A 57,671-nucleotide genomic window follows, 5' to 3' on the forward strand; every position below is an offset into this window, starting at 1 on the left:
TGTGGATAAGGGTCGTGCCGTTGGGCTCGGCCCTTTTCTTTTGTGACCAATGTGACAGTGGGCGCCGTCCAGAATGTCAAGAAACTCAACGATTCGCGGCCTGAATTACCCAAAATCCCTTTAAATCAGTGACTTGTACGCAAGCCTGCGGGGTTGCGCGGAGTCAACAGATATATTTCGGATTTATTGCAATTCCCCGCTTGCCCTGAGCGCCCAAGAGCTCTTTATTCGCATCTCACCCGGAGCGGGACAGACCGGGTGCCACATAGTTTAGTTGACGGGGGATCCCGGGAGAAAAGTGCTTCCCGGATTGGATCGTTAATGCCTGTCACATGTTTGAAGTCGCACTCCGGGATTCAGGTTCCGGGGACGGGAGAGTAGTGGGGTTTCAATGGTGCACAAGATTGACAAGGCGCGGGCAACGCGTCGCAACGCGGATGATGATTTGATGGAAGATGCCGAAGCCGTAAACCTGGCTGCCGACTGGGCCGACATTAGCCAGGGGCTTCGCAAGGACCTTGGCCACCAATTGCACAGCCAGTGGATCAAGCCGATCCAGGTTGGCTCGATCAACAAGGAAACAGGCACGCTCGACCTGTTCCTCCCCACAGAATTCTCAGCAAACTGGGTGAAGGACCGTTTTCACGATCGCCTTCAGCTGGCCTGGAAAATCGTGCGCGGCGACGTGCGCAATGTGAACATTCAGGTTCATCCGGGTCGCCGCCAGTTGCCTGAACTACGCATAGACGATGGGCGCCGTCCGGCCAATGACGGTGCGAGCGCGATTGCGGTCGCCGCCGGAACGATTGGCGATGCAGGCTTCACGTCCAGCGTCGGCCTTGACCCTTCGCTCACCTTTCAGGCCTTCGTCACCGGCGAGGCCAACGTGCTTGCCTGCAACGCCGCGCAGCGCATGGCCGCGACCGAGCAGCCGCAATTCTCGCCGCTCTATCTCAAGGCCGCGACCGGACAGGGCAAGACGCACCTGCTCCACGCCATCGGCCACGCTTTCCTGCAGGCTCACCCGCGTGCACGTATCTTCTACTGCTCGGCAGAGCGGTTCATGGTCGAATTCGTTCAGGCGCTCAAAGCGGGCCAGATGATCGAGTTCAAGGCACGACTGCGCAGCTTCGACCTGCTGCTGGTGGACGATATCCAGTTCATCATCGGCAAGGCGTCGGCTCAGGAAGAGCTGCTTTACACGATCGATGCGCTGCTCGCCGAGGGCAAGCGACTGGTCTTTGCCGCCGATCGCGCGCCGCAGGCACTGGACGGTGTCGAGCCGCGCCTCCTCTCGCGCCTTTCGATGGGCCTAGTGGCCGACATCCAGGCCGCCGATATCGAGCTCCGAAAGAAAATCCTCGAATCCAAGCTCTCGCGCTTTGCGCCGCTTAGTGTTCCCGAGGACGTGATCGACTTCCTCGCCCGCACCATCACGCGCAATGTTCGCGAGCTGGTGGGCGGTCTCAACAAGCTGATCGCCTACGCTCAGCTGACCGGACAGGAAGTGTCTCTGCAACTCGCGGAAGAGCAGCTCACCGATATCCTGTCGGCCAACCGCCGCCGCATCACCATCGACGAAATTCAGCGCACGGTCTGCCAGTTCTATCGGATCGATCGCAGCGAGATGAGTTCAAAGCGCCGCGCGCGCGCCGTGGTTCGTCCGCGTCAGGTGGCGATGTATCTGTCAAAGGTGCTGACCCCGCGCTCCTACCCGGAGATCGGTCGCAAATTCGGTGGCCGTGACCACTCGACCGTCATCCACGCCGTGCGCCTGATCGAAGATCTGCGCCAACGCGATGCCGACATGGATGGCGATGTCCGCAGCTTGTTGAGGCAGCTGGAAAGCTGATCTCAACTCCACTGGCGGTGCACTCCCGGTCAACGGCATGTGCACCGCCAGACCAGCCTCGGCCAACAGCTTGACCACAGCCTTATCCCATCGGCTGCCCACAGACTTGTGCGCAGCCTATTCACATGCGCTCCACAGCCTGCCAACAGGCTATCCATGAGCTTGTCACCTGCAAGGCTGGACCGTTTCGCGCGCCACATAGTGCTTCCCGAGATCGGCGGCGCGGGTCAGGTGGCGCTATCTCAAAAGCATGTTGCGGTGATCGGTCTGGGCGGGATCGGCTCGCCTGCGCTGCAATATCTGGCAGGCGCTGGCATCGGGCGCTTCACACTGGTTGACGATGACATTGTCGATGTCTCGAACCTCCAGCGACAGACCATTTTTACGCAGCGCGATGTCGGGCACGGAAAGGCCACCAGCGCGCGGCGATGGCTTGCAAATTTCGACGATGCGCTGGACGTGAATTTGAGCGACAGCCGGGTGAGCGCGGATAACGCTGCTGCCCTGCTGGACGGGGTTGATCTTGTGCTCGACGGCACGGACAATTTCGCGACCCGACTCGCGGTATCGGATGCCTGTGTGAAGGCAGGCGTACCGCTTCTCTCAGCTGCGGTCGGGCGGTTTCAGGGGCAGGTCGGCGCGTTTGCCGGACACTTGCCTGACCAGCCCTGCTATCGTTGCTTTGTCGGGGATGCCTTCGATGCCGAGGACTGTGACACCTGCGCCGAAGACGGAATGCTGGGGGCAATGGCAGGCTGGGCCGGCAGCTTTGCCGCAATGCAGGCGGTGCGGGTGCTGCTGGAAGGGGTAAGCCGTCTGGGCGACCCGATGTGGGGCAAGCTGCACATTCTCGACGGGATGAAGCCGGGTCTGCGCACGCTCAACATCGCCAAAGACCCCGCCTGCAAGGCCTGCGGCTAGCCGCGCTACCAGCCGCGTTGCTTGCGCTCGTTCAGTTGCTCGATAGTCGATGGCCGGTCGACATTGGGGTCAGGTCGGCAAATTTCGCCCGATCGCGTCTTCTCGCAAATCCTGCCTAACCGGTCGCGGCCCGGCTCCGGCGTGTCGAGCGCGAAATAGAGGAGCACGAGCACGCCCGGAATTCCGGCGGCCAGCATTTTGAAGCCAATCGATGCGCCCATCCCGCCGCTTGCCACCCTTGCGGCATTGCGGCCCGTCACCCCTTCGCTGACCTTGCGAGCGCCACCAAATGCGAGCGCGCCGCCAAAGATGATGAGAAGCACCGGCAGCGCGACGACAGCAATCATCGTTGCGAAAATCATGTCGCCATCGATCAGGCAGCGCGTGCTGAAGCAGTCCGTCCAATACCAGACGAGATAAGCATAAGGCGCGGTGAAGGCGCCCAGCAGGATGACAGTCCTCATCGACATGGGCACGCATTCTAGCGTGATTTGGTTAAGTCCCGGTTCCCGGCCCGCTTCGGCGGCTGTCCCGCCCCTAGTAATCGTGCCCCGGGTTCTGGCGCTTCAGCTTTCGCAACAGGCCGGGCCAGACGAGGTTATCGCCCATCCCCGGCGTAAAGGCGGGCCTGGCCTGCTCAAACACGCGTGCGGCCATGGCCTCGCTCTCCTCTACCAGACCAGCGTCGCTGCCGACGGCCTGCGCGAGGATTTGCGTCTTGCAGCTGTTTTCGAGCAGGTACATCCGCAGGAAAGCGAGCGCGCAATTGCGGCCAATCGTCAGCGTGCCGTGATTGCGCAGCATCAGCAGGTTCTTGTCGCCAATATCGGCCACCAATCGCTCGCGCTCATCAAGGTCGAGCGCGATGCCCTCATAATCGTGATAGGCCAGATCGTCGTGCACCTGCATCGCGAACTGGGTGTAGCGGCGAAGACCATCCTTCTGGACCGACACTGCGACGCCGTAGGGCGTGTGGACGTGGATTACGCAGCCGGCATCCTCGCGCGCGGAGTGCACCGCGCTGTGGATCGTGAAGCCCGCCGGATTGGTGAAATAAGGCGTCTCCTGCTGCGGCACACCGTTCATGTCGATCTTGACCAGCGAGGATGCCGTCATCTCTTCGAACATCACGCCATAGGGGTTGATGAGAAATCGTTCCTCGCCGTTTTCGTCCGGCAGGCGTGCAGAAATGTGGGTGAAGACCAGGTCGGTCCAGCCGTACAGGGCACACAGGCGATAGGTCGCCGCAAGCTCGCAGCGCAATTGCCATTCCGCGTCCGAGACCTTTCCTTCGAGGCGGTCGACCTTGGTGGGATCGGGAATGTCGAAATTCTGCGCGATCGCCATCGTGCCTTGCTGAGGCTGTTGGTGTGCGGTGGCCATTGTCTGTCTCCCTCAATCTCTCGATTCGCTTCACAAAGCGAAGAATCACGCGTCTACCCTAGCACCTCGTCGACCCATTGCGGGACCAATTGTCCGGCCGGGCCGTGGCGCGAAGTGGCGAAGAAGTGGCTGCCTTCGCTCGGCTCAAGGTTCAGCTCCAGCGTCTCCGCTCCGAATGCGCGCGCTTCCTGCACGAAGCCAGCGGCAGGATAGACCGCTCCGCTTGTCCCGATGCTGACGAACAGGTCGCAGGTGGCAAGCGCGGCGTAAATGCGATCCATCTGGTAAGGCATCTCACCAAACCACACGACGTCCGGGCGCAAGGACGGAGCCTTGCAAACGGGGCACGCGGGGCGCTGTCCGTCTTTGGCTGACATCGGCGCGTCCCAGCGCGAGCGTGTCTCGCAGGACTGGCACAGCGCGCTCTTCAATTCGCCGTGCATGTGAAGCACGCGGGCGGACCCGCCACGTTCGTGCAGGTCGTCAACATTCTGAGTGATGAGCAGCAGTTCGCCCGAAAATTCTGTCTCCAGCCGTGCAAGCGCATGGTGCGCGGGGTTCGGATCGACAGCCGCCAGCGCCTCACGCCGCGCATCGTAAAAACCGAGCACGAGATCGGGGTTGCGCGCAAAGCCTTCGGGCGTCGCGACGTCTTCGATGCGGTGCTGCTCCCACAGACCGCCTTCGGAACGAAAGGTGTCGATGCCGCTTTCGGCAGAAATGCCCGCGCCGGTCAGGACCACGATGGAAGTTGGAGTGTCAGCCATGTGGCCGGAATGTTTACCAAATCGGCTTACCACGCAAGGCCAGTATGGCGATCCCGGTGCCTCCCCACTACCGCCCCGACATTGACGGGCTGCGAGCGCTCGCGGTTTTGCCTGTGCTCCTTTACCATGCTGGCCTCCCCGGTTTCAGCGGCGGTTATGTCGGGGTCGACATGTTTTTCGTCATCTCGGGCTTCCTGATAACAGGCATAATCGTTCGGGAAGTCGACACCGGGACTTTTTCCATCCTCGACTTCTATGAACGCCGCGCGAGGCGAATTCTGCCAGCGCTTCTGGCCATGATCGCCTTAGTCCTGATCGCCGCGAGCTGGCTGTTCCTGCCAGGCGACCTTGAAAGCGTCGGGCCGTCGGCTCTTGCAGCTGTGTTGTTCGTGGCCAATGTCTGGCTGTTCACCGAAACAGGCTATTTTCAGGCCGATGGCGAGACGACCCCGCTGCTCCACACCTGGTCATTGGGGGTCGAAGAGCAGTTCTACATCGCCATGCCGGTCGCCATAATCGTGATTGCGCGCACCATGCCGGAAAGGCGTAACGCGTTGCTTATGCTGGCAGCGATGATCAGCTTCGTCTGGGCGGTCGTGAAACAGGCGGACAGCGATGGTTTCGCCTTCTACATGCTGCCGACGCGCGCATGGGAATTGCTGGCCGGTTCGCTGCTGGCGCTAGGCATTGTGCCGCAGATCAAGCGCCGCTGGCTGGCTGAGGTCGTCTGCGCTGGCGCTCTTGCTCTCATCGCCCTTTCGGTTGTCATTTACGACAAGGCCACCGTCTTTCCGGGCGTCGCCGCACTCGCCCCGGTGATTGCCGCAGCCGCCCTCATCCACTGCGCGCCGGGCACGTGGACCGGCAGGCTCCTTTCGCTCAAGGGTCCTGTTGCAATCGGTCTCATCAGCTACTCGCTATATCTGTGGCATTGGCCGCTGATCGTGTTCTGGAGCTATGTGCAGAGCGATAAGCTAACCATCGTCGATACGGTGGGTCTGATCGCCGTCTCTCTCGCAATCGCATGGGCAAGCTGGCGCTTTGTCGAACAGCCTTTCAGAAACAAGTCGCGCTTCCCCGCGCAGCGCATCTGGCGCTGGAGCCTTGGGGGCATGGGCCTCGCCGCCGCAGCATCGGTTGCCATGATCGCGCAGGGAGGTTGGGAAAGCCGGTTTGAGCCCGGCACCTTGCGCTATGCAAAGGCAAGCGAAGATCACAGTCCCCTTCGCGGCGAGTGCATTGCCGATCGGGTCCGCGACCATTCGCCTGCCTGCACTCTGGGCACGCCGACAGAGGCGCCGGACACCCTGCTATGGGGCGATAGCCATGGGGTAGAACTGGCTTATGTCCTCGGAGAGCAGGCTGCCCTTCGCGGTGAAGCGCTTGTCCAGCGAACGCGCGGCTCGTGCCCGCCGGCGCTTGGATATGACCCGGCGCGCGATCCCCGATGCGCGCCGTTCAATCAAAGCGTGCTCGACGAAATCGCAGCAACGCCATCGCTGCGGACCGTCTTCCTCGTCGGCTATTGGGAGCAAGGCCCCTATCGCCGCGCAGGGGTGGACGCGCTTATCGACGAAACGGTCGAAGCCATTCATGCCCTGGGGCGCGACGTAGTCCTAATCGGGCCCGTTCCGACACAGCCGGTGGCCGTACCACGACTGCTTGCCCTTCACGGGGAACAGGCAGGCACCGCGCCCGCTTCGGCCTTTCTTCGCCGGGTCAGCTACTTCACCGCGCGCTACCCCGAGTGGCGAGCGAGAGGGGTGACCATCGTCGACACGAGAGATATTTTCATCGATGGCGAGCAGACGGTCATTCTTGCGAGCGGCAAGCCGCTCTATTACGACGACAATCATCTGAGCCTCGCCGGAGCGCGCCGCCTGCTGGAGCATATGCCCTAGCAGTTGACGCCCTCACCCCCGTTACGAGGCCGCAGCTTACGCAGACGAGGACGGATCGATGGCAGACTTCGCAGTGATCGGACACAAAGGCCGCATGGGACAGGCGTTGGCCGACGCAATCGAGGAGCGCGGGCACAATATGTGTGTCGGTGTCGATTTCGGCGGCGAACCGGGCAAGTTGGTCGCGAAGTGCAACGTCATCGTCGATTTTTCGGCGCCCGATGCGCTTGAGGCCAACCTCACGGCAGCAAAGAACGCGGGCGTTCCGATCCTGATCGGGACCACCGGGCTTGAGCCTGCACATTTCTCCGCCATCGACGAAGCAGCTGCAAAAATCCCCGTGCTTCAGACCGGCAACACTTCGCTTGGCGTGACCCTGCTCGCCGCGCTTGTGCGCGAGGCGGCAACGCGTCTGGGCGAAGACTGGGATATCGAAGTGCTTGAGATGCATCACCGCGCGAAGGTCGATGCCCCTTCCGGAACGGCAAAGCTTCTGGGCGAGGCAGCGGCCTCTGCGCGCGGGATCAACCTTTCAGACAATATGGAGAGCGGACGCCACGGCTATACCGGCGAACGCGGCGAAGGGCATATCGGCTTTGCAACCTTGCGCGGCGGCACGGTCGCGGGCGAGCACAGCGTCATCTTTGCCGGCAATGAAGAACGCCTGACCCTCTCTCACTCAGCCGAGAACCGCATGATCTTCGCGCGCGGCGCGGTGCGCGGGGCCGAATGGTTGATGGGCAAGGAGCCGGGGCGCTATTCGATGGAGGACGTGCTGGGGCTGTAATCCGCGCCGGCACGATAGAGGGGAAGCAAATAATGACATTCGATCCCGAGGCCGCCACGCGCGACCTTATGAGCACGCTTACGGCTGAAGAGCTGGAACTTGCCCGCGCTTACACAACCGGCAATCATTGGCTGATCCTCACCGGCCTTGTGGTGAGCGCGCTGGTTACATGGCTGATCGTGAAGAGCGGCGTCCTCGACTGGGTGTTCTCTAAGGTCAGTGAGAAATGGCAGAACCTGCGAGTCTTCGTTGTTGCGCTTGTTTTTGCAATTGTGAGCAGTCTCTCGTCCTTGCCCTACTCGGTCTACACCGATTGGTACCGCGAGAGCACCTATGACCGCACCAGCCAGCCGCTCGGCGATTTTCTGGCGCAGGGCACGCTCGGCATGGTCATTTCGAGCGTGCTGCTCTCGTTGCTTTTCGTTGGGGTCTATGCGCTGATCCGAAAGACGGGAAAGCTCTGGTGGCTGTGGTCGGGCGGGCTTGTCGCTGCCTTCACCGCGCTGGCGCTCGCCTTCCTGCCGCCGCTGATCGAGCCTCTGTTCAACGAGTTCGAGCCGATCCCCGAAGGCGAGGTACGCGATGCCGTCCTCGCGCTGGGGGCCGAGGCCGATATCCCGCCAGACCGCATCTTCATGTATGACGGCTCGCGCCAGTCGAACAACTTCACCGCCAATGTTTCGGGGATCGGCGGCTCGGCACGCATCGCGATATCCGACGTTGCCATGGGAGAGGCTTCGCTCGACGAGGTGAAGGCGGTGACCGGCCATGAGATCGGGCACTACGTGCTTGGCCATGTCTGGCGCTCGATCTTCGTCCTGAGCGTGATGGCGGTGCTGATCTTTCTCCTCACCGCGAAGACTTATGGCTGGTTTGCGCGCAGGTTCGGCAGCTCGGCGGAGCTTTCCGACGTGCGCGGGATCCCGGTGTTGCTCTTCGTCATGGGGCTGTTCTTCACGCTCGGCCAGCCGGTGACCAACACCATGACCCGCATCGGCGAGCGCGAGGCGGACGCCTATTCGCTGCGGACGGTGAACTTGCCTGATGCCCTTTCGATGGCGCTCATCAAGACCGCCGAATACCGCTATCCGCTGGCGGGCGATCTTGAGGAGGCGATCTTCTACACGCACCCCACGGTCCAGAACCGCGTGCGAGCGGCGATGGAATGGAAGGCTGAGAATTTGGACACGAGCGAGGCCGAGTGACCTCAAGGGTATGACAAAAGACCAGATCTTTGAATTCTTCCGGCGACTGGCCGAAGACAATCCCGAACCCGAGACCGAGCTGGAATACGGCAACGCCTATCAGTTGTTGGTCGCGGTTGCCCTGTCCGCGCAAGCGACCGACGTTGGCGTCAACAAGGCGACGCGGGCTCTGTTTGCGCGGGTTGAGACGCCGCAGCAGATGCTCGATCTGGGGCTGGATGGCCTGATTGGCCACATCAAGACGATCGGCCTGTTCAACTCCAAGGCGAAGAACGTGATCGCCCTGTCGCAATTGTTGATCGATGATTATGGCGGCGATGTTCCCGACACGCGAGACGACCTCGTGCGGCTACCCGGAGTGGGCCGCAAGACGGCTAACGTGGTGCTCAATTGCTGGTTCAAGCAGGAGACCTTCGCCGTCGACACCCATATCCTGCGGGTTGGCAACCGCACAGGCCTCGCCAAGGGCAAGACGCCGGAGGCAGTCGAGGCGAAGCTCGAAAAACGAGTGCCCCAGCCCTTCCGCCTGCACGCGCATCACTGGCTGATCCTGCACGGGCGCTATGTCTGCAAAGCGCGGACGCCGGAATGCTGGCGGTGTCAGGTGGTCGATTTGTGCAGCTTCAGGAAGAAAGTGCTGGTGAAGCCGAAGAAGCGTTGATAGCCTCTAGATCGGGGCGGTAGGCAAATCTGAAAGGATACCTGAATGGCCCTCTTTTCTCGTCCATTGGTTACCACCACTCTTGGCATTTCGACCGCCGCTTTACTTGTGGTTGTCGCTGGCGCAAGCATATCAGGATCATATCGACCGATCACGACGCAGCTGAAGACGTTGGAGGGTCCGTTGGCATTCAAAGTGGCAGGAGAGCCGCGAGAGTGCCTCGCGAACAACGAGCTTACCTTGCTTCCGGTTAATGAAGAACTGATTCTTTTTCATGGAGAAGACCAGGTTTTCGCGAATTCTGTACGATTGGGCTGCAACAAAGTGGCACTGAGTGGCGAGCAGCCCGTCCCACGAATTGAGGCGCGTGTTTGCGCGGGCAGCACCGTACAGTTAGCGGAACGAGGCGGAGGAGATAGCCTGACTGTCTGCCACCTCGGAACATTTACACCGGTGGAACTGGTGTCAGGCGATTAGGCCAACAAACTAGACATCATCCGCCGAAATCAACTCGGCCCGATCAAGCTCACCAGTCATCGCCGCCACAGTCGTCGCCACCGCTGCGTCGCCTGATACGTTCGTGGTGGTGCGCATCATGTCCATGATCCGGTCGATGCCTGCCACCAGCGCGATAGTCTCAAGCGGCACACCGACCGCGCCGAAGACCAGCACCATCATGATCAGCCCCGCCCCGGGAATACCCGCTGCGCCGATGGCTCCCAGAGTGCCGAGGATCGAGATCAGGACATAGTCCGCCATGTCGAGCTGAACGCCGAACACCTGCGCGCCAAACAAAGTCGCAAGGCCCAGATACATCGCCGTGCCGTTCATGTTGATCGTCGCGCCGAGGCTGATGACGAAGCTCGCGACTGAATTGGAAACACCAAGGTTGCGCTGGGCGCAGCGCAGGGTGACAGGCAGTGTCGCGTTTGAACTTGCGGTCGAATAGCTCACCGCAATCGCGTCAACGATGCCGCGGAAGAAGTCGATCACGGGCAGCTTTGCGATGAACTTGATCATGCCGCCATAGATCAGCCCGATGATGAGCAGACAGCCGACATAGTTCAGCACCACGACAATGCCGAGCGCTTGCAGCGCCTCAAATCCGAGCGTTCCCGCCACCCACGCCATCAACGCAAAGACGCCGAACGGGGTAAGCTCCATCACCACCATCGTGACCTTCTGCATGACGACAGAGCCGCTCTCGAAAATCTTGAGCACCGGCTCGCCATCTTCCTTGGCCATCAGGATGCCGATCCCGATCAGTAGCGAGAAGATGATCAGCGGAAGGACATTGACGTCGGCCATCACCTGTACTGGGCTCGATGGCACCATCTCCAGGATCATCTGCTGGACCGTCACGCCGTCTTCCTGACGCGATTGCGCGCGTTCAAGCGCCGCTGCATCAAGGTTCATGCCCGAGGCATCGAGACCGGCTCCGGGTTGGACAATCGTACCGATGGCGAGGCCGAGCCACACGGCCATCTGCCCGGTCACGACGAACAGCAGTAGCGCGCGCCAACCGACGCTTCCCAGTTTGCGCAGGTCTCCAATGCTGGCGACACCCGCAACGAGGCTGAAGAAGATCAGCGGGACCACCAGCATCTTGATGAAGGCGATGAAGATGTCGCCGATGATCTTGATGCTCGCGGCGCCCGGCCCCCAGATGTAACCGACGATGATGCCCAGAACGAGCGCACCGATAACCCGCTGCCACAGCGGAATTGCAAACCAGGCTCTCATGTGCGGCTACGCCCCTTCGTGTTCTGTTTTCAACGCCAACGCCCCCAGCGCCGCGCGTGTGTAGATGCGGGTTAGCGTATCGAGGTCGGGTATGGCCACCGCCTCGTCACGCTTGTGCATGGTTGCGTTGCACAGGCCAAACTCGATCACCGGGCACATGGCGCGAAGGAACCGCGCATCGGACGTGCCGCCGGTCGTCGACTGCTCGGGCTTCAAGCCTGTCTCAGCCTCAATTGCCTCGGCCAGCATGTTCGAAAATGCGCCGGGCTCGGTAAGGAATGGCTCGCCCGAAATGATCGGCAGGGCGCTGCCGCCGTGCTTTTCGGCGATCGCGGCCACTCGCTCGGACAGGCTCGCGCCAGAATGCAGGTCGTTGAAGCGGATCGAGATGCGCGCCTTGGCCTTGGCGGGGATGACGTTATGGGCTCGGTTGCCCACTTCGATATCGGTGATCTCGAGGTTCGATGGCTGGAACCAGTCGGTCCCGGTGTCGAGCGTGAGTGCGTCGAGCTCGGCCAGCATTGCGACCAGCTTGGGGTTGGGATTGTCGGCAAGGTGCGGATAGGCCACGTGACCCTGCGTGCCCTCCACTGTCAGCCAGATATTGACCGAACCGCGCCGCCCGATCTTCATCATGTCGCCGAGCCGGTCGACACTGGTGGGTTCACCGACCAGACACAGGTCAGGCTTGATACCTTCTTCGTTCATGTAGTCGATAAGAGCGCGCGTGCCGTGCAGCGCGGGGCCTTCTTCATCGCCGGTGATTATGAAGCTGATCGTGCCGGCATCGCGCGGCACATCGGCAACGGCTGCGACCATGCAGGCGATCGAGCTCTTCATGTCGACCGCGCCGCGACCATAGAGCAGCTCGCCGCGCTCTGTCGGTTCGAAAGGGTCAGAGGCCCAGCCATCGCCCGGCGGGACCACGTCGAGGTGCCCTGCAAAGGCGAAATGCTGGCTGCCTTCCGGCCCCTTGCGGATCGCGAACAGGTTCTCGACCGGGGCCTCGTCGCTGAACTCTTCGCCCTCGCCGCGTTTGAAGCGGTGTACCGAAAAGCCCAGTGGTGTGAGCATCGCTTCCATCGCATCGAATACGGAACCGGTGGCGGGGGTAACGCTGGGCTCGGCAATGAGCCGCTTGGCGTAATCGAGGGCATCACTCATAGTGCCATCGCTAGCAGGAGAAGCGCCCAATGCCCAAGCTCGATCTTGAAGCGATCCCGCAAACCAACGCAACAGGCTATCCGCCGCCCTTCGATGCGGAGGTCGAAGGGCGCTGGTATCGCAGGCTCGCACCGGCGGCGGGGCTTACCCAGATGGGCGCGAGCCATGTCGAGCTCAAACCCGGCGCCTATTCCTCGCAGCGGCACTGGCACCGCGTCGAGGACGAGCTGGTGATCATGCTGTCGGGCGAAGCGGTACTGATCGAAGACGAGGGCGAAACCGTGGTCAGGGCGGGCGACGTGCTGTCCTTCGCGGCGGGTGTTGCCAACGGCCACCGGCTTCACAATCGCAGCGACACGTCGTGCTTCTTCGTAGCCATCTCGGCAGGCGATGCCGATGCGGATTCTGGCGAGTATCCCGATATCGACATGGTGTTCGACGCCGAGGGTTACGCGCGCAAGGACGGCTTACGATACGATGCCCGGCGCACTGCGTGACCATACGTCCTGAACTGCCGCGCTGATGGACCTGATCGGTTTTGCCCTTGCGGTGCTCCTCATTGAGCTGACGCCCGGACCCAACATGGGTTGGCTGGTGGCGCTGACGCTTTCGGAAGGGAAGCGATCGGGCCTGGCCGCGACGTCGGGCATCGCCTTGGGGCTTGCAAGCAACGCCGCGCTGAGCGTGCTGGCGGCGAGTTTTATCCTTCGCCAGAGCGACACTATCGCGAAGGCCATTTCGCTTGCCGGCGCGGCGATGATGGCGTGGCTTGCCTGGCAGGCATGGCGCGATGCGGGGGAGAGCTCACACGCGGTCACGCCTCGCGGCGCGGTGCAGCGCAATGCGCTTGCCGGGTTCGGGATCAACCTGCTCAACCCCAAGGCCACGCTGTTCTTCATCACGGTTATGCCGCAATTCATCGCCGGAGGCAGGCCGAGTTATTCGCAGGGTCTCGTCATGGCTGCCTTGAGCGTTTCGGTCGCGACCGCAGTTCATCTGGCGCTCGTATTCGGAGCGGAGCGCACTCGCCCGCTGCTCCAGTCGCATGCGGGCGCAAGACGTGTGAGCCGCCTTCTCGCGCTGCTGATGCTCGGGGTCGCGGGGTGGTTCGCCGTAAAGGCGTTTGCCTAACGGCGCTCGGGCTCCGGCAGAGGACCGGGTTCGAAAGCGCTTTCGATAAGCTGCGCGATGCGGATGCCGGCCTGTTGGACGCGGCGCTTCGCGATAGGCACACCGCGCACGATATCGTCCTGTGTGAGCGCGGTTTTCATCGGCAGATCGGTCCCGCAGACATCATCGGTATCGAAGGCGGTCGGATAGACGAAGACGCGTGAGATTTCCCAGCTTTCACGCCCCCATTCATCAGGATTGCCGCCGCCCAGTTCGGCGCGCTCGGCCACGCTGTATCGGCGCACCACGGGATCGGCGGGGTCGCTGATTGCGCGCTCGGCAAGTGGCCCGTCCCAGATCCAGTGCAGGTTGAGGCTCGGCACGATGCCATAGTCGGCCTCGCGGTCGTTGCCGCCGCGATCGCTCTTGTCGCCCGAATGAAGCGGCATGTGCACATCGCCTGCGAAGTGGACCATGAAGGCAAGCGCTTCGAGGCGCACATTGGCAGGCAGGCTCTCATCGGCAAGCACGCGGTGCGCGCGCTCGATCTGCCCGGTTACGCAGGCGCCGCCCGGACAGTTCGCTCGCGGGTTGAAGGCCTCGCAGATCGGCGCGGTTCGGTAATGCCAGGCAGCCGTGTAGCCCCAGCGCCAGAAGTCGCGGCGGATACAGTCGGGCCAAACGCTCGCATCGCGCAGGTTCGACAGGCCGCAATCGGGCGTTCCGATCAGCTCTTCCGCCGCAAACAGCGCGCGCAGCTTCGCTTGCGACCGGGGCGAGAGGTTCGCCTCTGCAATCTCCGCCGTCTTGCGGTGCGCGTAGAAACCCCAGGCACTCGCCGGTGTAGGCAGCATCAGCGCAATCGCGCACAGGGCCAGGATTACGTGCCTCATCCCACGGTCTCGTACTGCTCGATAACCCATTGCTCGTCTTCCGAAGCGCCAACCCATGCCTGCATCCAGTCATGCTCCCAGATTGCCTGCATGTAACTTTGCGCAAAGCCGGGCACGCCGATGCCGTAGGTGAAGAAGCGCGAGACGACCGGAGCGTAGAAGATGTCGGCCGCGCCGAATGTGCCGAACAGGAACGGCCCGGCATTGCCATGGCGGGCGCGCGCTTCGGCCCAGAGCTGGAGGATGCGCACGACTTCGCTCTTGGTCTGGTCCGACACGTTTTCGAGCTTGATCCGGCGGCGCACATTCATCGGCATTTCGCCGCGCAGCGAGGCGTAGGAGGAGTGCATCTCAGCGACCATCGAACGCGCCATGCCCCGCGCTGCCTCATCCTTGGGCCAGAAGCGGTCGCGCCCGACCTTGTCGGACATGTACTCCATGATCGCCAGGCTGTCCCAGATGACATTGTCGCCGTCCCACAGGATCGGGACCTTGCCGCTGGAGGGCTGGAAGTCGTCCGACTGCTTCTTTTCCTGCCAGTGCTCGCCCAGGATCGGGACGGTGATCTCTTCAAAGCTCAAACCCGATTGCTTGGCCGCGAGCCAGCCGCGCAGCGACCAGCTTGAGTAGTTCTTGTTTCCGATGATGAGTTTCATGGCTTTTCCGGCTCCACCAAGCGTTCCCCGGCGCTTTAGGCGTTCATCCTCACGGCGTCTACGCTGAATGGTGGACCGCATGTTACACGGTTCAGGGCCAAAAAAGACTTCCGGCCAATGCTCGCGCAAAAACGCCTCTGCTGCGACGCGTTCGGGCGAAGGCGGACGGGCTGGACGATGCGGTTTGGACATAACCTTCCAGCCTGTGACAGATCGCGCCGATGTAGGAAAATCTGGCCAAGACCGCGGCGTTGCGTCAATATTGCGCCATGACATTGCCCCCGTTTCACCTCGCCTTTCCGGTCGATGACCTTGCCGCCGCACGCGCCTTTTATGGCGAGATGCTTGGCTGCCGCGAAGGGCGGTCCTCGGATGAGTGGATCGACTTCGATTTTCACGGGCACCAGATCGTTGCGCACCTTGCGCCGGGCAGTTCAGGCGACCGGGCCAGCAATCACGTCGATGGACATGGCGTGCCCGTTCCGCATTTCGGGCTGGTGCTTGCGATGGACCAGTGGGAGGCGCTCGCGGAGCGGCTGCGCGCGGCGGGCACGCGGTTCGTGATCGAGCCAACGATCCGGTTTCGCGGAAAACCGGGTGAGCAGGCCACGATGTTCCTGCGCGACCCCGCCGGTAACGCGCTCGAATTCAAGGCGTTTGCCGATGCGGGGCAGTTATTCGCGAAATGAGGGGCGCTGCGTCTAGCCTGCAAAAATCGACGCAATATCATCAAGCGGTTGGTTCAGAATCGACGTGTTAATCTGGACCGGCAAGGCGCCGTTGCTCCATTCGTGAAAGTAAATTTCACGGGCGGCGGCCCGCGTCAGGATCGCCTTTGCCTGATCCTCACTCATCAGGATGTGGTGCACGTTGGTCCCCATGCCGCCAACCGGCGCTCGAAGCGAATAGCCTGATGCCGAGATTGCGCTGAGCAGTTCCTCACCCCTCGTCCATGCCGCTTCGTAGTCCTGACGAAAGCTCTTCAATCCATCGAGGGCAGGCAGCGCTGCGACCCAGCCATTGAACAGGGTCGATCCATAAATCGCAGCTTGCCTGCGAATGGTTTCGATGTGCCCGGCACTGCCCGCAAGCACGGCACCGAACGGCGCTCCCAGATATTTGTAGAGCGAAACATAGACCGTATCGAAAGGAGCGACATAGCCTGCGAAATCAAAGCCTGGCGGAGCAAGCAAGAGCCGCGCCCCGTCGAGATGCAGCCGCGTGCCGTATTCGCGCGCTTTCGCTGCGATACGTTCAATGTCGGCGAACGGGATCATCTGCCCATCAATCCGCCGGATCGGACTTTCGAGCGAGATCGCGCCTATGGAAACCGGGCGAGGGCCGCGTGTCGCGATGTCAAACGCTTCGTCCAAATCTGCTGTGGTGGGTGCGATGCGGCCCTTGGGAAAAGGTACGAGCGCTATCTCTCCAAGTGTTGGCAGGGAATCGTTTTCATCGCGAAATACATGACTGTCATGGAGGCAGAGCGCGCGGGGATTGGGCCCGCACAGTGTCTTGACGGCGAGGTGGTTGGCCAGCGTCCCTGTCGGCAGAAACACGCAGGCCTCTTTGCCAAGCAATGAGGCAAAGGCCTGTTCGAGCTCGCCAACCGCGCCGCCCTCCATGTAGATATCGAGCGCACCATTATACCGCGAAGTGAGCGCTGAAAGCTCGCGCGCGAATTCCTCCGGCTCCTTGAAGGCGGTGTCGTTGGCGAGAAATACTGCGCGGCTCGCCGATTGAGCTGACGCCTGCGATGGAGCGAGCATCGCGCCGGCAAGTGGAGCAGCGGCAAAGGCGGCGGGGCCGGTAAGAACCGTACGTCTGTCGGTTCGCATAGTCCCTCCCCGTCCAAGTGTTCCTAGCGTGTCGGAAAAGAAACGGCGGAGCACAGGGCCCCGCCGCTCATCTTTACCCTATCCTGCGCGCCCCACCATGTCCTCCTGAAGCGTGCGACCGGCTAGCAGGTAATGCAGCGCTGCCCAGCCATAGAGGCATACGAAGATCACGATCGACCATTGCAGCCCCTCCGCCTCGCTTGTGGTGCAAGCCTCCAACGCCTGAAGTTCGCCGCCGCTCAAAGCAGCGCGCGCCTCGGGCGCGAGCGCAATCAGCGGCTTGCACGCCTCGAGCGTTAGCGCCAGACCATATCCATCGAGGAACATCGTCTTGAGCACGGTCGACAGAATGCCGATCAGCAAGGGGCCAAGCCCGTATCCGATCAGGTTCACGACAAACAGCGTGATCGCCACCGCGGTTGCCCGCATGCGGCTGTCGACGACGCCGCCCGACACCGCATACATCGGCCCAAGATAGGCGTAGTGGAGCGTTGCCGCCGCCATCAGCGCGGGCATGGCGAGCCACAGATTGTCCATGAGATAACCGAAGGCATAGAGCGGCACGGAAAGGCCCATGCCCACTGCCGGCAACCATGACAGCGCAGTAGGATAGCGCGAGGCCAGTTTGTCCGACAGCCAGCCTGAACCAAAGACGCCAATGGCCGCCATCAGGCCAAGGATGATACCGAATAGCAGCGATGCGTCCTGGATCGTCAGTCCATGCGTACGAATGAGGAAGCTGGTGGTGAACTGCGCGACACCATAGCCGACGAAGGATGCAATCGTCGCGCCGACGACGACGTGGACATAGGCGGGCTTCTTCATCAGCACTTTGAGCGCTTCGCCAAAGCTCGCTTTTTCAAGGCCCTGTAACGCTGCGGGATCGGTGTATCCGCGTGGAGGTTCGGTAATGCTTCGCCACACGACGAATGCCAGCAGAATGCCGGGCAAGCCGACGACGACGAAGGCGATGCGCCATCCCTCGACCGTGCTCCAGTCAAGGTCGCCGAACAATCCGCCCAGCCCGATCGAATTGATCCACGCTCCGAACTCGGCTCCGTCAAGACCGGCCAACTGGCCACCAAACAGCGAGGCGAGCATCCCGCCAAGCGGCACGCCGAGCGCATAGATCGAAACCGCAGTGGCTCGGCTGGATGGCTTGAAATAGTCCGCGATCAGCGATTGCGCCGGCGGTGTGCAACCCGCCTCGCCGATGCTGACGCCCACGCGGAACAGGAACAGCATGAGAAACGACGCCGCAAAGCCGCAAAGCGCCGTGAACAGGCTCCAGATGGCCACCGCTGCGGCGATGATTACAACGCGGTTGTAGCGCTCTGCCGCGCGCGCAATCGGGATGCCCAGAAAGGTGTAGAGAAACGCGAAGGCCGGACCGCCGAGAAGGCCCATTTGCCAGTCCTCAAGCCCGAAGGTGAGCTTGATCGGCTCGGTCAGGATGTTGACGATCGTGCGATCGATGAAATTGAATATGTAGACGATCAAAAGTGCGGTCAGCACATAAGCCCGGTAGCCCGGCGTCCCGAAACCATCAGATCCCGCGTGAGCCGTCGGCTGCGCCGCCACAGTCGCTTGCGCCATGTATATTCCTCTCCATCGCGACCTGCCTGCACGCGTGCACCGGTTCGGTCCGGTCAGCAATGCGGAGGGGCGCTTTATCTAGCGCGCCACTGTGTTAGCTTTTGGAGGAAAGGTAAAGCGCTGGAATTGGCGCTTTCGCACAGTTCGTCGAGCGCGGTTCAACCAGCATCGAACCAGCTCTCGCCCAGCGCATCTGCGACAAGCGCGGCCCTGAGCGCTTCGATGCCCATGCCTTTTTCACTGCTGGTGAGGTGGAGTTCGGGAAAAGCGGCGACGTGCTTTCGCGCTTCGTCGGCGACTGCGTTCGCCACGCGCTCAAGCTCGCTTGCCTTGATCTTGTCGGTCTTGGTCAGGACGACGCGATAGCCGACGGCTGCCTCGTCGAGCATTTTCATCATGTCGCGGTCAACGTCCTTGAGGCCATGACGGCTGTCGATGAGCACGAGATTGCGCGCCAGCACCGCACGTCCGCGCAGGTAGCTTTTGACGAGGTTCTTCCAGCGGTCGACCACTTTGACCGGGGCCTTGGCAAATCCGTAGCCGGGCATGTCGACGAGGCGGAACAAGGGCTGGCCACCCGGCTCACCGCCGACATCGAAGAAATTCAGCTCCTGCGTGCGCCCCGGCGTCACCGATGCGCGCGCGATCGACTTACGACCCGTCAAGGCATTGAGAAGCGAGCTCTTGCCGACATTCGAACGCCCGCAAAAGGCGATCTCCGGGCAGATCGGGTCGGGCAGGAATTTGAGCTGCGGCGCGGACAGCAGGAAGTCGACCCGGCCTGAGAACAGGCGCGATGCGGCGCGTTCGCGGCGCTGGATTTCGCGCTGCTGTTCTTCGAACGTCATAGGCTGGCTCAAGCCTCGCTCTTCTCGGCCTGCTCGCGGGCCTTCTTTTTCGCCATCTCGGCCTTCTCCTTCTCGGCCGCCGCCTTCAATTGCGGGTGACGTGAGTAGAGATAGCTTTGCTGAGCCAACGTCAGGAGGTTCGAGGTAACCCAGTAGATCAGCAGGCCCGCAGCAAACGGTGCCATGACGAACATCAGGAACCACGGCATCAGGTTGAAGATCTGCTGCTGCACGGGGTCCATCGCGCTCGGGTTGAGTTTGAAGGTAAGCCACATCGTCACACCCAGAAGCACGGCAAGAATACCGATGCCAAGGAAACCGGGCACGTCGTAAGGCAGAAGGCCGAACAGGTTGAGGATCTTCGCCGGGTCAGGTGCGGAAAGGTCGCTCATGTAGAGGAACGGCTCGTGCCGCATCTCGATGGCGAGGTAGAGCACCTTGTAGAGCGCGAAGAAGATCGGGATCTGGATGAGGAGCGGCAGACAGCCGGCGAGCGGATTGACCTTCTCCTCCTTGTACAGTTCCATGATCTTTTGCTGCTGGGTCTGCTTGTCGTCCTTGTAGCGCTCCTGGATGGCTTTCATCTTGGGCTGGACGGCCTTCATCTGCGCCATCGACGCAAACTGCTTCTGCGCAATCGGGAACAGCAGACCGCGGATGATGACGGTCAAGAGAATGATCGCGACGCCGAAATTGCCGACGAGGCCGTTGAGCGTGCGCAGCAGCCACAAAAGCGGCTTTTCGAACCATTCGAACCAGCCCCAGCTGATCGCCTTGCCGAAATAGGTGATGCCGGTATCTTCATAAGCGTCGAGGACCGCGCTTTCCTTGGCGCCTGCAAAAAGCTGCGTGCTCTTGGTGAGCGATCCGCCAGCCGGAACCGTCTGGGCATCATAGATCATGTCGGCCCGGAACAGCTGGTCGCCCAGTGAGCGCCAGCCTGCGGCGTCGGCCTGCCCCTCACCCGGGATCAGGGCGCTCGCCCAATAATTGTCGGTAAAGCCGAGCCACGAAACCGCGCCCGCCGGATTGTCGCGGCCAAGCTCGGCGAGCTCATCGTAGGAATTGGGGTCGTACAGGGAGCCATCGAACACGCCGGTGGGGCCGGCATGGGCAATGAACTGGTCAGGAGAAGCGGTCTCGCTGGTGCGCTTGATGAGCGCGAAAGGCTGAACGATGGCAGCATTTTCCGAACCGTTTTCGACCGTCTGCTGCGCCGTGATCATGTAATTGTCGTCGATCGAGAAGGTGACGCGGTAGGTGATGCCGTTCTCATCGGTGCGCGACAGAGTGACCGGCGTTTCAGGGGTCAGGCTTTCGCCATCGGCTTCCCAGATCGCGCGGCTCGACATGCGCTGACCGCCCACGACAAAGCCGAATTCGGCGAAATGCTGTTCGTCCGTGCGGTCGGGCGCGAAGATGCGCACTGGATCGCTGCCGTCTTCGGTTGTCTCGTCGTAATCCTTGAGCACAAGATCATCGACGCGCGCGCCGACGAGGTTGATCGAACCGGCAACGCGTGGCGCATCGATGGTGACGCGCGTTTCGCTCGCCAGCTCGATGTCGAGATCAGCGGGTCCGGTAGCCTGATCGCCCTCGCCCAGATCGCCCGGCGTGCCCGCACTCGCAGGAGCCGCCGGATCAGCGGAGGCAGGGTCGCTGGCCGCGCCCGACATGATTTCGCTTGGGGCGGGCACGTCGGATTGCGGGTAGAAGTACCGCATGCCGATGTCCCATCCGAGAATGAGTAGGCCCGAAAGCACCACGGCGAGCAGGATGTTGCGCTGGTTGTCCAAGATTATGCCCTAGCGAGAAACCATTTGAAGTGTGTTATGTGGGTATGACAGTCCGTATTTCCAGCCCTTCGAGGGACCGCTTAGCCCCTCATGGAACCGGATCATGACCGTGACCTCCCCATGGATGGCAGCGCCCTAGCCGCTTTGCGGCGAGCCATCCACCCTTGAGAGCGCCATATTTACCTAAAGCCTCAATCGCATATTGGCTGCAAGAGGGGGAATAGCGGCAAGTGGGCGGCAATATCCGCGACGGGCCAAGCTGCCAGAAACGTGCAATGAAGATAAGCACATGCTTCATCTGCGCTTATTCCCGCGTCGGGGTCGGCGGCCACGCGGCGTATCGCCTTTGCCCTCCTGTGCCCGGTTCAGCGCTGCGTGAAGCTCCTCGACCATTGTTGAATAGTCGCGCTCAACCCCGCCAGAACGCCCGATCAGAACATGGTCGTGATTCGCAAGCCCGCCTTCAGGAAGTGCGGCACGAAGAAGCTCGCGAAAGCGCCGCTTCATCCGGTTGCGAACCACCGCATTGCCGATCTTCTTCGTGACCGTGATGCCGTAGCGCATGCCCTCGCCATCGTTCGGACGCGTCAAAAGCACGAATCCCGGCTTGGCGTTTCGCAAACCTTTATTGGCCGCGACAAAGTCAGCGCGTCTGGTGATTACGGTGGGCATTGACGATGGCCTATACCATGCTGATCGGACGGGCCGAACAGTTTGGCAGGAATGCAAACGGGCTCCCGAAGGGAGCCCGCAAGCGCGACTGCGCGCCGCCGCTCATGCGGCGAAAGCCAAGCGGGCCGGATGGCCCGCGCCCGGCGCCTGAGGGCGCCGAAAGAATTAAGCGCTGAGCTTCTTGCGACCGCGCCGGCGGCGTGCACGGATGACCTTGCGGCCGCCCGGGGTTGCCTTGCGCGCAAAGAAACCGTGCCGACGGGCACGCACGAGATTGCTGGGCTGGAAAGTCCGCTTCATATCGTCCTCGAATAACTGGCTGGAAGCTGCTTGCGGGAGGGTGTCCCATCCACGGATCGCGGCGTCCAAAATGCGGCCGGTTGGTGAACCAGCCAAATCTGAAGGCGCGCGCCTATGGGAAAGCGCGAGGAGAGTCAAGGCGCGTGTCGATTCGCGCGAGCGCAAAATGCGCACTTGCGATCAGCGGCAAATCGATTGCGGTCACATCGAGATAGGCGATCTGCGGCTGTGGTGCCTGCTCGGGGCGCAACCAGAAGCGCATGTCGTCAGCGACGAGCCAGAGCGCGGTGCGGTGCGGGACGGAATTTGTCATGGCGTAGAATTCATGCGCGCGGCGTTCGCTCATGCCCATTTCGACGTAGTAATCGAGATAGAGCCTGTGCGCAGGATCACTGGCTGCAAAATCGTCGGCCTCGCGCCCATGATTGTCGAGCCACGAATGGACTGCGAACTGCGCACCGTCATCGACCTGCCGGGTGACACCTGCAAGAAACAGCTCGACCGCGCCTGAACGGACCGAGCCGCCACGCGGCACGTGGGTCGACAGGCCCGCTGCGCGAATGCGGCGGCCAACCGCGAGATTGGCGATGTCGTTGGTGGTCCCCGGCGCCTCGACCATCTCAAGCGTTTCGAGCTGCGGGAAGTCGTGCATCATCGCGTCGAAATGGCGCGGCGTAGAACTGTCGGTCGAACCGACCATCTTAACCCGGGTCTCGCTGGTGACGACAAATGGACCGTACTGCGCAAGCATCCGCGGCGAAGTGCGCGGCGTCGCTGGAAGAGCATAACGTGCAGCGGAACGCGCTTCAGCGACCTTCTGGCCATTTACAATGGTACCATTCACGATCGTGGTAGTGATGGTGGGCATCGACGCCTTGTCGAATTGCCCGGCGTCCGCTTCGACCCGCACCCATCTGCGCGCAACCGGGTCCCATTCCTCGATCCAGCTCTCGGTCGCCACCGTGCGGGCGCTGCCGAACTGGGGTGAGACGGAATGCTGCGCCGATGCGGGCGTTGCAAAGACCAGACCGGCCATGGCCAGCTGAAGAGCGGCGAGCAGAAAGGCAATCCGTTTCATGCTCCATGGAGTAACCTTGCCGGGGTTCAGGAAGTGCCAAGGTTTATGCTTGCGAAGTCCTTTCGCATTCAAACCTATGTAACGAACAAGCTTCTGTTTATAATTGACAATCCCATTTGCGGCGTTCGCTGCGTAAGCGTGCGAGACTTACGGGTGTTAACCGGCCCATGCCTCTCGACAAAGGCGCTCAAGCCATCCAAAAGGCCCCCAGGTGCACCGTGTAAACTGGGGGTCGTTCGTGGTCGCGCTTGTCCAAACCGTTGCTTATCTCGGGCTTGAAGCCCGCAAGGTCGAAGTCCAGTGCCAGGTGGCCCCGGGACTGCCGCGCTTTTCTATCGTGGGCCTGCCCGACAAGGCGGTGAGCGAGAGCCGTGAACGCGTACAGGCAGCGCTTTCGGCGATGGGGCTGGCGATGCCGCCCAAGCGGATCACGATTAACCTTTCACCCGCTGACCTGCCCAAAGACGGCTCGCATTTCGACCTCCCCATTGCGCTTGCATTGCTGGCGGCGATGGGTGTGACCGATGCCGAACAGCTCGGCGACTGGATCGCGGTTGGAGAACTCTCGCTCGACGGACGCGTGGTCGCATCGCCCGGCGTTCTGATCGCCGCGCTCCATGCAAGCAGTCAGGAATGCGGGCTTATCTGCCCCGCGAGCCAGGGCGCCGAGGCCAAATGGGCGAGCGGCGTGCCAGTGCTCGCCCCGCGCGATCTTGCATCCTTGCTCGGTCACCTGAAAGGCACGCAGGTTCTCGCAGAGCCGACACGCGGCGAAGTGGAAGAGGCGCCAGCCGTCACCGATCTCAAGCAGGTGAAGGGCCAGGAAACCGCCAAACGCGCGCTCGAAATCGCGGCGGCGGGAGGGCACAACCTGCTGATGATCGGGCCGCCGGGATCGGGCAAAAGCCTGCTCGCCTCCTGCCTTCCCGGCATTCTTCCCGAACTCTCGCCATCCGAGGCGCTCGAAGTGTCGATGGTGCAGTCGGTCGCCGGGCTGCTCGAGGCAGGACGCATAAGCCGGGCGCGCCCATTTCGCGCCCCGCACCATTCGGCGAGCATGGCAGCGCTGACAGGAGGGGGTGATAAAAGTCACGGCAAACGAGATTCCGTGTCAGGAACGGTGAGATTCTCACCCGTCATGGCAAAGCAACCTACGAAAAGCTATTCAATATAAGTAGCTTATTCGATCAGGCGGATTTCCGCAGATTTTCTTACCGAACAGCGGATTTAGCAATCTCGTCGAGCAATTTATCGCAACGCTGATGCTAATTCGGTCAAGGCAAAGCGTCGGCGGAAGCCTGGTCTTTCCATGAATTTTCGACCAGTCTAGCACCATGGCTCTCGACGACCCGACCAAGTCCGAGCCACACCAGCACTTACCATCTGGTCGCCAATCGATCCGCGGGAGTTCGTAACTATGGCAAGCGTCCGACCATACCTATCGGTGCCTTGGCGGACGATGTTGTGGCGCTCCGAATTCAATAAGTTCACCAGCGTGTCACGGGCGCGGATCGCCAGGCGCCGTTCGCTCTCACAGGCCCCGTCGAGTTCTGGCGTATCGATGTCGGCGATGCGTATCCGCTCGCGCTCAACGATAAAGCTGTCACCATCGTGTACGCACGTGATCCTGACCCCCGAGGATGGGCAAACCCCAATAGGCGAGCTGGCTGCGAGGATGGCAAAAATGAAGCTCATCTCTCGCATCCCACCCCGTCATTATCCCGATCGAGATGCCGACCATATCCGGGCTGTCCCCGTCGCACGGGCGCTGCGCCCGCGGCACGGGCCGCGGCGCAGTTGGGATAGTACACGCCGCCGCTCGAGTTCCTTGCTGGTTGGCTTTCGGCGGGACCACCATGGCAATGTCGGCCACCGTTTTTGCGATCATTATGGCAGCCATCAGCTGCGGTTCGGCCGGGATGCGCGGATACAGCGGAGGAGGCGACAAACACCAAAGCACTGATGAGCATCGCCACCTGGAGGATAAGCAAAATTGTGAATTCTGCTTTAGCTATCCACGCTGCCCTGGCTTCGCGTCGATCCTCCATACTTGCTCCCCTTCTGCCAGCTATTGGCAATTCGCAATAAGCTAAGCCTGCGTTCACTCGTTCTTCGCATCTCGTCTGATCGCCCAGACCAGCGTAGCTATCGCCGAGATGAGAGCTGCAATGGCAGTAATTAAAGTCGCGTCAATTTCCAGCATTTCTGCCTCCTTCAACAGCGACATAACCAAATAGGTTACCTGTAGGAAAGCTGCTTTTAATGGGTAAGTGGAAGCATTCGTGTTCGCACAGCCGCGCAAATCCCCGCATTCAGCGCTAGCGCCCTCTCCACCGATCTTGACGGCGCGATGGGTCGAAATTCGTGGGAGAATGTGGATGGATATCGAAACTATCGCACCGCTGAAACGGTGCGCAATCTACACCCGTAAGAGCACCAATCAGCGCCTTGAGCACGACGTCAATTCGTTGGTGACGCAGCGCGAAATCAGCAGCGCCTACATTACGAGCCAACAGTACAAGGGCTGGGTCGAGCTACCGAACCGATACGACGATGGCGGTCATTCGGGGAGCGGAATGGATCGCCCTGCCCTCTCGCAGCTCATGCAGGATATCGAAGCAGGAGAGATCGACGTTGTCGTCGTCTACAAGATCGACCGGCTGACGCGCAGCCTTGCTGACTTCGTGCGGATGATCGAGATCTTTGATCGCCGCAATATCGCGCTCGTCTCTATCTCACAGGCGTTTGACACGTCCGACAGCATGGGCCGCATGATCCTCAACGTGCTGCTGACCTTCTCGCAGTTTGAGCGCGAGCTTATCGCGGAAAGGGTTCGAGACAGCATTCGTACCCGCAAGCGGCATGGCAAAATGCACGGCGGTCTGCCGCCATTCGGCTACATTGCCACGCCTGACGGTCTCAAGATCGACGAGCCGGAGGCAGAAATTGTCCGTTTCATCTTCGAAGAATTCTTGCGGACAAGGCGTTACACAAAGGTCATGACCGCAGTGCGCGAACGGGGCCTTTGCAGCTCTGTCAAATACTCTCCTCGCGGCAAGCCGCGCGGAGGCAATCCGATCAATCCCAGCACGGTCTACGCGATCGTCCAAAACCCGATGTATGTCGGAGAGATCCGGGGCCACGATACGACCTACCCGGGAGAACACGAGCCGCTCATCACGCGCGAAACTTGGGACGAAGCGCAGGTAATCTGCCAGCAGCGCAAGAAGCGAAGGCCGAACAATCGCGACACCGACCACTTCCTTGCAGGGCTGCTTTGGGACGACCTCGGACGCCATATGCGGCTCGACCTGAAGTGGCATTGGGGCAAGTTCTATAAAACTTACGTTTCGAGCAACGCCATCTGGTCGCAGAAGCTTTTTCTCAGGCAGTATCGTGCGAGCGCCGACCAGCTTGATGAGGTCGTTTTGGCGGCAGTCGCAGCCTTTCTTTGCGATCGCATCAAGCTGCGAAAGGCGCTCAAAGGACTGGGTCTGTTCGGCGAAAACCTGGAAACCTTGGCAGCGAAGGGGCCAGCGGCATCCGACCGACTGATGGCGACCCCGAAGCCGCATTTGCATGAGCTGTTCAAGGCGATCGCGCATCGTGTGGAACTTGGCGAGGACCAGGTCTCAATCGAGTTTCGTATGCTTGAGGTCCGTCGGTATCTCGACTGGAAGAGCGAGATGAGTTTCCGCGGGCGTCCATCAAACTGGTCGTGCAGCGATGCCCGGTACGAGCATATCGTTGCCGTCAGGGCCGTGACTGCAGAGCGCTGGCCATCGCTGCATATCAATCCGCGAAAGGCATCCTGCAAAGGGAAGCCAGACAAGAAACTTGTCGATCTCGTTCGAAGCGCACGTAAGGCGCAGCGGCTCGTGGAAGAGAACCGCGCGCTCGATCTCGATGCGCTGGCCAGGATGCATGGTTGCCGCACGGCGCAGTTCGCGCGTTTGATCCGGCTAAATTATCTGGCTCCTGACATCGTGACCGCGGTTTTCGACGGGACGCAGCCGCCCGGCCTCAATCGAAAGGTATTGCTCAATTCCAACGTCCCGACGGACTGGGCCGTGCAGCGCAAGCTGTATGGCTTTCCAGCACCCAAGCGCGCCATTGATCCTCGCAATCTTTACGGTCGCGGAATGTGGCCGAGCTCATCTGAAGATGAGACCGAAAATACTGTCTAGGTAACCACTCGGCGCGGCGAATTCACTTCGAAAGGAAAGCCCTGATCCATCTCCAGAGGCGCTTCCACCAAGGCGCATTGCGATCTGCAAAATAGGCTTCACGCCGACGCTCTTCGCTACGCCTGCCGGCCAGAATTTCCTCTTCTGACCACGCTGGTGCCCAGACGACACCACCGTCGGTTATGAGGTAGTGCGATCTACACGGTTTCTGCCAATTCCCTATGGACGGGCGCAGGGTCGGCTCAGCGTCTGTACCTGTTAATTGCCATTCCGTTGGGAGCAAAGGGGTGCGAACTTTTTCGCCGCATCCGCAGGCGCAAAGATGCGCCGCAGTCTCGAACTCATCGGACACATACAAAATGCCTTCAAGCAGCTCGCTTGGCATGTAATGGACGCGTTCAACCCTAAAGCTCATCGATATCGCTTTCGCTAACGACGCTCAGATCGGCGATTTCGAACAAGGCGTGCAAAACGGGCTCGTCAGAACGGTAGAAGCCGCGTAGCTGCTTATAGCGAATGACGGCAACGCATGCGTTGAGCGCATTCAGTTCGCCAATCTGGATATTGTCACGATATAGGTTATCCGGCGCATCCTCGAGTTCCGCCAACCCTTTGCCTCTCAGCACTGCGGCCCGGTCGCTCGGAAAGAAAGTCGTGCGCATCATGCCGTTGATCGGCCCCTCATCCTTGCGCTTGAGTCCCATACCCACATCGATGAACGGAATCTCGAGTCCGATCAGCAGGTCGAAGATCTCTGCGCGAGCGCTGCCTTTATCAACGCAAACGAAAGCGAAAGTGACGCCAGCCAAGTCGTCAGCTGACGTGCTATCGATATAAAGCTTTTTGAGTGCGAGACCATTGCGGAAAGGCTCGTACCTCCGTTGGTAAACTTCAGCTTTAGGCAAGCCGAGCTCGTCCTTGCTCAATGGCCCAGGTGATCGATAGGCATTGTGCACGTGAAACTCGTCGCCGTCGAAACCCACGATTTCCGGAATTCGGGCCTTCACCACGTAATCGAGCACATAGGAGCCAGTCCCACCAAGACCGATAATGGCAACTTTCTCGCCTTCAAAACCTTCATTAAGCTCGGCGATCCCCGCCCGGCTAGTTAGGGTGTCGTTGAGTTTGAAAATCAGGTCTTCGACCATTGTTTCATCTACGTTGAAGGTAAGGGCGGTGACATCATGCAATTCTGTCGCCGGCGCACTTATGATACGGACATAGCTCTCGATCTTTTCGAAGTTGTCCTTGAATGCTCCACTCCGCGGCTTGTTCGAAAAACGGCGTTCGACGACAACATCACCGTGCTGAGCTGAGAGAGCCACTGATGCGCGGCGGTCATTGAGGTTGGGAATCGGCTTGCCATCGAGTCCATGCGGGGCCGATCCGGCAAAATACACCTGGTGATTATCTATCCGCATCCGCTCACCGTCGACCGCGATCAGCTGCGCGACGATCGCTCCACTGCGGAGCTTCATGCCGGAACCCAGATATGGGATATCGCGGACGATCAAATAGCTTCGATCAAAAGAAACGGCGTAACCTCGCTCGACGAGCCGAGCGAGGTCCGGATTACGACTGACCAGTTTCTGAAACACTGAAGCGCATCCCTTCTTTGACTTTGACAGACGCTCCAGGCGCCAGGGTGCCCTCAGGCTTATTGCCTTGACCACGCTTATAGGTGACTGAGTAGGTGATGGTGGAATTGGCCGTGTAGTTCGGCTCTTCCAACGTCACGACTTCGGCGTAGGAGATTTCCTTCTTCGGCCATTCGTGCGGTGTCCCTTCGACCACAATGGTGACCGATTTCGATTTTTCTTTGTCGTCTTTCACTTCGCTTTACCTTCTCTGATGTCTTCCGCTTTTGCCGAGCGAAATTTGTCGTTTGCGACGGGTTTCTGACCGTCATTCGGACATTATAGAAGGCGGCCATGACAAAAGCTGTCATGCACCATTGCGAGTAGCGGATTATTTGGTGCGCGCCTAAAGCGGGCGTGTCTCAAAACGCTCTGCCAATAGACACAGCGTGTTGACCAACTTCATTTCGTCGACAGAGCCCACTTTGATGTCGAGTAATGCAGGGTTTGCAATGACCTCAGCGCGAGCTTGCGCCCGGGAGATAGCTACGTTCAATCTGTTGATTGAAAACAAGAAGTCTATCCCGCGAGGAATTTCCGCGCCACTCGATGTCGTCATCGAGACAAGACAAATCGGTCCCTCCTGCCCCTGGAAAAGATCGACAGTGCCCACTCGGACCTGCGGATCAAGTTGCTCCCGCAGCTGGTTTACCTGGGCGTTATACGGCGCGACGACGAGGATATCTTCATGGGCGATCACTCGGCTTTTTCCTTCGCGATTGACATAAGTCGCGCCGACCAGCGACCCAACCTTTTCTTGGATCCTCGCGATCTCTTCATGGCTTACTTGAGTGCAGCCCCTATGCTCCACGCTAGTGAGGATAGCGCCTGAAAGGTCATTTCCATCGGTCGAGAGCAAGCTCTGTGCTGCCGCGCCAGCATCGTTTGTCAGCTTCCCCTCATAAACTGCGGTGGAGATGAAATCGCAGATCTCGGATCCCATTCGCCTGCTTACCGGGAGAAATATCCCACGTTCCTGTGGCACAACCCGGTATTGGCCAATCAAATACTCTAGGCTGGACAAACTGCTTTCACCGGGATGTGCACCTTGAAGCGGTTGCGGTAGCTGCATCGGATCGCCAACCAAGCATATGTTCTTCGCGCATCTCGCCATGGCGAGTACATTTGCCAATGAGACCTGACCCGCTTCATCGATCATCAAATGATCGAACGGCATGTCGTCGTAGCGCGCGAAATGCCAAGCGGTCGACCCTACGATGTGCGCATTGCCAATTTCACCCGCCTTGTTGTCGGTGACCACCGTTATCATGGGATCATCTGGACCATCCGGGGGCGAGGAGACCTTCTGCACGATGTTGAAGTTTTTGCCTTTTTCTCGCGCTCGTTGTGCGACTGCAACGAGAAGATTGCCGATAGCGCGGTGGCTGTTCGAGGAAACTGCAACACGTTGGCCGGAGGCGCAGAGATCGACGATGGCGTTCGCACTAACATAGGTTTTGCCTGTACCAGGAGGCCCTTGGATCGCGATGGTCGTGTCGTTCATTGCCTGGATTGCCTGACTTGAACTTTCGACCACCTCGTTGTCTGGCGCTATGATCTGCGAGCCTTCGGCGCGGCCTGTCAGTTCGGGAAGCGATTTGGTCAGCAGAGTACGCACTGCGGAAAGAGCGGGATCATTCGCGATCAACCGGTCGATCACGTCCATGATTGCATTGCGGAGGATCTTATTTTGGAAGGGACGCGGCGGAATAAGGTCCAGCGTATCGGGCAGCGGTGGTTTGGATGATGAGCGCCGGATCGTGACCGTGCGCTGCTTCATATCCAAGGCCGTTATCCCGACATCCTCCGGCATGCTTTCCGGCTTGATACAGGGACGCTTGCCTTCACGAAGCTTCGTCTCTTGTTCTGGAAAGCGATAGGTTCGCTCAACCGAACGCGCGGTCACTTTCTCAGCGGCGCCGATAGCCTCGAGCCCCTGCAAGCAATCGAGGTCATCGCGCAGTTCCTCGCTCTCCTGCGACAGTCGGTCGAAAATGGCCCAGTATGCCGGCTTATCCTCTCTTTCATGAAAGCGGCTCAAATCGAAAAGTAGGGTCGCCACCGGTTCGCCCAGATTTTGCGCGAGTGGCTCGAGGCGTCTCTTCAAATCTTCATCTTCCTGTTGGTGCTCCGCCACTTTCTGGTCGGCGGCGTCGCTTGGCGCATCGCCCAGTTTGGGCCATGGCCTGTCGGGTCGCACCGCGCTCACAAGCCAGTCCAAGAGCAGCTGTGTCGAGATGCAATCAGTTCTGTTGTAGTCTTCGATCTTCTCGAGCAATGTGTCGTCTTGGTCGTTTCGCCATTGCTCGTAAAAGACCACGCTGGCACCGGCGGTGGAGACTTCGGCGTCGCGCTTCTCCATGTAAAAAGCTTCTAGATCCTTGATGGAATAACCATCTTCGGACACCACCATCGCACCCGATACGATGCGGTACAGATCGACGAAGCGTCGCTCTCGCTGCAACTGATCAAGCGGCGCTTCGCGCGTCCTGTGCACGGAGGTCAGCTTACGCAGAGCGGCAATCTCGTAGTTAGCGTAGTGGTAGATGTGTGCGTTCGGATATCGCGCCATGCGCTCCGACAGGAAATCGACCAACTGCCGAGCTGCGTCGCCTTCCTCCTCGCGATTATGCGCCCAAAACGCGCGAAAATGCCACTGGTCGTTGTCGCGAAACCAAAGCCCATGAAGGTATTCAAGTCCCCCGCCGGGATAGAACGGGTCGCCTTCAATATCGTAGAAAACATCGCCTTCGTCAGGTTCTGGAAGCAAATCAAAACCTCGACCAACCACTGGGTCTCGAAGCTCGAAAGTCGGTTCGCCTCCATCGCGGCGTTGCTGCTGGAGCTTCGCCTGGACCTGCAGTCTTGCTTGGGTCTCCTTTGCGAGTCTTGGGATTCGCCTGTCGTGAACCGCAAGCTCCTTCATTGTTTTCACGCCATCTGCGCGCGCCTTGTCTCGTTGCGAGCGCGTCATACCCGCAACAAGCGCAAGAGAATTCTCTTCTTCCCAGACGCTGCGACAATGAGACGCCCATCTACAGAGCGAGCAAGCGGGCACCGGTTCAGGATGTGTTTCCGGTCCCTCGTTGATGAAGCTTTCTAAGCGGCTGCGCGCACGCCTTGCATAAGCGCTGACTTCGGACAGACAAACTGAAAATCGCGAGCCGTCGCCCAGTTCTAGATGCGCAAGCTCCGGATGCACTCCCTGCATATCGGCAAGTAAGTCGCTGTAGAGGCAAAGCTGAAGCACATGCTTGGGATCGGGCTGACGCTTCAGCTTTGTATCGACCACCTCGTATGACCAGTCGCCGAGTTGTGAGGGACGATCGACACGCTCGAGGAAATCGGAATAGCCGCCCCACTGTTCACCAAGTATGGCACCTTGGAAAACAACATCTGCTCCGGATCGCATTGCCGTGATTGTTGCATCGACGCATTCCGCGATGGGGCGATCATTGGTTTCAATCTCTACGACATTTGTCCCTTCACGTTTGAGGCGCTCAAGAAAGTCGAGTTCGTGCCGATCGCCCTGCTCTTGAAGGAGTTGCGCTTCCGGGTCGTCAGCTTTCGGCGATGGTCCCTCCCCGTTCAGATACGCCAAGTCCATCGTCGTTGCATGTCGGCAACCTTGGAAGCGCATTAGGTCACTAGCGGAGAGGCGGATTTCGCCATCAATTCGTTGCATTGGAATTCCCCTTTCCTGCCGTGTAGATGAAATGCACGACAAAATCTGTCATGCTTGCTCCATGTCATTTTCAAAAGCCGTTGATCTGCTTCGTCTTGCCATGCTGGCCACTCGCCGAACAGGCATCTCCCTTGAAGAGATAGTCGAGGAATTCGAGTGCCATTACAGGACGGCACAGCGCTGGACCGATGCGCTCATGGAAACATTTCCGCAGGCTTACTTCGAGGATTTGGACGACCGAAAGCGGCGTTGGTTTATGCCGCCAAGCGTTTTGGCACCATTGCTCACTCCCAGTCCTGAAGAATTAGCAGCGCTAAATCTTGCAATTTTGAATTTCGATCAGGATGGGCAATCCGAGCAGAAACGCACCCTTACCAACTTGCAGCAGAAAATTCAGGCCCTCACCCCGCCCGACAGCCGCGCCAGACTCGCTGTAGATCAAGAAATTCTGCTCGAAGCGGTCGGATACGCTGCAAGACCGGGACCGCGCCCTGTTGCCGATGCCAAGATCGATGAAGCGATATCGGAAGCGCTCAAGGGACCATTCCGTCTCCGAGCAATCTATCGAAGAAGACAAGCAGAATCCCCGCGCGAACGCGTTCTCGAGCCCTACGGAGTCCTGTTGGGAACCCGGCGCTATCTTGTGGCAAGGGATGTCAAAAAAGGCCGGAATGCCCCTTTCCAGCACTATCGTATCGAAGCGTTTCTGGAGGCCGAGGCCCTTCCCGAAACGTTCATCGCTGATCCGAATTTCGAACTGACCGCACATGCGCAAAAGGGATTTGGGTCCTATGAAAGTGCGGACGAATTTGGAGATGTCGTCTGGCGCTTCTCACCTGCGGCCGCCGACCATGCGGCACGTTTTGTCTTTCATCCGACCCAAGAAACGGAACGAGAGAGCGATGGCTCTTTGCTCGTCCGATTTCGTGCCTCTGGCCATCTCGAAATGTGCTGGTTTCTCTATGCTTGGGGGCAAGAAGTGCAGGTACTGCAACCGCCTGCTCTTAGGGAACTCGTGCATGACTTTCGTCGTGATTTTCCCGCGCTCCCTTAGGTCTGGCCCGAACAGTAGAATACAAACGGAGCGCTCCCTCAGCGCTGCATTACGCCGCCCGTTGATTAGCTCGGGCAGTCGAGAACCCCGGCCGACCCTGTTTTGTCCTCACGCGCAATCAACAAATGACAGTGCGAGCTAAGGCTCTAGTGCGTTTTTTTCGTAAGATAACGATCCCAAATACCTATCGCTGATCTAGCATTATTCGGTTTCCGACCACATGCCGAAAAGCCTTCGCACGGCAAGTGAGCAAGATGACTTGCATTCGTTCCGAAGCTTCAAGCAGAATGTCGGTCATAACTTCCAAGCGTTCGTCGTCAGAATAGACGAACGGATCGTCGAGGATTAGCGAAACCGGGGCGCCTGTCTCGAGCAACAGGTCCGCAAAGGCCAAGCGCGTGAGAACCGCCAGCTGCTCCTGAGTTCCGCGGCTCAGATCGACGCAGGGTTCCTCCACTCCATTTCGGTGAATCGCGGTCAATCCCATCGTTTCGTCAAACGTGAGATCGCACTCGGGCAGTATGCGGTTCACATAGCGCGCCGCCCGCCGTGTCACCGGCCCCAAAAAAGTGCGCGAGGTATCCTCCGCCGCTTCACGCAGAGCGTCCCTCAACAGGGCCAGTACATCCGCCTCGCGCGTCCATCGTGCCACTTCCGCTTCCGCCACGGCCTCGGCTTCGACCGCTTCCGCAAGAATGCCGGGCGGGCCTTTCGGACCTTCCCGCGCGACCAGGGACTCCAAGGAAGCGATGCGGGCCACGAGCTGAACCCGCTCTTCGCTCGCTTGGCGCTGGGCCACGTCGATGTTCGAGATCGCTCGCCGGATCCGATCGATATCGAGGTTGGCAACAGTAGCCTGCGCCTCCGAAAGCTGCGCCGCGCGCCGACCGAGTTCTTCGCGCGCCGTTTGAAACCGTTGGTCGATCGCGCTGCGTTCCTGGTCCGCTTGCTCATCGACGAGAGTTCGGGCTGTCGCCGCATTGTGTGTTGCTGCGACGTGGTTCGCCTCGAGCTTGGTGTGTGCAATCTCGGCGGCTCGAAGCGCCTTCTGGGCTTCGTCGAGGACGGCCGCAGCGATCTCCTCGGCTTCGCGCATGCCATCGAACGCTGTCTCCAACTCTGACAGGTCGGCCGGCACCGCGCCAGCGTCGGCAGCGGCCGGCAGGCTTGCTATCAAGGCCTTAAGCGGCCCGACACCCGCCTTGAGTTCGAGCACCGGGTCGCCCGGACAACTCATCTCGATTTGGCGCTCGAGAGCAGCAATGTCCTGCTTGGCGGTCCGCGCAGTTTGATCGCGCGTCACGGCAGCTGCATAGCTGGCGACGCCAAGTTCGCCGAGTTCAGTCGAAAACGCCTCCTCGGCTGAGCGAAGCTGCGCTTCCGCCGATCTCGCTCCCGCCGGCGGGGAGATGCCGATCCGCGCGATGTCGGGAACGAGAACCTCGATCGGTTTGGCTACTTCGCGCCGGCCCGAGACGACATCCACGCCGTCGATCTGCACAGAGGCGGAGCCGACGAGATCGATATCGAGGGTTATCGCGCCCGCGGCCTGGACCGCGCGCGCTTCGGCGACGGCTCTGTCGAGTGCAGCCAGCTTCTGTAGTCGCTCATCTGCAATCAGGCCTTCTGCGAGCGGTCGCTTTTCGGCGAGCGCAGCTTCAAGCTTGAGAATCTCGGCAAGGTGCTCGCGCGCGCGCGCGATGGCGACTTGGCGGTTGTGTTCCACCATTGCCCGACGCGCCTGCTGGAGCTCCTGCTCCGCCTTCGCCCGCGCAGTGCGCGCTTGGGCGGCGGCCTCGCGCCTTTCCTGCTCGTCCGCCGCGACGGTTTCGAATTCGGTCTGATGATCCTCTACGGCCGCGCGTGCGTCCGCGAGCGCCTGCTCTGCGGCCTGCAGCCGCTGTGTCGCGTCATCGAGCCGGTTGAGTTCGGCTTGGGTCGCTTGCACCGTCGCTTCGGCTTCCGCGTGCCGGGCTTCCGCGGTTGAAAGGCGCAATTGCGCGTTCTCGGCCAGTTTGAGCTCGTCGGACAATTTCGCACGCCGTTCAGCCTGTTCGGGATCCGCGAGGTCGCGTTCAATCAAGCGCTTTCTCGTTTGCGCGCTCTCCAACTCCGCCAGCGAGTCCTGGTATTCAGACACCCTTTCCTGCGCTTCGGCCACGTCGATCCGCGCCGCGGCCAGCTTGGCTTCGGCTTCCGCCATTTTGCCGGTGGGCTTTCCGGCGCGCAGTGTGCGCAATGCGCCATAGGATTCCTCGATCCGCTCGCAAATACGGTCGAATTTCTTGCCCCCGAGGATCGCCCCAACCTCGCCTTCGAGCGCCGCGCGGATCTCGTCGCGTGCGACCCGGCCCGGCGATTCGGCCGACAGGGCCGTGGCCTGTTCGACCCACAAGAGGCCGAGCACGCCGCGCGTGTCCAGGTCGCTGCCACGGTTATTGCCCCGTTCGAATCCGAGCAGTGCTTGCAGGCGCTCTTCGGCCGCGTCGCTCTCGATCCGGCTCCCGTTGCCGGTCAGCCGGATGTGCGGCGATTTGAGAAATTGCTTTTCGAGCTGCCAGTGCTGATCGCCGATATCGAACGCCACGCCCACTCTGGGAGCCACGTCGTCGCCGAATGGGCAATAGGATCGAACCAGTTCGCTTTTCGCGGAGTGACGGATGAAGAAGGCGGCCCGCAGAGCCTCGAGCAGGGTCGATTTGCCCATCTCGTTCGGTTCGATGATGATGTTGAGCCCGTCGGCGAAGCCGTCCAGCCGGATCGGCTTTCGAAATTTGCGAAAGTTCTCCAACTCGAGCGAACGGAGTTTCATGCCGGTTGCTCGTCCGCCAGCCGGAGCGCTTCTACGTAGAGTCGCTCGAGAGCGTTGCTCGCAAGTGCCGCGCCCTCCCCGCCGGCGTCCACCTGTGCTTGCAGGCTCGCGGCGGCCTTTGCCAGCGTTCCCTGCACGTCGATATTGGCAAGGTCATCCTGTGTCGGCCGAACCAGGAGCTGCTCGCTGTCGGCGTCCAGCCACCGCAGAGCGTGGGCGAGATCGTCGGTCAGCGTGGCTTGCATCTGGACCCGATCGGACAGCGAGACGGCGCCGGTCAGGGTAAGCCGAAGCAAGGTTTTGGAGAGATCAGCTTCCTGTTTGAAGGCAATCACACGACGCACGAACTCCGCGTGATTTTCGAGCGGCCAGGTTTGGCTCAGCCAGCGGAACCGGCCGGTCGATACACGCTCGAGACGCGGTGCCACGCCCTGGGATATCTCGGCCACGATAACGCTGCCCGGCTCGTCGTCGCCGCGGAAGCGATCGGTTTCTGGCGTACCGCTGTAAGCGGTCCTATCGTTGACCTGCAGATGACTGTGCCAATCGCCGAGCGCCAGATAGTCGAGTTGGGCGGTCTGCGCGCGGTCCGGCGGGATAATGTTGGTCGCTTCGCTGCTGCCGCCGAACTCGGTGATCGAGCCGTGCGCCAACCCGATCCGGACCGCCCCGGCAGGCGTCGCCATATCGGCCAAATAGCTCGTCGGATCATCGCGTGTGCGGCGATGATCGAGCGGGGCAGGCAGCAGCCAGGCACCGTCCTCCAGTTCGACCGGCTCGAACGTATCGAGCACGTGGACATTGGCCGAAGCTTTCGCACGCACACGCCCCCACAATCCACCTGAACGAACATGGTCGTGATTGCCCGGCATGAGCCACCAGTGCACCTTCGCCCGCTCCATGCGGGAAAGGGCCTGCACCAGCACGCGATCGCCTGGGTCGATATTGTCGAAGACATCGCCTGCGACGAGCACGTGGCGCGCTTCATGGTCATCGGCAACTGAGGCGATCCTATCGATGACGTCGAGCCGCGCCTCCATCAAGGCAACGCGAACGTCATCGGGAAAACGACCGAAGGGCTTTCCCAATTGCCAGTCGGCGCTGTGCACAACCCGGATCATCGGAAGAATCCGTCAGAGCCGCTCGTAGGCGTAGTGGTTCTTGACATTGGCATTCAGATAGACGCCGTGGGACGGCGCCGCCATGAGTTCGTCGTGTATATTCGGCGGCACGTTGAAGTATTGGTAGACGCTGTTGTTGAGGAACTCGACCTCCAGGGTTTGCGTCGCTTCATCGTAGCCGATGGACGCTAAGTTGCTCGAACTGACCGGTTGGCGTTGCATCATCCGTTCTCCTGCGTGCTGTTGTCCTGACCCCACTTGGGATCCTGTGACCTCCAGGCGGCGGCGAGCCGCTCATAATCTTCTTTCGCTTTGGCCTTCGCCCAAGCCGCGCTTACCACGGGATCCGCACTCGACGGTCGCTCACCTTCCGGTGGCAAGTTGATCCGGCAGCGGATCGGCAGTCGCGCGGCCTCACCCATGATGATCGCCTCCCCGGTCCTCAGCACCGGAAGGGTATCGACGAGTCCGCTGAGGCTGTCCGGGAGAGCCGCCTTCACCTTGCCCTGGTCGGCGTTGTTCGACAGGCGCAGGGCGAACTGCGTACCGCACTGCGACAGGATCGTTTCGTCGATCTCTGAAGGGCGCTGGCTGACGATCATCGCCCCTACACCGAACTTGCGCCCCTCTTTGACGATTCGTTGGACCATGTCGCGCGCGGGATTATCCGCGTCCCGGCCAAGATAGCGATGTGCCTCTTCCATGACGACCAGTTCCGGCCGGTTGCGACCACCCTCGGGCAGGTTCCGGCCCCAGAACATCGCTTCGTAGGTGATGTTCAGGATTCCACCGATCAGCCGAACCAGAACCTGGCTCGGCACCCCCGACAGATCGAGCACGGTGATCGGCTTGTCGTGACCGAACCATGCCTCGAGCAGCTCCGGCAAATCCATCGGAGACTTGCCCGCAAGATCGGGCTCCCACTCGCCCGGGTGCAGCATGAAGTCATATTGCCGGTCGAGCAGGCGCGAACGCATCTGGGTAAGGTGCCGCTTGATACCCAGCACATTGGTCTGGTTGATATCGGGCAAGGCACTACCTGGACCCGGCGGCGAATATTTTGGCAGCTTCAGAGTTTGCGCATCGCCTGCCTCCTCAAGCGCCGGGTTGGTCCGCTCCTTGTCTGCCCAAGTCTTGTATTCGGGATCGACCAGGTCTGCCCAGAGCTGCCTCAGGCTGAAGGGTAGCGGTGTGTTGATGGTCAGGGCATTGACATCGACTCCGGCAACGCCGTCGGCCACCGCAAGCTTGGCCGCCTGAATTTTGTCGAGCACGCCGGTCAGAGCCGTCTCGCTCATTGGCCCCATCAGGAAATCGAGCAGCGTCAGCGTGTCGAGCGCCCAATACGGTACGTGAAGCGCCTGCTCGTCATCGGATGGGTTGACCCGGAACACCTGCGCCACCGATTTGAGCGCATCGCCATATTCGCCATGAATGTCGAGAAGAAGGATACGCGCGCTCGAGCAACGCTTTCCTCCGCCGGAATGGCAAATCGAACGCAGCAAGCTGGCAATCGTTGTCGATTTGCCAGACCCGGTCGAGCCGAGAACTGCGCTGTGCCGGGTCACCAACCGGTCGAGATCGATGCGGACGGGAATGCTCTCCGCCCCGGCGAGCCGCCCGATCGTGATCTGGCCCTCGTCGCCCACACCATAGATCCGGCCGAGATCGTCTTCGGTTACCAGGTGGACCTCATCGTTAATCCCGGGGTATTGGCTGATCCCCCGCTCGAAACTGGTTTCGACGATTTCACCGACGAGTTGAACGGTCATCCAGCTCTCGCCGCGTTGACGGGCGTCGACCAGTGTTTCGGGAGTGGCTTGGGCGCCAACCTCAGAAATTACGCCATACAAATCGTGGTAACCTTGGGGTATCCGGACGAAGCTCCCCACTTGCGCGACCCGATAGCTGCGTCCTTCGATGATGGCGATACCCGATGCGACGGACTCGGCTTGCCGCACGCTCACCGTCGAGCCGGCGACGCTGCCTACCCTGCCAAGGAAGGTGGGGCTAGTCATTCGGCGGCCGCAGGCGCAGGCGGCGTTGCCGGAGCCTGGGCAGCCTCGAAGGCCTGCGGCGTCTGGGAATTGGCAAAGAACCGTGCAAAATCTTCAATTGCCCCAAGCTTAAATTCCGGATTGGCTCCATTGTCGGGTGCTGCCCAATAGCTATTCCGGATCGGCCCCCAATCCTTGGTGGGCAGCTCGCCTGGAGTCTGCCAAGGGGCCGCAACGCCGTTGATGATCGCCTTGTCGCGCGCGTAGACGCTAACATTTGGGCGCCGGGACGCAAGCGCGACAGCACAGGGTTCTTGATCGAGTTTTTGGAATTGGAACGCGAACACGCTCGCTGCCGGATTGGCGGCGAGCGCCTCGTCAATACGGGCGGTGATATGCGCATCTGCATAAGAGAAGCCGATAGAGATCAGCAGGGTGTCCTCAGTCGCAAGGAAGCTGCGCAAGCGATCTAGCAACGCAGCATAGGGCGCCTTTTGCGTCTGATCGTATTTCATGTGCTCGGGAAAGATCAGGTGTGTCGCATCCGTCTGCCCCGTACGTACGACTTCGCCATCTGCGTTTGCTTTCCAGCCCAGCGAACCGTGGATCTTCCATAGGCGCGTCCAGCGCGCGGACAACTGGTCTCCAGAAACCGACGCCGGATCGAAAAACGCTTCGCGTGCTCCGGCGAAGCCATCGAAATAGGGCGCCCGGACCCGCTCGAAAGCTTCCTCGAAAAGAAGGTCATAGTTGGTCGTGAAGATTTCGACCGCATGCGTTCTGGGCGCGCCCGTGATCCAGCTGACAAGTTCTCCGTACGCCGTCGTCCCGGCCGGAAGGCGCGCCTGGACTATTTTCCCTATTTCGACGCAGATGGCATCAGCCATTGCGCGATATCCACCGGCATCGAGGTCATGAACCTTCGTGGTTCCGATAACGCTGCCGAGCGAACGAATGCGTGAAAGCAAAGTTTCGATATCGTGCTTTTCGAGATCGCCCCGGAGTCCCTTGATCTGGGTTCCGTAGGTTTGTTCGATCGCTTTCAACACCAAATCGGTCAGGCCCGCGACGGCCGGGATCAACGGTCGAGTCCCATCGGGCCGCGCCATTCCCGCCGGCGCGCCAGCTCCCACCAGTAGACCGACACGCTTCCGGCCCTGCGCGATAATCGTACGCAGCGATGCCATATACTGGTCCGGATTGTGAAAACTGACGCTCAATTCCCTCACCTCAAGCATGACAACTCAATCCTGCTTGTGTCGCTTGCTATCAATATGGGTCAAGAGGGATGACTTCAAAGATAAGATCTGCTGAACTTTACGCACATCCTTCCACCTTTTAGCCGAACGTCGTTTTGTGAGAGCGCACCATTAGGTGTTTAGGGACCGCAACTAGCGCGCAAGCAGCCATGCCCGACATGTGGCGGCCCACCCGGCTAAAACCGGACGGGCCGCCCTCTTTATTAATCGATCTCGTCGGGCCAAACGTCTCCGTTTTTTTCAATCCATCGCTTGAGGTCCGCCGATTCCGCTTGAAGTGCCCCACGCTCCTCGTCGGACATCAGATGGGCCGGTACGTTTGTCTGAAGCTGACGATGCCATTCGAGCACCGCTTCGATCCGAACGAGCATGACCTCAACCTTACCCTGATCATAGATCTCGAATGTCCGCGTTTTCGCCAGTTCAATGTAATTGCCGACATCCTGCGCGAGCTCGTCGACCGAGATGCGGAAACATGCATGTGGTTTCATGGAATTAGAACCTTTCGATTGCTTACAAAAATCCTGCCGACCACGGAGCCGAGTGGGCGATGCAGTCGGGCAGGCAAAAGGTTCGTGGCGGAAGTGATAGCCGATCGGCTGCGAAAAGAAAGCCTAACTCACGACGTTCGAATGTGGCGGGCTGCTAACGCTCCAGCTGACGCATCAGATATCCTGCACCCGCTGGCGTGGCATTCACCGCAATAGCGAGCTTGTTGCGGGTGATCGACGGAAGTGCGATCCGGAGCTCCGCTGCATCCGTCAGACGGCTCCGCGAGGTTCGGCGATATCGGTCCTTCAGCTGTGCCATTTCACGCTCAAAACCTTCGAGAGCCAAAGCAGCTGCCGGAGCCTGCCTGGATAGGCACTCGGTCAGCAAATCACACCATTCCGCGATCGACGAACACAGGAACTTGTGCCGTGGGACGAGCGAGGGGAGCAAATTTGCGCTCAATCCCGAACGTTGCAGGAGGACTGGCACCATCGCCATTACCAACCAAGCGCGGGGATAGTCGCGACCGAACCTGATGGCGCGGCCATCGGGGAGCGTAGCGAACAGCTCGGAATGATCTGCAGCGCGCGTGATCAACCGTGCCATTTGCGCCAACCTCTCAGCGATCGAACCAACCGACGGCTCAAGTCCCCGCTCCTCCGCGATTGCACGCAGACCGCGCCAGAGCGGGCCGTAATGGACGAGATCTGCACCCGACCAGGTCGATGCCTCGGCTTCGCTGTCGAACAGACCTCGCAGTAGGCGGCGAACCTGGCGGTCTCGATTTCCGGTCCCGGGCTCGAGGCTTGCGAAGAAGTAATGGATGATCGCCGCAACGCCGAGCGGATCGTTAAGCCCTTCGCTTGCGCGCGGCGGCGAACCCGACCCCGCGATCCATGCCTCAATTGCATTCGCGTCGGTCGGCGCCCCGGCATTGCACGCCGCGATGGCCGCCCCTTCGAAGCGCGCACGGATGCTCCAGGCGGTGCGGGCCGGACTGTGAGTCAGGCGCCCATCGAGCCGTCCGAGGGCGAGGAGAGGGTCTTGGCGTTCCATATCGCTGTCGTCGAATGTTCAACGATTCTAGGCGCATATGGATTCCGCAGGAAAGCAAAAAGTGGGTTTGCTTTTGCTTGCATACACTGTCGGCAAACGCACATGCGATAAAGACTACTTATCACATGTTGCAGAAGCGCCTTGTTCGGCTAGTCTGACGCCCGAAATGGCCGTTATCCCCTCGCCTACCACACCGACCGATTCCGCTCACACGGAAGTTGTGGCCGATCTCTCGCTTGCACTGCGCCATCCCGGCGTGCCTGTCGATCGCGAGATGCTCGAAGCCTATGTAAATGCGGCTGCGCCGAATTCGATTCGAGCGCTCCGGCAGGATATAGAGGCATTCGATCTGTGGTGTCGGCGCGTGGGGCTTGCGACCTTCCCTGCAACGCCGAAGCAGGTGGCGGATTGGCTGAAGCACCGTGCTGGCGAAGGCGCCGCACCCGCCTCGCTGGTGCGGTACAAAGCGTCGCTCGCCAAAGCACACCGTCTGCTTAAGCTCGACGATCCGACCAAGCACGAGCTGTGCCGTCTCGCCATCGCCGCACATCGCCGTGCGGTCGGTTCGAGGCAAAAGCAGGCGCGACCGCTGCGATTCCGCGGCGCGGTCAAGGATCCGGTCCAGGACACGCCGCGCGGCATCCATGTCCGCGCTATCCTTGATGCGTGCGATGACACACCGACAGGACTGCGGAATCGGGCGTTGCTCTCGACCGCCTATGATACTGGGCTGCGCGCAAGCGAATTGATCGCGGTCGACGTAGCAGACCTGCTCGAGGCGCTCGATCCCGACGCGCGGCTCCTCGCAATCGATCGCCACAAGGGCGACCAGGAGGGAGCAGGCGCGACTGCCTATCTTTCCCCGCGCAGCGTGAAGGCGATCAATGCCTGGCTCAAGGCAGCGGAGATCAAGGACGGGCCGATTTTCAGGCGCGTGATCGTGCGGCGTTACGCCGCGCGCCCCGCGCGCAAAGCGATGAAACCCTCACAACTCTCGGGTCGCGCGCTATGGGATCCGCGAAAGTTCGTCGGACAAGACGCGGTCGCGGCGCGGGTTGAGCATCATGTCGGCGAGAAAGCGCTGCATCCGGGTTCAATCACTCCGATGTTCCGGAAGATGATCGCAGCGGCAATTGACGCGGGCGCGTTCGGTGACCTCGATAAAGAGCAGGCGCAAGAGCTCGTGAACGGGTTCAGCGCGCATTCGACGCGGGTTGGGTTGAATCAAGATCTGTTCGCAGTGGGGGAGACACTTGCAGGGATCATGGATGCTCTGCGATGGAAATCGCCGAAAATGCCGCTCGCGTATAATCGCAATCTGGCGGCCGAAGCGGGCGCTGCTGGACGGCTCCTATCGAAGCTGGATTAATCCGGTTCTCGCAAATAGAGTCACCGGGCTGGCGAGGTTGTTTCCGCCAGTTGAGGGATTAACTGAACGCCATGCGGATAAATTCTGACGAATCGCTCAAGGTAGCCCGTCGCGTGTTTGAACGCTTCGATCGGAGCTGGACTGAAGTCCGCAAGCATGCAGTCCGGAGAGATGGCGTCCTCGTCGTAAACAGCTCTAAGGCTCCATCAAAAAAGTAGCGCCATCATCTGCCTTGGGGTGGAAAGCTCAAGGTCTGATATTGGTCGCCGGGAATAAAGAGGCGGACATGGCCGCGATGGCAAAAGCTGGGCCGATAGCGGACCGTCAGGTTCCGCCTAACCGAGGGTGAAAGCAGACATTCCGCTCACGACCCATTCGGGGACATTGGCTGGGAGCGATACTGGATGGCAGAAATCTCGCACATTCAGGTGCGAGAACCGCTCTCTTAACTCACAGCGGTTTAAGGCGCTCGTGCTTATCAGTCTCGCATTCAGAGTGGTCATTGATCGCCGCCATAACCTGGCATCCGCCGACTTTACCGCCCCTGCAATTCTCGATCATGCGTTTCAGCTCGCGTTCCAGAGCCTCTAGCTGTGCCAGCCGCTTTTGAACTTCGGCAAGTTGCTTCTGAGCGATTGTGTCAACTGCCGAGCAGTCTTGGTCTGGTTCAGTCTGCAATCCAATCAAGTCTTTGATTGCGTCCATCGAAAAGCCGAGTTCGCGGGCATGCCTCACAAATGAGAGGCGTTCCACATCGACGCTGCCATAGAGCCTTTGCCCACTTGCGCTACGGTCTGGCGTGCCCATCAAGCCGATACTTTCGTAATATCGAATGGTGGTCACCTTGACCTTTGCCGCACTTGAAAGACGGCCAATTGTCATTGGTTTCATATGAGTGTGCTTTTCCCACTTGCCCCTACAGTCGCTGTAGACTGTATCACTTGACTCGAATCACAATCAAGCGAGTTGAAAAATGCCTCGAACCCAGATTTCAGAGCGATCCAAGAAACAGAAAAAGCTGTATTTCCCGCCCCTGATGCAGTTCGCGTTCTATGGCCTTGCTGGCTATATTCTGGCGACAAACCTGCCCGCGCTTGCTTACGGATCAGTGCCTCTCTTTTGGCTATCGGTTCCCGTCATTGCAGTTGGAGCGCTGGTGCTTTTCTTGGCGGTTCGATCGTTTGGGAAAGCGAACACAACGGTAAATCCGATTACGCCTGAGCAAGCCGAGCAACTCGTTACAACAGGCCTCTATCGCTTTACCCGAAACCCGATGTATCTGGGTATGCTGCTCGTGCTTGTGGGTGGAGCCTTGGCCCTCCAAAACCTCGCAGCATTCAGCGGGCCAATTCTCTACGCCCTCTCTATCACGCTCATCCAGATAATCCCTGAAGAGCGAGTTCTGGAGCAGAATTTCGGAAGCGCATTTACAGCCTACCGCAACCAGACGCGGCGCTGGTTGTAGGAGTGCTGCACATGATTGACCTGCCTTCATGGGTCGCTTGGGGTTTGTTCGGATTAGCGGCCAGCTCGATTTGCGCGATAATCGGGCTCTCCATTTTTGCGGTCTTGAGCGGAAAGTTTCAGTTCTTCCCTCCCCCTTCAGGGGACAGTTGGCAGCACCGCACCTTCATGGCGCTGTTTCGCCTGTTCCTTTACCCATTGCTGGCCCTTTCCCTTCTCGACTTTGAGTCTGTGGCTCCCGCTGATGCCTTGCTCCAATATACTGTGGGCCTCGCACTGTTGGTTGTAGGCTTTGCTCTGGCATTCTGGATTACGTTCCAGATGGGCTGGCGCAATGCATTTGGCGAAAAGCACGGTCTGAAAACCACTGGTTGGTTCAGCATAAGCAGGAACCCTGTCTACGTTGCGACATGGGTTGGCATGATTGGTTGGGGCCTGCTCGCCAACACCTTGCTTGTCTGGATATTATTGACGCTCTGGGCGGCCATGTATTTGCTCGCTCCTATCTTCGAAGAGCCATGGCTGGAGCAGCAATACGGTCAGGACTATTTGGACTATAAACGCCAGACAAGGCGGTTCCTGTGATCAGCAATCTTCGTCGGATCTTGGGCAGCGTTTACCCTTCTTTTGCAGGATGCATTTTTCTCGCGCTCGGAATAGCAACTCTCATTCAGCCGGAAATCATGAGCTACTATGCGATTGGGCTCGACCAGCCATCTGCCCGGGTGGCTATGCGCGCCATGATCGGAGGCGGCGAGATAGGTATCGGCGTTGTGCTGATCCTTGGGGGGCGCATCAACCTCTCTTTGCGTCAGCTTAGTCTGATTGCTGCCGCAATTTTTATCTGCGTGGGATTAAGCAGAGTTGCGGCTGTTTTCATGGAGGGCGCTGATCTGCTTGCCGTCCAACCGCTGCGTGAAGCTCTTATCGAGATATTGCTTGGCGGCATAGGGCTATGGGCGGCGCGTGGATTGGAGCACGATCAACTATGAGCATTTTCAGCCATCCAAGTTCCATGATTGATATAAACTTGTACAAATCTTCACGTGTTTCTAAGATGTTCGCTGAAGTGACACGCAAGATTTTGCCTTTTCTCGCCGTATTTGCGATCCTTTTCGGCAGCGTGCTGTCCCTCCCGGACGTGCATGCCGGGGAAGGTGAAAGCTTCGCTCATGCAGCCGATCATATCTATGCGCATGGCGCGGACCATTTTGATACGAACGATGCAACACCAGACCATGATGGACAGGACCATTCGGCCACGCACCACCACAATTGCAGTTTTAGTCTCGCTGACACCAGCATGCTCCTGCGATCACCTTTCTGGAGTTCGGATAACCTGAGGGGCCCGCTTGCCACGTCATCGCTCGCCTCCCGTGCTCCCCCAGTCCTGATACAGCCTCCCAGAGCCTGACCGACAATCATTTGCGAGCTCGCTTTCGAGCGCGCTTGATTGGTTTCAGTCAGGAGATAAGAAATGCGGTGCATTGCACTGGCCGCGGCCTTGATTGCCGTGTGTACGGGTTTGCCGATATCGGCACAGGAAACAATCACTCTCGATGAAGCGCTCGCCAGAGCGGGCGTTGACGGTCAAGAGGGTACAAGTTCGAACAGCAATCCGCGCGTCTACGGCCCGCAAGCGGAAGCAGAAGCCGCGCGTGCGGCTATCGACCAGGCGCGGCTTCGGCCTAACCCTTCGCTGTCGTTCGAGGTGGAAGACATTGCAGGTTCCGGTGCATTTTCCGGCCTGCGCTCTTCCGAATATACTCTGGCGATCGGCCAGGAGCTTGAACTCGGCGGCAAACGAAGGGCGCGCATCGCGAGCGCACAGGCATCGGCCGACTTCACCGGCTTGCAGAGCGACCTCGCCCTGTCGCAACTCGCGCTGGGCGTTCGTGAGCGATATGTCGAAGCTGTCGCCGCAGGCCAGCGCCTCGTCCTGGCGCTCGAAATCGTCGAACGGAACCGTGAGCTGGCCCGGATCGCCAATGTGCTTGTCGAGGTCGGGCGGGAGCCGCCGCTGCGTGCCATGCGCGCCCGTGCAGCGCTTGCAGAAGCGGAAGCTGAGCTGCAGGCTGCACAAGCTGCCGATCTAGCGGCACGTCAGGCGCTCGCGGCTCTTTGGGTGTCCGGCCGGCCCAACCCGGTTGTATCAAACGTCTTTCCTGATTTAGCGCCGCCGCTCGCTCCGCTGGGTTCCGAAGATCCCTTGCAGCTGCGCATTGCGGATGCGCGAACCAGCTTTGCTGAGGCCGAAATTGCGCGTGAACGCTCGCTCGGCGTTCCCGACCCCACGCTGTCGGCAGGCGTGCGCCGATTTCAGGAAAGCAACGATCAAGCCTTCATTGTCGGGATTTCCATTCCGCTGCCCTTCCGCAACCGTAACCAAGGCAACATCGCGGCCGCTGAAGCGCAATACCGCGCGGCAAGCGCGAGCGAGGCGATAGCCGAGGCGGACTACCGCGTGGAGTTCGAGCGGACGCGAACGCTGTATCTGGCCGCCGAAACGCGGGTGGAGACCCTTTCCAGCGCATCCCTGCCGCAGGCCGAGGAAGCACTCCGACTTGTCGAGATCGGATACCGCAATGGCCGGTTTCCGCTGATCGAAGTCCTAGCAGCTGCCGAAGCGCGCGACGCCATTCGTGAAAATCTGATTCAGGCAGAAGAGTCCCGCGGCCTGCTCGCGGCGCGGCTCATCTGGCTCACCGCACAGTGAGATCCCTTCCCATGAAACGTAACTATCTTATCGCAATAGTCGGCATCCTTGTTCTGGCGGCCGTATCTGCTTGGGCCTTCTGGCCGTCAGGGTCTGCCGACCACTCCGAAGAAGGACAGAGCGAAGAGGAAGGCGGAGCAAAAACCGACGGTTCCGAAGGCGCTTTGCAAATTAGCGAAGAGCAAATCGCGGCTTCCTCCATCGAAATCGAAGCTGTTCAGTTTGGTGCTGTTACAGAGATCGTATTCTCCGCAACTGTCGCAGCCGCGCCCAACGCGAGCGCGCGAATCGATGCACGTGCCTCGGGGGTCGTGCAGAGCGTGAACAAGATGCTTGGCGATTATGTCAGGCAGGGGGAGGTGATCGCGCTGATCGAGAGCGCTGATGCTGCCGGACTGGCTGCGCAGGTCGCTACCGCGCGTGCGCGGGTCAATGAACTGTCTGCGCTCTACGACCGCGAAAAGCGGCTGTTCGAGGCCAATGTGACGGCCCGGCAGGATCTCGAAGCGGCGCGGGCCAATCTGCAAGTGGCAAGATCGGAGCTGTCACGCGCACAAGCCGCATCCGCAGCTGCTGGTGTCAGCGGGGATGGACGTTCGCTGGCCGTGACGAGTCCGATTTCAGGGCAGATCACCAGCGCGCCGATCGTGCTCGGCTCCTACGTATCCGCTGGTGACGAAATGTTCCAGATCGTGAACGCGAGCGGCTTGCAGGTGCAGGTCGCCTTGCCTGCCAGCGATGCTGCGAGAATTCGGCCGGGCGATGAAGCTACGTTGGAGCTCGGGCAGGACAGGGAGATCGGCGGACGTGTGCGCTCGATAACCCCCGCGCTCGATCCGGAAAGCCGAAGCGCCACCGCAGTTATTTCGCTCGCTGGAGCGGTCCCCGGATTGCAGCCAGGCGCATTCTTGCAGGCGCGCATCCGACCCTCAGGTGAAACCGATGCGACCTCGATCTCGGTGCCTGAATCCGCAGTTCAGATGGTCGAAGGCCGTGAAGTCGTGTTCGTTCGCACGCGTACCGGCTTTCGGGCGACGCCTGTCGTGACGGGATCGCGCTCTGGAGGGCGCATCGTGATCGAGTCCGGATTGCAGAATGGCCAGCGGATCGCGACCGAAAACGCTTTCCTGCTCAAAGCCGAACTCGGAAAAGAGGAAGCCGAACATGGACATTGATCGTTCTGAAAGCGGCTTCGAAAAAGAGGCCGACAGCAATGGCGGCCTGATTGGCGGCGTCCTTGACTGGTCGGTGCGCAACCGCTGGGCGGTCGTGCTTCTGGCACTCGGCGTGGCGATCTGGGGTGCGTTCAATCTTGCGAAACTGCCGATTGATGCGGTGCCGGATATCACCAATGTTCAAGTACAGATCAACACCGAAGCACCGGCGCTCTCGCCCCCACAGATCGAAACGCAGGTAACCTTCCCTGTCGAGACGGGCCTCGCCGGGATCGAGGGACTGGAAATGACCCGCTCGATCTCGCGCAATGGCTTTAGCCAGGTCACTGCGATCTTCGAGGAAGGCACGGATATCTATTTTGCGCGCTCGCAGGTGGAGGAACGGCTTGCCACGCTCGCCTCTTCGCTTCCTGCAGGTGCGGAGCCGTCGATGGGTCCGATTGCGACCGGTCTCGGCGAGGTGTTGATGTATACCATCGAATTCGAGCATCCGGGTGGAACGGATGCTCCGAACGGCGGCGCCATTGGCTGGCAGAATGACGGCAGCTTTGTCACCGACCGGGGCGAGCGATTGGACACGGAGGTGGCGAGAGCCGCCTACCTGCGCACGGTGCAGGACTGGGTGGTCGCGCCGCTGATGCGCTCGGCCGACGGCGTCGCGGGCGTGGATTCGATCGGCGGCTTTGAAAAGCAATATCTGGTGCAGCCCGACCCGGATCGCCTGGGCGGCTACGGTGTTTCACTCGACCAGTTGATTACAGCGCTCGAAGCGGCGAACCAGGCGGAAGGCGCGAACTTCGTCGAACGTGCCGGCGAAGCGCTCCTGGCCCGTGTCGATTCCCGGCTGAATTCGGTAGAAGACATCGAGCAGGCGGTGGTGACGACCCGCGAAGGCGTGCCGATCCGCGTAGGCGATGTTGCCACAGTCGAGGTTGGCGGTGACCTTCGCACAGGGGCCGCCTCGCTCAACGGCGATGAAGCGGTCGTCGGAACTGTCCTGATGCGAGCGGGCGAGAACAGCCGAACCGTTGCCGCTGGCGCAGCTGACAGGCTTGAGGAAGTTCGTGCATCGCTGCCTGCCGGAGTGGTGGCTGAGATTGTCTACAATCGGTCCACGTTGGTCGATGCGACCATCGCTACGGTTCGCAACAATCTGGTCGAGGGCGCCTTGCTTGTCATCGTCGTCCTGTTCCTGCTGCTCGGAAACATCCGCGCTGCCATCATTGCCGCACTGGTCATTCCTCTTTCGATGCTGATGGCAGCAATCGGGATGAACCGGCTTGGCGTATCGGGCAACCTGATGAGCCTTGGCGCGCTCGATTTCGGCCTGATCGTCGATGGCGCCGTCATCATTGTCGAGAACAGTATCGCCCGCCTCGCCCATAGGCAGGAGCTTGAAGGACGCTTGCTGACGCTGCGTGAACGCCTCGCGGAGACCCGCGCAGCAGCGCATGAGATGATCAAGCCGACCGTTTACGGTCAGGCGATCATCTTTCTGGTCTTTGCGCCTCTTCTCACCTTCACCGGTGTGGAAGGCAAAACCTTCACGCCCATGGCCATCACCGTCATGCTTGCCTTGGCTTCGGCTTTCATCCTGTCACTGACATTTGTCCCGGCGATGATCGCTCTCTTGCTGAACAAGAAAATCAACGAGAAAGAAGTGAAGACAATTCGCGTGGCAAAAGATCGCTATGGTCCATTGCTGCGCAAGGCCCTGGCCCGTCCTTGGCCGGTCATCGGCACCGGCGTCGGCGTATTTGCACTTGCAGCGCTGGTCTTCAGCTTCATCGGCAGCGAATTTACGCCGCAACTCGATGAGCGTGATCTGGCAGTGCAGTCATTGCGTATACCTTCCACCCCATTGGAGCAGTCGCTCGCCATGCAGCGCCAGGTCGAGGCGCGCCTCACACAATTCCCTCAGGTTGAGCTGGTGTTTTCTCGCACCGGCACGGCCGAGGTCGCAACCGATCCCATGCCGCCGAACATCTCGGATGCCTATTTGATCCTCAAGCCACGCGAGGAATGGCCCGATCCCTCGCTGTCCAAGGATGAACTCGTAAGCGAGATGGAAGAGGCTCTCGGTGGTCTTATCGGCAATCTCTACGAGTTCAGCCAGCCCATCGAGTTGCGCTTCAACGAGCTCATCGCAGGCGTTCGCGGCGATGTGGCGGTCAAGCTGTACGGAGATGATCTGACCGCCATGACTTCGGCTGCAAACGAGGTCGCCGCCGTGCTGCGCGGCGTCGAAGGCGCAGCCGACGTGAAGGTCCAGCAGGTCTCTGGCTTCCCGACACTCGATATCGCCTTCGACCGGCCTACTATCGCGCGCTACGGGCTAAGCGTCGAGGACGTGGCGCAGTCCGTTGCCATCGCGCTTGGCGGTCGCAACGCCGGCCTCGTGTTCGAAGGCGACCGCCGGTTCGATGTCGTCGTCAGATTGTCAGATGCCAATCGCAACGATTTCGACCAGCTCGGCACCTTACCGATTGTCCTCCCGAATGGTGGGAGCATTCCGCTTAGAGCCGTGGCCCAATTCGAGGTCATCGATGGGCTGGCCGAGGTCCGGCGCGAACAGGGGCGAAGACTGGTCATCGTATCCGCCAATGTGCGGGAGCGTGATCTTGGCTCATTTGTCGAGCAGGCCCAGTCCGAAGTGGCCGCAAACGTCGATCTGCCATCCGCGTCGTTTATCGAATGGGGCGGGCAGTATCAGAACCTGCAGCAAGCGCAGCAACGTCTACTGATCGTGGTTCCGCTCGCCTTCGCGGTCATCCTGCTGCTGCTCTACATGGCGGTTGGCGGATGGGTCTCGGCGTTAGCGGTGTTCAGCGCGATTCCGATGGCACTGGCTGGCGGTGTCTTCTTCCTGGCCCTGAGAGGCATGCCATTCTCGATCTCGGCAGCGGTAGGCTTCATTGCCTTGTCAGGCGTTGCGACCTTGAACGGTCTCGTCATGATAACCGCAATCAAGCAGCGGCTCGAAAAGGGTTTGGAGCTTGGTGAAGCGATTGTCGAAGGCGCAATTGCACGCCTCCGCCCGGTTCTGATGACGGCGCTCGTCGCCTCGCTCGGCTTCGTTCCGATGGCGCTTGCGACAGGAACCGGGGCCGAGGTGCAGCGCCCGCTCGCCACGGTTGTGATCGGCGGGTTGATAACGGCAACAGCGCTCACACTGTTCGTGCTGCCTGCCATTGTGAGCCTGATTTTCGCGGAGAAATCCGAGCAGGCAAAGGGTCACGGAGAAATGCCATGAGCGGCGATCACAAATTCGAGCTTGATAGTGCTGAAAAGCGGCGAACTCTGTGGATTGTCCTGTGGCTCAACGTCGCGTTGGCTGTCGGTTTCTTGTTCGTCGGATATTTTGCCGATTCTAACGCGCTTCTCGCGAATGGTCTCGACAATGCATCTGATGCTCTTGTCTATATCCTGAGCCTTTTCGCACTTAGCCGTTCTCGAGTGTGGAAGCGCAACGCGGCTCGCCTTTCAGGTGGCTTGCTCCTGTTGTTTGCCGCTGGCGTTATTGCCGATGCAATACGTCGCTTTCTGGAGGGGTCCGACCCTGGTGGCATCGAAATGATGGCTATGGCTGCGATCGCAGCCGTAGTGAACCTCATCTGCCTCCGCCTGCTTCAAAACCTCCAGCAGAAGGACGTCAGTCTGCGTGCCGCAACGACTTTTAGCTTCAACGATTTTGTAGCAAATGGCGGGATTATTGTCGCAGGGCTGGTCGTCACGCTTACTGGCGCGAATTGGCCAGATCTATTGGTCGGCATCGCTGTTGCCGGGATCGCGATCTATGGCGGGATCGATATCCTGCGCGATACGCACAAGGATAGGCATGAGGAAGCCGGCACGACCCACAGTTAGGGCAAGAGCAAATAGGAAGTGTGCCCTTGCTTCGGGGATTGATGCTGGCTCTCGCCTCGAGGTTTCTGGCGAACTGCAGCTTTACCAGCATCCATATTGCCTTACTGAACATGAATAGGTTCTCGGTCAGCGATACAACAAGCAATGATCTTTTTCATTTGCGCTTGAAGTTGGCATGAATGCCCGTAGCCTTCAAGACTATATCCAGCGAAAGGAAGGCCCGCTTTCACCCCCAATCCCAGCCATTTGGCAAAGGCCCTGAGTGGGTCGATTTCGGACTGTCTGGTCTTGGGCGCCGGATCTGGCGAAGCTGCCATTCGACGACTTCAGTGTTCTTGTCCGTTACCGACCAACTCAGGACATTCAACGCTGTTGATGTGAGCGTCAGCTTCTACGGGAACCCGCCGTTCAGGTCGGCAAACCGGCCGGCCGGCTAAGCGCCCCAGTCACCGCAGCCCTTGCGACCACCAATATTTCTCGAGATGGCCGCGATCTAGCCGGGCGCTGAGCGTAGGCCACGCATCGGCATGCTCCCTAAGATTGCGCTCGAGATCGGCGTCGAGCAACGCGACCTCCTCGGCCGTCATCATACCGCCGCCCAGTTCCATCACCGCGATTTCCACGGCACGGATCGAGCGGCGCGCCAGTTCCCAAGCTTCATCCTTCGTATAGCCGCCGAAATTGTCGAGCAGCAGTGACACCATCGTCGACATGACACCGACGCGCACCAAAGCCGGGGGATGGGTGCGCTCGATGGCGAACGGATCCTCCGGTCCGAACAGGTCCATCACCGAAAAGAAGATATAGGCCGTGGTCAGGAAGTACCGCATCCCGGCCTGGCGCTCCTTGAGGACATCGGCCCAACCTGCCACAAAGTCCGGACTGCCGAGCAGATATGAGGTGGCCCCTGCCGCCAGTGCGTCCGCGTCGCGCTCGAGGGCGCGGCTCTCGGCCAAGCTGGGCCGGCCGGAGCCGTCCGCTTCGGCGGTGAAGTTGCCCGTGTAAAGCGGCAGATGCCCGCCCGCGAGGTGCCCGATCTCATGCGCCATCAGGTAGTGGCTGGCGATGTAGGTGAGAAGGAACGACCTCACCATATTATCGTCGGTCATTCGGCTGTCGGCTTCGGCGCTAATATGCATCCAAGCTTCGCGGCGCGACCGTTTGGGAGGCTTCATCTCGTCGACTGGATCGGTGCCCTCGCTGAGAAACCAGAATAGCGGCTCGCTCGCCATGATTGCCGCGCAGAAATTGAGGATCGTGTCGAGCGCGCCCTCGGCGATGACGACGCAATACATGTCGGGTGAGCGGTAGCCCGCGATCATCGCGTTCACGACGCGAGCTCGCGTGATGCACCAAAAGATTGGGCGGTCGAGCACGAGCTGATGCGTGAGATTGCCGATCGCGTCCGACAACCCGAGCAGGCTCGGCGATACTGCCACCTGCCGCAGTTGATCAGCCGGGACGATCGGTGCAGCGAGCGCCTTGTTCTGGCGGAGAATCTTGCTTTCGACAGCGGCCCAATGCTGCTGCGGCAGATACAGCCGCGAGATCAACTCAAGTGTATTATCCTGAACCATGCGGGTAATTTAGGTCGCTTGGTCCTGAAGGAAAGGGAGGGCGTCGTGTGCCGCTAGTGTGAGCATCCGCTCTCGTCGAAAGCCGTCGTTCACCGTTCTTAGCGGATTGGCGGCTTCGTCCCAAAGTCGGCCGCCCGGGCAGATCAAATGGAATATCCGGCTTCAGGCAATCGGAAGAGATGCACGAATGTCCGAAATTAGGGCGCAAAGCGGACCTGACAGCAGTTTAAGCGAAGGTCAGGTTTTGGGCGTCACGGACTCAGTGCTCGATTTCCTAAATTGGGGTCGGAACCAGACGAACAACCTTGCCCGGAATTGACCTCAAGAGATAACGCGCGGCAACTGTTGTTGCCTAGCAAGTGTCGCATCTCATGCTAGTCTCGGCGGCATGAGTTTCATACAACTGCAGCGCGAGCCCGGCATCCATTATCTCGTGGGGCACCAGAACTTTCGCACATCGCCTGCTTTCGAACATCTACTTGAAGCGAAATGCGCCGTTCGCACAATCACGCCGGTAGGGGACATGGAAACATCACTGCACGTCCCGCTTTCAGACTTCGCGATGTTCCCGGCAGGTTCGCTTTTCGGACAGGGCAAAGCAGTGGCAGTGCGCAATCGCGACCGTCGCCGATCGCGTAGGACAATCCTGTTGGGCGATCAATTCGAGACGTGGGACGTCGACCGTCTGACACGTATCAAGGCGAAGAAGCTACTTCATCCCTATGATCTGACCATTCAGCATACCGAGAAGGTTTTCATCGACCAGATGGGGGCACCACGTCCGCTAGGTTTGATGCATAGCGAGCAGTTCCGGTTCATCTGTTCAGGCGTCAGCTTCCTGCTCGACACGTTATCGTTGCGATCGGTCACCTCACAGAAAAGCCTTGCAAGCATGTTTGTCGACGAGGCGGAAACCGGGATCGACGCGAGCGGTACTTATGTCATTACACCTCTGCGCCCATTTCAGAACGCCACCGCGACACTGCAAATCGCGCTTCTGCTGACCAATCCCGATATTGCGGACTATATTCGGTTCTTCTTCAGGCGTGTCGGATCCGCTTTGCGCGGCGAACCTATAGATTCCATGAGAGCCTGGACATTCCAGGACCCACTGGACTGCACTATCGAGAGCGAGCCGCTGTCCATCCAGCATGGCGGAAAGGAGAGGATCGTCGACTATTGCGACAGGATCGTCGCCGATCATCGCAAGCCGGCCTTCAAAGACATCGTGGTCCGAATTCGGAATACACGTGCCGATGAGCAGATCGAAATGATTGAAGAACTGCGCACGCGGGAAGAGAAGGAACAGTTGCGTGTTGCCTCCAGCACCAAGGTTAGGCGCTATCCGGCAGACAAGCGCACGGTCCGACTGGGGCGCATGGACGGGGAATTCGGGCGGCTGTTCCCTGAGTTCGCTAAGCTCAATCTGCGCTTCGACCGCGAGAGAGCCGAGACCGGCGATAGCCTCAGCCGAACCTCGGTGACCAAAAACGGAAGCACAAGGCCCGACTTTGTGAGCCCGCTTGCGTCTTCCACCCCGCCGGAGCTCGGTGGTACCGTTCCGCAGTTAAAAAGCGGCCCTGTCGAAACGGTCGTCTTCGAACGCCCCAACGTGGCTACGCGATTTCTTGCAACCAGCGATGCCCCAGGCCTCGAGCCTCTGATCATCAAGCTCGACGAGATGCCGCTTCTTATGCGCGAGTTCTATCTTGCAGGCTACTACATGGAAAAACATCGCTCGACTTCGAGCCTACCTGACTATGCGATGGAACGCGGCGAGGAGTTGCTCTTTAGGCTGCCGACCACTTGGGGTGGTTTCGCAGCTCCGGATAAGAAAGGCTTCGATCGCTACGTTGCCGCTTTCCCACTAGCCTTCGATCACGGCACCGTCTGGGCCATCGAAATCCTTAGAAACGATCCCAGAGAAATCTTCGCGATGGGCCTCGTTGCCCAGCTCGACCGGGAAGATGGCCTTAGCTTTCTCGGTCGTGCGCTTCGGAGCGTCTGCGACCGGGTCGGCCGACGGCGCGGCGGCGATCTGTCGGGCACCTTTCCGCGAGCCGACTTCGTTGACACACGGATCGACACCGTGGCGCACAAGCAGACAGTGTGGGACGCCAGGACGCTGTCTCAAATCATTCCCTCCCGTGCCGAGCTACTTCTCTCGCCCGAACGCAACTTCTAGCGCGCGTTTGAGGATCCGGGCCGTAGATAGGTGTCGAGAGCGTCACGAAGAGCGAATGGCGTTTGCACACCGGTTTCCTCGGGCACAATCCAGCTCGCCCACGCACGCGCTTCACCGCACAGGCCGACAAGCCCGAACGGCCAGCCCCTAAGTAGCCGCTCCACGCCGCGCATCGCATTATGTGCGGAGATGGTGGTCATCGCGCGGATACTGGGGGTTTTCGCCCTGTATTCAAATTCGAGCGTGCCGATCGATGGTTGCAAAGCATCGCGGACCCGGCTGCCCCAACCTCGCGATACAATCGCGCGGAAGAGCGCCAGCTCCATGGCGAAAAAAGCGATCGGATGCGTGCCGTTCAGATACGGCCACGCCACGGCACATCCGTCGAGGACCAATTCATTATGCGCCTGCAGTGTGAGAACGTTCGGATCGGCGGTCCGCGCTTCGAGCGTCGTCAGATCAAGAGCGCAGCGGTCGCAAAGTCGCATACCGCCTCTATGGGGCTGGTAGGGCGCACCGCAGTCGAGGCAAGCATCCATCAGTATTGTGCCGTGCCGTGTACATGTCGGAAACAGCCGCAAGCGCCAGGTCAGAGGAAGATAGGCCGTCTCTTCGGCCAGACACTGAGGACAAAAAGCCTGACCGTGCGCCTTCCGAATTCGGTGGCGCACACCGAGCGGTACGACCATGAAGGATTGGTTCGCGCCCGAGATGCACTCGGCGAGCACACCCTCATAAGCGCTTAGGGCAGTGCACCGTGCGCGTTCGAGCGGCACACCCGTCTTCACCGCCAGAGCTTCGATAAGCTCTGGCGGTGCGACGAGGTCACTATCCCTAGTCCAGAATT

At 60.0% G+C, this 57,671-nt stretch carries 51 protein-coding genes and 1 pseudogene (1 of these 52 running past the window's edge); 21 read left to right on the forward strand and 31 right to left on the reverse strand.

All coding sequences use genetic code 11. The annotated features are described in order from the left end of the window. Positions 1-391: 391 nt before the first annotated feature. Positions 392-1,852, forward strand: coding sequence for a chromosomal replication initiator protein DnaA (gene dnaA, locus CD351_RS00005; protein WP_111990734.1), 1,461 nt, complete (start codon positions 392-394; stop codon positions 1,850-1,852). A 156-nt stretch (positions 1,853-2,008) separates the two neighbouring features. Further along, on the forward strand, positions 2,009-2,773 hold the full coding sequence (locus CD351_RS00010) for a HesA/MoeB/ThiF family protein (RefSeq protein WP_174214210.1): 765 nt from the start codon (positions 2,009-2,011) through the stop codon (positions 2,771-2,773). A 5-nt stretch (positions 2,774-2,778) separates the two neighbouring features. On the opposite strand, the gene CD351_RS00015 is transcribed toward CD351_RS00010, so the two are convergent. From CD351_RS00015 to CD351_RS00025, 3 genes are all read right to left on the reverse strand, one after another. After that, positions 2,779-3,243 (reverse strand): hypothetical protein, encoded by a 465-nt coding sequence (locus CD351_RS00015; protein ID WP_111990735.1) that lies wholly within the window; start codon positions 3,241-3,243, stop codon positions 2,779-2,781. 67 nt (positions 3,244-3,310) lie between these two features. Then, positions 3,311-4,156, reverse strand: coding sequence for a class II aldolase/adducin family protein (locus CD351_RS00020; RefSeq protein ID WP_111990736.1), 846 nt, complete (start codon positions 4,154-4,156; stop codon positions 3,311-3,313). Between the two features lie 53 nt (positions 4,157-4,209). After that, positions 4,210-4,923: an NAD-dependent deacylase gene (locus CD351_RS00025; protein WP_111990737.1), complete on the reverse strand. Its 714-nt coding sequence runs from the start codon at positions 4,921-4,923 to the stop codon at positions 4,210-4,212. A gap of 44 nt (positions 4,924-4,967) precedes the next feature. Here CD351_RS00025 and CD351_RS00030 point away from each other — a divergent pair, with 44 nt between their 5' ends. From CD351_RS00030 to nth, 4 genes are read left to right on the forward strand one after another with little or no spacing between them, the layout of a single operon-like run. Beyond that, complete coding sequence (locus CD351_RS00030) at positions 4,968-6,824, forward strand: acyltransferase family protein (protein ID WP_111990738.1); 1,857 nt, start codon at positions 4,968-4,970, stop codon at positions 6,822-6,824. Between the two features lie 58 nt (positions 6,825-6,882). Next, positions 6,883-7,611 carry a 4-hydroxy-tetrahydrodipicolinate reductase gene (gene dapB, locus CD351_RS00035; RefSeq protein WP_111990739.1) on the forward strand — a complete coding sequence of 243 codons (729 nt, stop codon included), beginning with the start codon at positions 6,883-6,885 and terminating at the stop codon, positions 7,609-7,611. 32 nt (positions 7,612-7,643) lie between these two features. Continuing rightward, positions 7,644-8,816: a M48 family metallopeptidase gene (locus CD351_RS00040; RefSeq protein ID WP_111990740.1), complete on the forward strand. Its 1,173-nt coding sequence runs from the start codon at positions 7,644-7,646 to the stop codon at positions 8,814-8,816. 10 nt (positions 8,817-8,826) lie between these two features. Beyond that, positions 8,827-9,477, forward strand: coding sequence for an endonuclease III (gene nth / locus CD351_RS00045; protein WP_111990741.1), 651 nt, complete (start codon positions 8,827-8,829; stop codon positions 9,475-9,477). Between the two features lie 486 nt (positions 9,478-9,963). Here the strand turns inward: nth and CD351_RS00050 are convergent, their stop codons facing one another. Further along, the gene (locus CD351_RS00050) at positions 9,964-11,220 is read right to left on the reverse strand and encodes a dicarboxylate/amino acid:cation symporter (protein ID WP_111990742.1); all 1,257 of its coding nucleotides are present in this window, start codon (positions 11,218-11,220) and stop codon (positions 9,964-9,966) included. A gap of 6 nt (positions 11,221-11,226) precedes the next feature. Continuing rightward, positions 11,227-12,384, reverse strand: coding sequence for a succinyl-diaminopimelate desuccinylase (dapE, locus tag CD351_RS00055; RefSeq protein WP_111990743.1), 1,158 nt, complete (start codon positions 12,382-12,384; stop codon positions 11,227-11,229). A 29-nt stretch (positions 12,385-12,413) separates the two neighbouring features. Here dapE and CD351_RS00060 point away from each other — a divergent pair, with 29 nt between their 5' ends. Then, a complete protein-coding gene (locus tag CD351_RS00060) occupies positions 12,414-12,881 on the forward strand; it encodes a cupin domain-containing protein (protein WP_111990744.1) in 468 nt (155 codons plus the stop codon). 25 nt (positions 12,882-12,906) lie between these two features. Beyond that, complete coding sequence (locus CD351_RS00065) at positions 12,907-13,515, forward strand: LysE family translocator (RefSeq protein ID WP_111990745.1); 609 nt, start codon at positions 12,907-12,909, stop codon at positions 13,513-13,515. Here CD351_RS00065 and CD351_RS00070 read toward each other — a convergent pair. Then, complete coding sequence (locus tag CD351_RS00070; protein ID WP_111990746.1) at positions 13,512-14,387, reverse strand: S1/P1 nuclease; 876 nt, start codon at positions 14,385-14,387, stop codon at positions 13,512-13,514. The two genes, CD351_RS00065 and CD351_RS00070, sit on opposite strands and share 4 nt — an antisense overlap. Next, positions 14,384-15,043: a glutathione S-transferase family protein gene (locus tag CD351_RS00075; RefSeq protein ID WP_111990747.1), complete on the reverse strand. Its 660-nt coding sequence runs from the start codon at positions 15,041-15,043 to the stop codon at positions 14,384-14,386. Before CD351_RS00075 ends, CD351_RS00070 begins: the two co-directional genes overlap by 4 nt. A gap of 269 nt (positions 15,044-15,312) precedes the next feature. On the opposite strand from CD351_RS00075, the gene CD351_RS00080 reads away from it, so the two are divergent. After that, the gene (locus tag CD351_RS00080) at positions 15,313-15,732 is read left to right on the forward strand and encodes a VOC family protein (protein WP_111990748.1); all 420 of its coding nucleotides are present in this window, start codon (positions 15,313-15,315) and stop codon (positions 15,730-15,732) included. Positions 15,733-15,744: 12 nt separating this feature from the next. On the opposite strand, the gene CD351_RS00085 is transcribed toward CD351_RS00080, so the two are convergent. The 8 genes from CD351_RS00085 to CD351_RS00120 all read right to left on the reverse strand — a co-directional run bounded on the left by CD351_RS00085 (position 15,745) and on the right by CD351_RS00120 (position 23,171). Then, entirely contained in the window at positions 15,745-16,881 is a 1,137-nt protein-coding gene (locus CD351_RS00085) for a low specificity L-threonine aldolase (RefSeq protein WP_111990749.1), read from the reverse strand. Between the two features lie 78 nt (positions 16,882-16,959). Beyond that, entirely contained in the window at positions 16,960-18,477 is a 1,518-nt protein-coding gene (locus tag CD351_RS00090; RefSeq protein WP_111990750.1) for an MFS transporter, read from the reverse strand. Positions 18,478-18,635: 158 nt separating this feature from the next. After that, positions 18,636-19,325, reverse strand: coding sequence for a ribosome biogenesis GTP-binding protein YihA/YsxC (yihA, locus tag CD351_RS00095; RefSeq protein WP_111990751.1), 690 nt, complete (start codon positions 19,323-19,325; stop codon positions 18,636-18,638). 8 nt (positions 19,326-19,333) lie between these two features. Then, positions 19,334-21,121: a membrane protein insertase YidC gene (yidC, locus tag CD351_RS00100; RefSeq protein ID WP_111990752.1), complete on the reverse strand. Its 1,788-nt coding sequence runs from the start codon at positions 21,119-21,121 to the stop codon at positions 19,334-19,336. An 88-nt stretch (positions 21,122-21,209) separates the two neighbouring features. Next, a complete protein-coding gene (gene yidD / locus CD351_RS00105; protein WP_111990753.1) occupies positions 21,210-21,419 on the reverse strand; it encodes a membrane protein insertion efficiency factor YidD in 210 nt (69 codons plus the stop codon). Then, positions 21,416-21,793, reverse strand: coding sequence for a ribonuclease P protein component (gene rnpA, locus CD351_RS00110; RefSeq protein WP_111990754.1), 378 nt, complete (start codon positions 21,791-21,793; stop codon positions 21,416-21,418). Before rnpA ends, yidD begins: the two co-directional genes overlap by 4 nt. Positions 21,794-21,958: 165 nt before the next feature. Next, entirely contained in the window at positions 21,959-22,093 is a 135-nt protein-coding gene (gene rpmH, locus CD351_RS00115) for a 50S ribosomal protein L34 (RefSeq protein ID WP_111993492.1), read from the reverse strand. Between the two features lie 112 nt (positions 22,094-22,205). After that, entirely contained in the window at positions 22,206-23,171 is a 966-nt protein-coding gene (locus CD351_RS00120) for an alpha/beta hydrolase (RefSeq protein ID WP_111990755.1), read from the reverse strand. Between the two features lie 238 nt (positions 23,172-23,409). On the opposite strand from CD351_RS00120, the pseudogene CD351_RS00125 reads away from it, so the two are divergent. Beyond that, a pseudogene (locus CD351_RS00125) lies at positions 23,410-24,258 on the forward strand (YifB family Mg chelatase-like AAA ATPase); the annotation flags it as partial. A gap of 239 nt (positions 24,259-24,497) precedes the next feature. Here CD351_RS00125 and CD351_RS00130 read toward each other — a convergent pair. Together CD351_RS00130 and CD351_RS00135 are read right to left on the reverse strand one after the other, a co-directional pair. Beyond that, positions 24,498-24,875: a thermonuclease family protein gene (locus CD351_RS00130; RefSeq protein ID WP_369880582.1), complete on the reverse strand. Its 378-nt coding sequence runs from the start codon at positions 24,873-24,875 to the stop codon at positions 24,498-24,500. Then, the gene (locus tag CD351_RS00135) at positions 24,863-25,219 is read right to left on the reverse strand and encodes an excalibur calcium-binding domain-containing protein (RefSeq protein ID WP_199797889.1); all 357 of its coding nucleotides are present in this window, start codon (positions 25,217-25,219) and stop codon (positions 24,863-24,865) included. The genes CD351_RS00130 and CD351_RS00135 overlap by 13 nt, the downstream gene beginning before the upstream one ends. A gap of 330 nt (positions 25,220-25,549) precedes the next feature. Between CD351_RS00135 and CD351_RS00140 the strand changes: the two genes are divergently transcribed. Then, the gene (locus CD351_RS00140; RefSeq protein ID WP_162627540.1) at positions 25,550-27,358 is read left to right on the forward strand and encodes a recombinase family protein; all 1,809 of its coding nucleotides are present in this window, start codon (positions 25,550-25,552) and stop codon (positions 27,356-27,358) included. Between the two features lie 22 nt (positions 27,359-27,380). Here the strand turns inward: CD351_RS00140 and CD351_RS16055 are convergent, their stop codons facing one another. From CD351_RS16055 to CD351_RS00160, 4 genes are all read right to left on the reverse strand, one after another. Continuing rightward, on the reverse strand, positions 27,381-27,773 hold the full coding sequence (locus tag CD351_RS16055) for a DUF6527 family protein (protein ID WP_111990758.1): 393 nt from the start codon (positions 27,771-27,773) through the stop codon (positions 27,381-27,383). Continuing rightward, positions 27,763-28,956, reverse strand: coding sequence for a ThiF family adenylyltransferase (locus tag CD351_RS00150; protein WP_111990759.1), 1,194 nt, complete (start codon positions 28,954-28,956; stop codon positions 27,763-27,765). The genes CD351_RS16055 and CD351_RS00150 overlap by 11 nt, the downstream gene beginning before the upstream one ends. Then, entirely contained in the window at positions 28,931-29,191 is a 261-nt protein-coding gene (locus CD351_RS00155; protein ID WP_111990760.1) for a multiubiquitin domain-containing protein, read from the reverse strand. The genes CD351_RS00150 and CD351_RS00155 overlap by 26 nt, the downstream gene beginning before the upstream one ends. A gap of 150 nt (positions 29,192-29,341) precedes the next feature. After that, entirely contained in the window at positions 29,342-32,680 is a 3,339-nt protein-coding gene (locus CD351_RS00160) for a TM0106 family RecB-like putative nuclease (RefSeq protein WP_111990761.1), read from the reverse strand. Positions 32,681-32,711: 31 nt separating this feature from the next. On the opposite strand from CD351_RS00160, the gene CD351_RS00165 reads away from it, so the two are divergent. After that, complete coding sequence (locus tag CD351_RS00165) at positions 32,712-33,734, forward strand: YafY family protein (protein ID WP_199797890.1); 1,023 nt, start codon at positions 32,712-32,714, stop codon at positions 33,732-33,734. 184 nt (positions 33,735-33,918) lie between these two features. Here CD351_RS00165 and CD351_RS00170 read toward each other — a convergent pair whose 3' ends face one another. From CD351_RS00170 to CD351_RS00200, 7 genes are all read right to left on the reverse strand, one after another. Then, a complete protein-coding gene (locus CD351_RS00170) occupies positions 33,919-36,546 on the reverse strand; it encodes an AAA family ATPase (protein WP_111990763.1) in 2,628 nt (875 codons plus the stop codon). Beyond that, complete coding sequence (locus CD351_RS00175; RefSeq protein ID WP_234027164.1) at positions 36,543-37,655, reverse strand: DNA repair exonuclease; 1,113 nt, start codon at positions 37,653-37,655, stop codon at positions 36,543-36,545. The genes CD351_RS00170 and CD351_RS00175 overlap by 4 nt, the downstream gene beginning before the upstream one ends. A 24-nt stretch (positions 37,656-37,679) precedes the next feature. Continuing rightward, positions 37,680-37,889 carry a KTSC domain-containing protein gene (locus CD351_RS00180; protein WP_111993496.1) on the reverse strand — a complete coding sequence of 70 codons (210 nt, stop codon included), beginning with the start codon at positions 37,887-37,889 and terminating at the stop codon, positions 37,680-37,682. Continuing rightward, the gene (locus CD351_RS00185; RefSeq protein ID WP_162627541.1) at positions 37,889-39,685 is read right to left on the reverse strand and encodes an ATP-binding protein; all 1,797 of its coding nucleotides are present in this window, start codon (positions 39,683-39,685) and stop codon (positions 37,889-37,891) included. The genes CD351_RS00180 and CD351_RS00185 overlap by 1 nt, the downstream gene beginning before the upstream one ends. Next, a complete protein-coding gene (locus CD351_RS00190) occupies positions 39,682-40,902 on the reverse strand; it encodes an SIR2 family protein (RefSeq protein ID WP_199797891.1) in 1,221 nt (406 codons plus the stop codon). The genes CD351_RS00185 and CD351_RS00190 overlap by 4 nt, the downstream gene beginning before the upstream one ends. Before the next feature lie 224 nt (positions 40,903-41,126). Further along, positions 41,127-41,414 (reverse strand): hypothetical protein, encoded by a 288-nt coding sequence (locus tag CD351_RS00195; protein WP_111990764.1) that lies wholly within the window; start codon positions 41,412-41,414, stop codon positions 41,127-41,129. A 154-nt stretch (positions 41,415-41,568) separates the two neighbouring features. Beyond that, positions 41,569-42,471: a hypothetical protein gene (locus tag CD351_RS00200; RefSeq protein WP_111990765.1), complete on the reverse strand. Its 903-nt coding sequence runs from the start codon at positions 42,469-42,471 to the stop codon at positions 41,569-41,571. Positions 42,472-42,637: 166 nt separating this feature from the next. On the opposite strand from CD351_RS00200, the gene CD351_RS00205 reads away from it, so the two are divergent. After that, positions 42,638-43,840 (forward strand): tyrosine-type recombinase/integrase, encoded by a 1,203-nt coding sequence (locus tag CD351_RS00205; RefSeq protein ID WP_111990766.1) that lies wholly within the window; start codon positions 42,638-42,640, stop codon positions 43,838-43,840. Between the two features lie 450 nt (positions 43,841-44,290). Here CD351_RS00205 and CD351_RS00210 read toward each other — a convergent pair whose 3' ends face one another. Continuing rightward, entirely contained in the window at positions 44,291-44,731 is a 441-nt protein-coding gene (locus CD351_RS00210; RefSeq protein ID WP_034960321.1) for a helix-turn-helix domain-containing protein, read from the reverse strand. 82 nt (positions 44,732-44,813) lie between these two features. On the opposite strand from CD351_RS00210, the gene CD351_RS00215 reads away from it, so the two are divergent. The 7 genes from CD351_RS00215 to CD351_RS00250 all read left to right on the forward strand — a co-directional run bounded on the left by CD351_RS00215 (position 44,814) and on the right by CD351_RS00250 (position 53,062). Then, positions 44,814-45,305: an isoprenylcysteine carboxylmethyltransferase family protein gene (locus CD351_RS00215; RefSeq protein ID WP_111990767.1), complete on the forward strand. Its 492-nt coding sequence runs from the start codon at positions 44,814-44,816 to the stop codon at positions 45,303-45,305. Between the two features lie 11 nt (positions 45,306-45,316). Further along, the gene (locus tag CD351_RS00220; protein ID WP_162627542.1) at positions 45,317-45,889 is read left to right on the forward strand and encodes an isoprenylcysteine carboxylmethyltransferase family protein; all 573 of its coding nucleotides are present in this window, start codon (positions 45,317-45,319) and stop codon (positions 45,887-45,889) included. Then, entirely contained in the window at positions 45,886-46,296 is a 411-nt protein-coding gene (locus CD351_RS00225; RefSeq protein WP_111990769.1) for a DUF4345 family protein, read from the forward strand. The genes CD351_RS00220 and CD351_RS00225 overlap by 4 nt, the downstream gene beginning before the upstream one ends. A 485-nt stretch (positions 46,297-46,781) precedes the next feature. Further along, on the forward strand, positions 46,782-48,020 hold the full coding sequence (locus tag CD351_RS00235) for a TolC family protein (RefSeq protein WP_111990771.1): 1,239 nt from the start codon (positions 46,782-46,784) through the stop codon (positions 48,018-48,020). 11 nt (positions 48,021-48,031) lie between these two features. Continuing rightward, the gene (locus CD351_RS00240; protein WP_111990772.1) at positions 48,032-49,195 is read left to right on the forward strand and encodes an efflux RND transporter periplasmic adaptor subunit; all 1,164 of its coding nucleotides are present in this window, start codon (positions 48,032-48,034) and stop codon (positions 49,193-49,195) included. A gap of 46 nt (positions 49,196-49,241) precedes the next feature. Further along, positions 49,242-52,448 carry an efflux RND transporter permease subunit gene (locus CD351_RS00245; protein ID WP_162627774.1) on the forward strand — a complete coding sequence of 1,069 codons (3,207 nt, stop codon included), beginning with the start codon at positions 49,242-49,244 and terminating at the stop codon, positions 52,446-52,448. After that, on the forward strand, positions 52,445-53,062 hold the full coding sequence (locus tag CD351_RS00250; protein WP_111990774.1) for a cation transporter: 618 nt from the start codon (positions 52,445-52,447) through the stop codon (positions 53,060-53,062). Before CD351_RS00245 ends, CD351_RS00250 begins: the two co-directional genes overlap by 4 nt. Before the next feature lie 446 nt (positions 53,063-53,508). Here the strand turns inward: CD351_RS00250 and CD351_RS00255 are convergent, their stop codons facing one another. After that, positions 53,509-54,639: a hypothetical protein gene (locus CD351_RS00255; protein WP_111990775.1), complete on the reverse strand. Its 1,131-nt coding sequence runs from the start codon at positions 54,637-54,639 to the stop codon at positions 53,509-53,511. Between the two features lie 649 nt (positions 54,640-55,288). Between CD351_RS00255 and CD351_RS00260 the strand changes: the two genes are divergently transcribed. Further along, positions 55,289-56,824, forward strand: a complete 1,536-nt coding sequence (locus CD351_RS00260) for a hypothetical protein (protein WP_162627543.1) — start codon at positions 55,289-55,291, stop codon at positions 56,822-56,824. Here the strand turns inward: CD351_RS00260 and CD351_RS00265 are convergent. Next, on the reverse strand, positions 56,821-57,671 hold the 3' portion of the coding sequence (locus tag CD351_RS00265) for a TniQ family protein (protein WP_162627544.1). The gene runs 127 nt beyond the window's last position; the window shows 851 of its 978 coding nt (coding positions 128-978); the start codon falls outside the window, past its right edge; its stop codon occupies positions 56,821-56,823. The two genes, CD351_RS00260 and CD351_RS00265, sit on opposite strands and share 4 nt — an antisense overlap.

The organism is Erythrobacter sp. KY5 (assembly GCF_003264115.1).
Classification (GTDB): Bacteria; Pseudomonadota; Alphaproteobacteria; order Sphingomonadales; family Sphingomonadaceae; genus Erythrobacter.

Bases quoted from the DNA above. Each gene is read 5' to 3' on its own strand.
- dnaA (WP_111990734.1), top strand. From the start codon at position 392: ATGGTGCACAAGATTGACAAGGCGCGGGCAACGCGTCGCAACGCGGAT.
- CD351_RS00010 (WP_174214210.1), top strand. From the start codon at position 2,009: ATGAGCTTGTCACCTGCAAGGCTGGACCGTTTCGCGCGCCACATAGTG.
- CD351_RS00015 (WP_111990735.1), bottom strand. From the start codon at position 3,243: ATGTCGATGAGGACTGTCATCCTGCTGGGCGCCTTCACCGCGCCTTAT.
- CD351_RS00020 (WP_111990736.1), bottom strand. From the start codon at position 4,156: ATGGCCACCGCACACCAACAGCCTCAGCAAGGCACGATGGCGATCGCG.
- CD351_RS00025 (WP_111990737.1), bottom strand. From the start codon at position 4,923: ATGGCTGACACTCCAACTTCCATCGTGGTCCTGACCGGCGCGGGCATT.
- CD351_RS00030 (WP_111990738.1), top strand. From the start codon at position 4,968: ATGGCGATCCCGGTGCCTCCCCACTACCGCCCCGACATTGACGGGCTG.
- dapB (WP_111990739.1), top strand. From the start codon at position 6,883: ATGGCAGACTTCGCAGTGATCGGACACAAAGGCCGCATGGGACAGGCG.
- CD351_RS00040 (WP_111990740.1), top strand. From the start codon at position 7,644: ATGACATTCGATCCCGAGGCCGCCACGCGCGACCTTATGAGCACGCTT.
- nth (WP_111990741.1), top strand. From the start codon at position 8,827: ATGACAAAAGACCAGATCTTTGAATTCTTCCGGCGACTGGCCGAAGAC.
- CD351_RS00050 (WP_111990742.1), bottom strand. From the start codon at position 11,220: ATGAGAGCCTGGTTTGCAATTCCGCTGTGGCAGCGGGTTATCGGTGCG.
- dapE (WP_111990743.1), bottom strand. From the start codon at position 12,384: ATGAGTGATGCCCTCGATTACGCCAAGCGGCTCATTGCCGAGCCCAGC.
- CD351_RS00060 (WP_111990744.1), top strand. From the start codon at position 12,414: ATGCCCAAGCTCGATCTTGAAGCGATCCCGCAAACCAACGCAACAGGC.
- CD351_RS00065 (WP_111990745.1), top strand. From the start codon at position 12,907: ATGGACCTGATCGGTTTTGCCCTTGCGGTGCTCCTCATTGAGCTGACG.
- CD351_RS00070 (WP_111990746.1), bottom strand. From the start codon at position 14,387: ATGAGGCACGTAATCCTGGCCCTGTGCGCGATTGCGCTGATGCTGCCT.
- CD351_RS00075 (WP_111990747.1), bottom strand. From the start codon at position 15,043: ATGAAACTCATCATCGGAAACAAGAACTACTCAAGCTGGTCGCTGCGC.
- CD351_RS00080 (WP_111990748.1), top strand. From the start codon at position 15,313: ATGACATTGCCCCCGTTTCACCTCGCCTTTCCGGTCGATGACCTTGCC.
- CD351_RS00085 (WP_111990749.1), bottom strand. From the start codon at position 16,881: ATGCGAACCGACAGACGTACGGTTCTTACCGGCCCCGCCGCCTTTGCC.
- CD351_RS00090 (WP_111990750.1), bottom strand. From the start codon at position 18,477: ATGGCGCAAGCGACTGTGGCGGCGCAGCCGACGGCTCACGCGGGATCT.
- yihA (WP_111990751.1), bottom strand. From the start codon at position 19,325: ATGACGTTCGAAGAACAGCAGCGCGAAATCCAGCGCCGCGAACGCGCC.
- yidD (WP_111990753.1), bottom strand. From the start codon at position 21,419: ATGAAGCATGTGCTTATCTTCATTGCACGTTTCTGGCAGCTTGGCCCG.
- rnpA (WP_111990754.1), bottom strand. From the start codon at position 21,793: ATGCCCACCGTAATCACCAGACGCGCTGACTTTGTCGCGGCCAATAAA.
- rpmH (WP_111993492.1), bottom strand. From the start codon at position 22,093: ATGAAGCGGACTTTCCAGCCCAGCAATCTCGTGCGTGCCCGTCGGCAC.
- CD351_RS00120 (WP_111990755.1), bottom strand. From the start codon at position 23,171: ATGAAACGGATTGCCTTTCTGCTCGCCGCTCTTCAGCTGGCCATGGCC.
- CD351_RS00130 (WP_369880582.1), bottom strand. From the start codon at position 24,875: ATGCGAGAGATGAGCTTCATTTTTGCCATCCTCGCAGCCAGCTCGCCT.
- CD351_RS00135 (WP_199797889.1), bottom strand. From the start codon at position 25,219: ATGGAGGATCGACGCGAAGCCAGGGCAGCGTGGATAGCTAAAGCAGAA.
- CD351_RS00140 (WP_162627540.1), top strand. From the start codon at position 25,550: ATGGATATCGAAACTATCGCACCGCTGAAACGGTGCGCAATCTACACC.
- CD351_RS16055 (WP_111990758.1), bottom strand. From the start codon at position 27,773: ATGAGCTTTAGGGTTGAACGCGTCCATTACATGCCAAGCGAGCTGCTT.
- CD351_RS00160 (WP_111990761.1), bottom strand. From the start codon at position 32,680: ATGCAACGAATTGATGGCGAAATCCGCCTCTCCGCTAGTGACCTAATG.
- CD351_RS00165 (WP_199797890.1), top strand. From the start codon at position 32,712: ATGCACGACAAAATCTGTCATGCTTGCTCCATGTCATTTTCAAAAGCC.
- CD351_RS00170 (WP_111990763.1), bottom strand. From the start codon at position 36,546: ATGAAACTCCGTTCGCTCGAGTTGGAGAACTTTCGCAAATTTCGAAAG.
- CD351_RS00180 (WP_111993496.1), bottom strand. From the start codon at position 37,889: ATGCAACGCCAACCGGTCAGTTCGAGCAACTTAGCGTCCATCGGCTAC.
- CD351_RS00185 (WP_162627541.1), bottom strand. From the start codon at position 39,685: ATGACTAGCCCCACCTTCCTTGGCAGGGTAGGCAGCGTCGCCGGCTCG.
- CD351_RS00190 (WP_199797891.1), bottom strand. From the start codon at position 40,902: ATGCTTGAGGTGAGGGAATTGAGCGTCAGTTTTCACAATCCGGACCAG.
- CD351_RS00195 (WP_111990764.1), bottom strand. From the start codon at position 41,414: ATGAAACCACATGCATGTTTCCGCATCTCGGTCGACGAGCTCGCGCAG.
- CD351_RS00200 (WP_111990765.1), bottom strand. From the start codon at position 42,471: ATGGAACGCCAAGACCCTCTCCTCGCCCTCGGACGGCTCGATGGGCGC.
- CD351_RS00205 (WP_111990766.1), top strand. From the start codon at position 42,638: ATGGCCGTTATCCCCTCGCCTACCACACCGACCGATTCCGCTCACACG.
- CD351_RS00210 (WP_034960321.1), bottom strand. From the start codon at position 44,731: ATGAAACCAATGACAATTGGCCGTCTTTCAAGTGCGGCAAAGGTCAAG.
- CD351_RS00215 (WP_111990767.1), top strand. From the start codon at position 44,814: ATGCCTCGAACCCAGATTTCAGAGCGATCCAAGAAACAGAAAAAGCTG.
- CD351_RS00220 (WP_162627542.1), top strand. From the start codon at position 45,317: ATGATTGACCTGCCTTCATGGGTCGCTTGGGGTTTGTTCGGATTAGCG.
- CD351_RS00235 (WP_111990771.1), top strand. From the start codon at position 46,782: ATGCGGTGCATTGCACTGGCCGCGGCCTTGATTGCCGTGTGTACGGGT.
- CD351_RS00240 (WP_111990772.1), top strand. From the start codon at position 48,032: ATGAAACGTAACTATCTTATCGCAATAGTCGGCATCCTTGTTCTGGCG.
- CD351_RS00250 (WP_111990774.1), top strand. From the start codon at position 52,445: ATGAGCGGCGATCACAAATTCGAGCTTGATAGTGCTGAAAAGCGGCGA.
- CD351_RS00255 (WP_111990775.1), bottom strand. From the start codon at position 54,639: ATGGTTCAGGATAATACACTTGAGTTGATCTCGCGGCTGTATCTGCCG.